Origin of the sequence: Pseudomonas sessilinigenes (genome assembly GCF_003850565.1) — a bacterium.
Taxonomy (GTDB): Bacteria; Pseudomonadota; Gammaproteobacteria; order Pseudomonadales; family Pseudomonadaceae; genus Aquipseudomonas; species Aquipseudomonas sessilinigenes.
This window is the reverse complement of the sequence record NZ_CP027706.1, coordinates 3,178,702-3,235,672: the sequence shown is the minus strand read 5'-3', so window position 1 is coordinate 3,235,672 and position 56,971 is coordinate 3,178,702. Positions and strand designations below refer to the sequence as shown.

Here is a 56,971-nt window from a genome sequence, read left to right as displayed (position 1 = left end):
TGCTCGGCACTACAATCTGAGCCTCGCGCCGACGCCTGCCGGGGCGCGCCAGCGAACTACAGGCAGTCCTGGGCGGTTCGCTCGAAAGCCGATGGAGTAAAGCTCGAGGCCAGCAAATGGCGCTCGTAGAGGAATACCTTGCCACCACCCTGTGCCTTGTAGGCTTCCAGCACGTTATTGGCCGCTACTTTGCTGACGACCACGATCCGATAGCTGCGCTGGGTCTGGGAGACCACCGGGACCAGTGCCTGCTCCTTCAGTTTTGGCACCACACAATCGGCATATTCGGTGGGAGTCTTCTTGGTCTGCATGACCAGTGTCGGATCGTTCGGTGCCGAAGCACAGCCGGCCAGCATCAGGGAAACAAGGGTCAAGGCAGCAACGGGTGAAGCACGCATCGGTGAAATCCTGGAATAAAATCTGGTTCGTTGCGCAACGGTTCGGCGTCACGGCGCTGCCGTTGCGTTCATTAATGGACTCCAGAAGCCGACTCTTTGGCCAGCCTCTGCGACGGCGCGCATTTTCCACTGTCGGTCGGCAAATCAGAATATGCGTTTTTTGATTGTTACTATCACTTGAACCGATAGTTGTGCCGCGTGCAGACTGCCAGGCAGTCCGATTACAACTAAAAAAGGAATTGCTCGTGCGAACTTTCGACCTTATCCGTGACGCTGTCCTGCCAGAATTTCGTGAGCGGGTAGCCGATTACCTCATCGACTATGAAACCGCCCTGGCCGACCCGGCCACCGACCCGCAGGTACGCCGTGAAGTGGCCTATCAGTTGCGCGGCTATCTTCGCGGGTTGAACACCACACGGGTACTGGGCATGGCGGATTGGGAAGAACTCGACCGCCGGGTGATGGCCTCATGGCTGGCCCCGCAATGAGCGGCGCCAGGCCATAGCCGGATCGAAGCCTAGGACTTGCTCGCCGCAAGGTAGCCGGCCAAGCGCTGCGCCATTTGCGCACCAAGGGCCTGGAGCCCGCTCATGGGCCGCACCATCACCTCGAACTCGACGATCTTGCCCTGCTCATCGAAGCGAATCATATCGATGCCCTTGAGCTGCCTGTCGCCTACCCTGGCGCTGAACTCCAGCACCACATTCAGGCCATCGGCCGTGGCCAGTTCGCGGTGATAGGCGAAATCCTCGAAGACCTCGAGCACAGTCCCCAGGATGGTCGCCACCACCGGGGCCCCGGGATAGGCCGTATGGGCCATCGGTGAGCGAAACACTACAGCGGCATCCAGCAGTTCAGGCAAGTCGCCAAGATCCCGCCGCTCGATCATCGCGTGCCAGCGCTGCAGGGAAGCTTGGGCCTTGGAGTGCAGTTTCAATTCCGACATCGGGTTCTCCTCTCAAGCATCGGTGATGCTACTCAGGTTCCGTCGCCCAGCTTGCCTGGGGACGGCGTAGTGGCTCAGTTGCCAGGCCGGCAACCGCGCGCTGCGACCCAGGGCTGGCGCAACACGGTCGCCACCTCCTCGGCCCAGATTCCATAAGCCAGAGCCCCAGGATGAAAACCATCCACGGCCAGCATGTCGTCGTGCAGTGGTAGCTCGCCGGCCACCAGGGTTACCCCGGGCTGCGCTTGGCTCCACTGGCCAAGCAACTGGTTGAAGCGTTGCGCCCTGCTCCCCAGGTACCAGCGCAAAGGCTGCGGCAGGGAAGCAAAGGCATGCATCGGTGGCACGCAGGACAGCAAGACCCGGGGGGCTGCGAACTTTTTGCGCAGCAACGCCACCAAGCGAGCCACACAGCTCATCCAAGCCCTGGCACCGATACCGCCGGTGACATCATTGACACCGACGCAAACCAGTACGGCGTCGAAATCCTCGGTATCGCTGTCTTCGATTCTTTGCAGCAATGCCGGGGTATCGAGCCCGGATTGGGCAAGCAGGCGCCAAGACAGGGTGAAGTGCCCGGACAGGCGCGCTGCCAATTGGCCAGACAGGGCGTCGGCCTGGTGCATCACCCCCGCTCCGGCGGCGGCCGAATCCCCTATGATCAACAACCGCAGCAAGGGGCCGGCACCACAGGCGCCGGATCGTTCGCCAGCAGGTTCTGCAAGCCGTGGAGTGACCCTGCGCACATAGCGCCCCTGGGCCAGCAGCAACGGCGCCAGGAGCAATCCGGACAGGCTTTGCAACATGATTGACGAGCCCCATGCAAGAGATGGGATGCAGGCTAAGGCGCAATCTTATCAGCGTCAAGATTAATCGCCGTGGTAGGATTTCGCGCTTTTCAGGCCCCTTCAGGCCATACCGGCGAACTTCCCATGACCAAGAACTCCCCACGCTCGCGCGACTCCTACCACGTGGGCAACCTGGCACCGCAGCTCCTGGCTGCCGCCCGGGCAATGCTGGAGGAAGTGGGACCGACCCGGCTTTCATTAAGAGCGGTTTCCGAGCGCGTGGGCGTCAGTGCCACTGCCGCCTATCATCACTACGCCAATCGTGCCCAGCTGGTCGGCAGCCTCGCAGCCGAAGGGTTTCGTGAGCTGGCAGCGGTACTGGTGTTCAACGACAGCACCGTCGACGGTACGCAGAAACTGCGCAACGCCTGCCTGAGCTACTTCGGTTTCGCTCGGCGCAATCCGGCGCTGTACCAATTGATGTTCGGCCCTGAGTTCGCCACCGGCGAAATGCTCCCCGAGCTGTCCATCGCCCGAGAACAGGCCTTCGGCGAGTTGCGGCGCATCATCGCCGAGTTACTGCACCTGCAGGTGGACGAGCCACAGGTGCGGCGAGCGGCCCTCGCCGGCTGGTCCTACACTCACGGCCTGGCCTCCCTGGTTATTCAGGGTGTCCTGGATTTCCCTGAAGGCACCACCGATGAACGCTTCGTGGACAGCACCCTGCAAGGTTTCCAGCAGTTGTTTCAGGCCGGTCACCCGGGTTGAACCCATCGGGTGGCGATGAAGGTGCTCCTGGAACCAACGTCTGGAACGCGACTTGAGTGGCGGTTTTCCTCATCCAATCGCTGATTGGCGTTGAAGCCATCGACTATTTCTGCACAATGCGTGCATTTCACAACTGACACGAGGTCCACTGATGCTCTTGACCCCTCAAGACGAACGACTCATCAAGGCGCTGGCCCAGGCCATCGTCGACCGTCCGCGGGCGACCCTCAAGGAGCTGGCGGAACTCGCCGGAGTGAGCAAGGCCACCCTGCACCGCTTCTGCGGCACGCGCGACAAGCTGCTGCAGATGATGGAAGACCACGGCCAAGGCGTACTCAATCGCATCATCGATAGCACCGACCTGCAACATGACGAGCCCGTAGCCGCCCTGCGCTCGTTGGTCAGCGAGCACCTGGCCCATCGCGAAATGCTGGTGTTCCTGCTGTTCCAGTACCGCCCCGACACCATGCTCAACGACGGCGAAGACGAACGCTGGCAGTTCTATACCGATGCCCTGGATGCGTTCTTCCTGCGAGGCCAGCAGTTAGGAGTGTTCCGCATCGATATCACCGCCCAGGTCTTCACCGAGTTGTTCCTCACCCTGATCTTCGGCATTGTCGATGCCGAGCGCCGTGGCCGCGCGGCCAGCGCCAATTCGGCCAATGTGGTGGAACAGATGTTCCTCCATGGCGCCATTGCCACCACCAAGCCTGCCTGACGGGCTGTCCTCCCCCATTCCAGTGCATTGCCGGCACACAAAAAAGCCCCGCGGTCCGAAGGCCGACGGGGCAAATTGGCTGGTTGCGGCCAACCAAAGGAGCTGGACCGGCACATCCATCCGTGCCTTGACCTATGGCAGAGCAACGCGGCCAGGGCACTTCGTGCTGTTTGGGCTTGGGAGGGTGTCAGCGCCGTCCCTGCACACGGATTACCGATGAAATATCCGGAAAAGTCCGAACTGGCGACAAGATACTTCGCAGCCGCCAATGAGTCAATATTGACTCAATTGATCCATTTGTAACCTTAGATGCCGGCGCAGTCCTGCTTCTTTTCCTGTCAATCCAACTCCCTGCCAGCTGTTTCGGGTGCCAACTTCAACCCCGCCAGGGACAGTACGATAGCCGCGAACATGTACCAGGCCGGGGCATTCGGACTGCCAGTGAGGCTGACCAGTGCGGCAGCGAACAACTGGGTGAACCCTCCGAAGACCGCCACGCCGATGCAGTAGGCGATGGACATTCCACTGACCCTGATCCGGGCCGGAAACAATTCAGGCAAGAGCGCCATGTTAGGGACGATGGTGTAGGTCAAGGGGATGCTCAGCACTGTCACGATCGCCAGCAGCATCAGGATATTCGGATACAGATTGACCAACAGGAACGCCGGGTAGATGGCAACCAGAAGGATGGGCAGTGGCCAGAAGATCGACTTGCGTCGCCCGATGCGGTCACTCAACCGCCCCGCATGGGCGGACAGCAGCAACGGTGGCAGGCAAGCGAAGATAGCCGCCCAGGTCGCCACAGCCAGGGGCATGTGCAAGACACTGATCGCATGGTTCGCCAGGTAGAACTGAATGGTATAGATAGGCACGGTGGCACCGGTCACGAGCAGCACTCCGGCCACTATCTGCCTCGGGTGGCGCAACAGCAGCTTGAGTTGGCGTTCGCCCTCCGGCTCCTGGCGTACCAATTTGCGGTGCACCTCGGTCTCCGGCAGCCGGTGGCGGATGTACTCGCTGATGGGAATCGCCAGGATGCCGACGGCGAATACCAGTCGCCAGCCCCAGCTATCCATGGCCTCGGCGCTCAACAGACTGCTCAGGCTCATCACCAGCACCCCGCCGAAGGCGATGCCCAGGCTTTGGCTGAACGTCTGCCAACTGCAGTAGTAGCCCCGGGAATCCTTATCCGCATACTCCATCAGCATCGTCGTGGAGCTACCAATCTGCCCGCCTACAGCAAACCCCTGGACCAGACGTGCCAGGATGATCACCGCCGGCCCAAGCAGCCCGGCCTGGGCGTAGGTAGGGGCCAGGGTGAACAACAGCGAGCCGCTCGCCATCAACCACAAGGTCAGGCGCAACGCCGCCTTGCGCCCCACACGGTCGGCATACAGGCCGATCAGCAAACCGCCTAGCGGACGCATGACGAAGCCGGTGCCAAACACCGCCAGCGACAGCATCAGGGGAATCAGCGTGTGATCGCCAAAGGGAAAGAACAACCGGGCCATCAGCGTTGCCAGCATGCTGTAGACCAGGAAGTCGTAGAACTCCAGGGCATTGCCCAGGCAGATCGCGGCAATCGCCCGGTAATGCTTGGGCCGGGGCGACTCAGTTGCCGCATCGAGCAGGGTCGTGGTCGTTGTTTTTGTTGTTGTCATCAACGGTTCCTCTCAGGCGTTCGATTCAGGCCAGAAAACGCTCGGCCAGGCGTACCCAGAAGCTGGCGCCCAGGGGCAAGATTTGATCGTTGAAGTCATATTCCGGGTGATGCACTTCGCAACTGCCCGCGCCGTCGCCATTGCCGATCAACAGGTAGCAGCCGGGCACACGCTCCAGCCAGTAGGCAAAGTCATCGCTGGCACAAATCGGTTGCAGGCCCTGCACCAATGCGTTTTCGCCAAGCCAGTCGCGAATCACCCCGGCGGCCAGCGAACTGGCCTGCTGGTCGTTGACCAGGACCGGATACCCCTCACCGAAGATCACCCGGGCCTTGGCGCCGAAGCTGCCGGCGTGCAGTTCGGCCAGGCTCTGGATTCGCGCCCGGAGCATCTGCCGGACCTCAGGTCGCAAGGCCCGCACGCTCAGGCGCAACTCGGCCTGCTGGGGGATGACGTTGGCGGCATCGCCCGCCAGGAATGCACCAACGGTCACGATGGCCATGTCACTGGGCGGTACATTGCGCGACACCAGGCTTTGCAGGGCCATGACCAGTGAGGAACCGATCACCACCGGGTCCACGCTCTTGTGCGGCATGGCACCATGACCGCCAACACCTTCGATGAGAATGACGATGTTGTCGGTAGACGCCATGCATGGACCGGCCAACACCCCGAACCGGCCAACCGGCATGCCTGGCGAATTGTGCAGCGCGAAAATCCCATCGCAGGGAAACAGCTCGAAGACGTTCTCCTCCAGCATGCGCTTGGCGCCAGAGCCTCCATGTCCTTCCTCTGCCGGTTGGAAGAACAGATGCAGGGTGCCGCGCCAGCAGCGATTGCGAGCCAGCTCACAAGCAGCGGCCAGGAGCATCGCGATGTGCCCATCATGCCCGCAGGCATGCATCTTGCCGGGTGTGCGGCTGCGCCATGGATGTTCGCCCTGCTCGGTTATCGGCAACGCATCGAGCTCTGCCCGCAGCCCCAGGCTAGGGCCATGGCCATTGTGCAAGCTAGCCACTACGGCAGTCTCGGCCAGTTCCAGATGGACCTCGTAGCCCCACTTGCGTAGAAGCTCGACCACCCGCTCACGGGTAAGGAACTCTTCATATCCCAGCTCCGGCTGGGCATGCAGCGCCCGTCGCAACTCGATCATTGCCGGAGTGATTTCAGCGATTCCGGGACTTATCCGGGTTTCATGCATGGTGTCGTGTCCTGAAGGTCTATGTGACGTGCAGCGCATGGACCGACCCCGGTCCATTGACCTAACCTAGCGCCGGAAAATGCCAGGCATAAGCCGCAAAAACGTTGTCGTGACAACCGTTGGTATTCAGGAGCCCCCAGTGAAACTCCATCAGTTGCAGGCCTTGGTGGCCGTTGCCGAGGGCGGCGGAATCCGCGCCGCTGCCCGCCGCCTGGGGGTGTCCCAGGCGGCAGTGACCCGAGCCCTGCGGGAACTGGAAGAAGAACAGGGCTTGGCCCTGTTGGTCCGCCATACCGGTGGGGCCCGCTTGACCCCGGCCGGTAAGATCCTGCTGCCACACGCCACGCAGATCGCCAGCCAGCTGCAAAAAGCCCAGGCCGACTTGGCCAGCCTACGAGGAGAAACGCCCTCGCGACTGTGCGTAGGGGTGACCCCCTGGCTGGGCCAGACCGTACTCGCCAGCACAGTCCAGGCCTTTCGCCAGGCGCTGCCCAAGGTCCAGCTGGAGGTCTATGAAGGCCTGCTGGCCGTCAGTCTGCCGCTGCTGCGCAATGGCTTGATGCACTTGGCCCTGGGGCCAGCCGCCCCCTTGCCCCCCCAGGAGTTCGTGCACATGCCCCTGGCACGCTACCGGATGAAGGTCCTGGCGGTGCACGAGCACCCACGATGCTCGGCGCGCTCGCTGGCCGAGTTGCTGGAGGATGACTGGGTGATCAACTTCAGCCAGTCCAGCCAAGCGCCACTCATGCACCAGTTATTCGAACGCCACGGCTTGCACATAGACCCCGGGCGCATCGTCTGTGCCCAGTCCAGTGCCATGCTCAGCAGCCTGATCACCGATGCCGGGATGCTCGGCTACTCCCCCGAACCCATGATGCTCTGTCCTCCGCTGCAGGGCAGGGTCCGGGCGTTGACCCTCGAGCAACCCCTCGAGGAGAGCGAAGCCAGCGTGATCCACCTGCGTGACCAGCCCCTGGATTCGGCCGCCCAGTGTTTCGTCCAGTGCCTGCAGGACACGTTGAAGGCCTGCAATCGCTCCCACAGAGAGGCGCAACGGCAGTTGGCCAGGATGCTCAGCCTGCAGTTTTGAACCGCCGGGCCACGGATGGCATGATGCAAACCTTGCGCAGCGACCGCCCCGAACGGCCCTGCCCTTGTAACCCCCTCGAACAAGAGAGCCCCATGGCAAACCAAGATATTTCCTTCCTGCCCGATCCGGACGCCGACTCCATTTCCTCCGACGTCGCAGGCTTCGGCGGCCTGCTGGTCTCCACCCAGATCCCGACCCATGCCGACGGCAGCCTGGAACTGGGCGACATCACCCTGCAAAGCGAGTGCACCCTGCAAGCGCTGAAGGTCGCGCTGGAGCGCGCCGGCAGCTCCATGGACCGGGTCCTGCACCTGACCATCTACCTCACCGACATGGCCGATCGCGCAGCCTTCAACGAGGTCTACCAGCGTTTCTTCGCCAAGCCCTGGCCAGTTCGCGCGGCCGTTGGCGTAGCGGCGCTGGCAGTGCCGGGAATGCGCGTGGAAGTCACCGCGATGGCCGCCAAGGCCTGATGCCAAGCGGCTGCGCCCAGTGCGCAGCCGCCACCGGGCAGCACACGGGTGCCGGGCAAGCATTTCGCCGCTACAATGCGCGCCTTGACCCTGATAAGCCTGATTAAAAAAACATGTCCTTGCCCAAACATCACCTCGAACTGCTCAGCCCTGCCCGCGATGTCGGCATCGCCCGCGAAGCCATCCTGCATGGCGCCGACGCGGTGTACATCGGTGGCCCGAGCTTCGGCGCCCGCCACAACGCCAGTAACGAGGTGAGCGATATCGCCCAGCTGGTGGAATTCGCCCGTCGCTATCACGCCCGGGTATTCACCACCCTCAACACCATCCTCCACGACAATGAGTTGGAGCCGGCGCGCAAACTGATCCATCAGTTGTACGACGCCGGTGTCGATGCGCTGATCGTCCAGGACCTGGGGGTGATGGAGCTGGACATTCCGCCCATCGAACTGCACGCCAGCACCCAGACCGATATTCGCACCCTGGAGCGGGCCAAGTTCCTCGACCAGGCCGGCTTCTCCCAGCTGGTACTGGCTCGTGAGCTGAACCTCAAGGAAATCAGCGCCATCGCCGCCGAGACCGACGCGGCCATCGAATTCTTCATCCACGGCGCCCTGTGCGTGGCCTTCTCCGGCCAGTGCAACATTTCCCATGCCCAGACCGGTCGCAGCGCCAACCGCGGCGACTGCTCCCAGGCCTGCCGCCTGCCCTACACCCTGAAGGATGAGCACGGTGGCGTGATCGCCTACGAAAAGCACCTGCTGTCGATGAAGGACAACAACCAGAGCGCCAACATCCGCGCCCTGGTCGAAGCCGGGGTGCGCTCGTTCAAGATCGAGGGTCGCTATAAGGACATGGGGTATGTGAAGAACATCACCGCCTACTACCGCCAGCGCCTGGACGACGTACTGGAAGACCGCCCGGACCTGGCTCGCGCGTCCAGCGGCCGCACCGCGCACTTCTTCGTTCCCGACCCGGACAAGACCTTCCACCGTGGCAGCACCGACTACTTCGTCAGCGAGCGCAAGATCGACATCGGCGCGTTCGACTCACCAACCTTCACCGGATTGCCGGTGGGCGTGGTGGAAAAGGTCGGCAAGCGCGACCTAGAGGTGGTGACCTTCGAGCCATTGTCCAACGGCGACGGCCTCAACTTGCTGGTCAAGCGCGAGGTGGTGGGCTTTCGCGCCAACATCGCCGAAGCCCGCGGCGAGTTCGAGGAAGACGGTGAAAAGCGCTATCGCTATCGCGTCGAGCCCAACGAAATGCCCGAGGGCCTGCATCGCCTGCGCCCCAACCATCCGCTGAGCCGCAACCTGGACCACAACTGGCAGCAGGCCCTGACCCGTACCTCCGCCGAACGCCGCATCGGCCTGGCCTGGCAGGCCCGGCTGCGCGAGGAGCGCCTGGAGCTGAGCGCCACCAGTGAAGAAGGCATCGGCATCAGCGTCGCCCTGGACGGCCCCTTTGGCGTGGCCAACAAGCCGGAGCAGGCCCTGGAGCAATTGCGCGACCTGTTGGGCCAGCTGGGCACTACCTGCTACCACGCCACCGACGTCAAGCTGGACGCCCCCCAGGCCTACTTCATCCCCAACTCCCAGCTCAAGGCCCTGCGCCGGGAAGCCATCGAAGCCCTGGACGCCGCACGGATCGCCGCCCATCCACGGGGCTCGCGCAAAGCCGAAAGCAACCCGCCGCCGGTCTACCCCGAATCGCACCTGTCGTTCCTGGCCAACGTCTACAACCAGAAGGCCCGGGACTTCTACCATCGCCATGGCGTGCAGTTGATCGACGCCGCCTTCGAGGCCCACGAGGAACACGGCGAAGTGCCGGTGATGATCACCAAGCATTGCCTGCGCTTCTCCTTCAACCTGTGCCCCAAGCAGGCCAAGGGCGTGACCGGCGTACGTACCAAGGTGGCCCCGATGCAGCTGGTGCACGGTGACGAGGTGCTGACCCTGAAGTTCGACTGCAAGCCTTGCGAAATGCACGTGGTGGGCAAGATCAAGGGCCATATCCTCGACTTGCCGCTGCCCGGCAGCAGTGCAGACTCGGTGGTGGGCCATATCAGCCCCGAAGACCTGCTCAAGACCATTCACCGCGCACCGCATTGAGTGGCTGGCGGGCGCCGCGCAATGCCGTCGCGCCCGCTGCAGATTCCAGACTCCAGAATCCAGGCCACCAGCCTGCACCTGCCAATAGCCCGGCGCTGACAGGCACAATGTTCCGCCTGTTACGCGCCATGCTTGGTTTCATTGCACATACGTCCCCTCTTCTACGTACGTAGCGTTTTTTTCTCGGCCAGGGGGGAGTTCCCTGTCAGTCGCCGTGGTCTACTACGCGCCGGTCGATCGGCAAACAGGTATAGTGGCCGACCTCGCTGAGCGACAAGCCGATTCCGGCGCTGGCCGCACTCCGGCCCCCGCTCCTATCAAGACAGAATGGATAACGTGTGTTCGCAAGATTCGTATTCATTGCCCTGCTCCTGACTCTGTCGGCGTGCAGTTCCAAGCCCTCCAACTCCGGGCCCCTCAAGGCTGGCGAGTATCGCGTCCAGCGCGGCGATACCCTGTATTCCATCGCCAGCCGCAACGGCACGAACTGGAAGGAAGTGGCGCGGCTCAACGGTCTCAAGGCGCCCTATACCGTGGAAGTCGGCCAGGTTTTGAAGGTGGGCGGTGGCGCCCCCAGAACGACCCGGGTGGCCAGCAGCAAGACACGAACCAGCACCAGCAGGAGCAAGGCCCCACCGCCTGCCCCGCCGATGCCCAAGGTCACTCTCAAGGGCTGGACCTGGCCGCTGCGCGGGGTGCTGATCGGACGCTTCTCGCCTACCGGCAAGCTCAACCAGGGCATCCGCATCGCCACCGCCGAGGGCCAGCCGATCCACGCCAGCCTCGGCGGCAAGGTGGCGTTCGCCGGCTACATGCGCGGCTACGGCAACCTCATGATTCTCCAGCACGGGCCGTCCTACACCAGTACCTATGCCTACAACAGCAAACTGCTGGTCAAGGAAGGCCAGATGGTGATCAAGGGCCAGAAAATCGCCGAAGCCGGGTCCCAGGATACCGACCGCGCCCAGTTGTATTTCGAGATCCGCGCCAATGGCGTGCCGGTCGACCCGATACGCCTGCTACCACCGGGTTGAGCAACACCACCATCAACCCGGCTCACAAAGTGGCGCTGGCGCCAACGAAGCCCTGACCCGGCGCGGCAACAGCGTCAGCAAGGCCAGCAACGCCAGCACGGCACCGATCCACAAAGGTGCCTTGAGCCCATGGCCCGCCTGGATCGCCAGCCCGCCAGCCCAGGCGATGAACGCCAGGCCGGCATTGATCACCGACACATGCACGCTGTTGACCAGGGGTCCGGGATTGGCGGTACGCATGACCCGCACGATCAGGGCCGGGCTCAGGGGCACGCCCACCAGGCCGATGACCAGGAATGCCACGACACTGAACAGCGCCTGCTCGGCGCAGAGCGCGAAGGCCAGCAAGGCCAGGCCCAGCACCAGCAATCCCGAGCTGAGTACGGCGAAGGTGAAGCGATCGGCGAAACGCCCCACCAGGCTGTTGCCGACAAGGTTCATCAGGCCGTACAGCCCCAACAGGATCGGCAGCAGTGTGCCAGGTACCCCGGACACCTCGGTCAAGATCGCCGTGACGTAGGTGAATGCCGCGTAGGCCGCGGCGATCACCAAGCCGCTGCTGGCATAGGCGGCCCATAGCGTGCCGCTGCCCAGGGCCCTGAACTGCTCACCCAGGCCAGCGCCGCTCGACTCTCGCGAAGACGGCACCAGCGCCCTGACGATCACGACGCACACAGCCGTCAGCGCCACCACCAGCCAAAAGCTGGTTCGCCAGCCCAGGTGCTGGTCGATAAGGGTCGCCGCCGGGACCCCAAGTACAGTGGCCAGCATCATGCCGCTGAGCACGATGGATGAGGCCCGGCCCCTGGCCTCCTGCGCCACTGTCTCGGCACAGATCGCCAGCGCCCCGCCGATGCATGCCGAACCCGCCACACCGGTGATGACCCTGGCCAATGCCATGGTGCCGTAGTGACTGGCGCTGGCAGCCACTACGGCGCCCAGCAGGTACAGGGCCAGTTGCCAGAGCAGGGCTTGCCGACTGGGCACCTTCAACCAGAGGAACAAGGCCGTCAGCAAGGGACCGCCCAGGACCATGCCCAAGGCATACAGGGCGATCAGGTAGCCGATTTGCGCCGCGCTGACGCCGAACACCGCCGCCAGGGACGGCATCATGCCAGCGACCATGAACTCGGAAGTGGTCAGGACGAAAATGGTCAGGGCCAACCAGTAGACCGTCCCAGGCATGGACACCTGATCGCGATGGCCTCGTGCGGTCATGACCATCCTCCCCACAGCGGGAGGCGGGAGCTCGATGAAGCTTTCCTGGGATTGGGCATGAGGACTCCTGGCAATACATTCAATTGAATTATTGAATGAAAGACCGATGCTAGTTTCGGCCACGCACTCGGGTCAAGCCCCTTGCCCTCGCCTCCCGCCCAGAAATGGATCTAGCCGGCGTTGAACCTCATGCAGTGAACAGGGCATCTGCGACTCTCGCAGGACTCTTGCAAAACCTCGCTACCGTGCTGGCTTGGCGCCTGCCTGCTGTTGGGCACACCCACGCAAGCAGCCAGAGGTTTACCGGAGTGCGCCAGAACCTTGCGCCAACCGTGCGGGGTGAACTCGGTGCCAATCCCTGTCGGCACTGGGCCGGACCTGTCGCACTGAGTCCCGATAGTTCACTCGCTACCCGTTGCTCTGGGCCTGGTGCTCCATTCACAAGAGAGGCCAGCAGGCCCGTTCCTGCGCACCAAGCCAGCCATTGCTCCAGCCTTGGAAGGGTGCAGTGCTCCTATGCCAAGCCGCTACAGGCCCAGCTGCTCATGCTCCAGGTCGCCTTCCCTGCCCGCCCACCAAGCGGGAATGGGCAACAGCGACTCTGCCACGCCTACTGCCAACAGGTTGCGGCGCAGGTTCCTGAGCCGAACCAGTACCTGGACCCTGGGTTCGACCTGGGTCAAGGCCTGCCAACTCAATTGAACGTACCGACCATGGGTAGCGGCCGAGTAGTGGAGCAACGGCTGTATAAATGAATCACCCAGCTCGAAGTAGCTCAGGTAAGCGGATGCGTTATCTGCCAGCACGGCATTCTGCCGGGCATCCCTGGAAGCCTGCATGCGGGTCTCCAACAGCTCTATTGCGGCCGTGCTCTCATACAAGGGCGAGCTCTTGCCACTTAGCAGCCATTGATACTTCGAGTTCTCCGAAAACAATGAGTTGGCGATACCGTTTGGGCAGAAGAACAGCTCGATCGCCCTGCGCACCAGGGTTGGCACCACTGCCTGTGTCACTTTGTCCAGGTACTGGTCGCGGGCCTCAAAGTCCTGCCTGCCATAGCTGATGAGTTGTCGGAACTGGGTCTTGACCGCAAAGTGAATCTGGTTCGGTTCATCACAGTTAGCCGCAATGCGCTGGGCCAAACACCATTCGCGTTGGCGAATGTTCCGATCCAGTTCAGTGTCATCCAGGCTCAGGAAATCGAAGAAGGTCCTGATCGCGGCGAGGCAGGCCTCGGGCTCCCGACAAACCGCCCTCATGGTCTCGCTCGCCCCCTCGCCGTAGAACCACTCCATCAACTCCAGCAGCGCCAGGCATTTATCAGTGGCACTTTCAAATGCACTCCGGGAGTAACACGCGCCAGCCGCCCTGTGAAGCTGCCCATACTGGATGTTGGCGGCATTGAGCATGTCCCTTATCACCAGGCGCTCGGTTTCCCCACTCCGGTCGATGGCCTGGTGGATGAACTCATCGATGACCCCCTTGCTCCGATGCTCCAGCCAGCTATCGAAGAACAGCGCAAACTCTCGAAGCGTGAAGGCAGGTACCAGGGTTGCCAGGCTCATCTCGTAGTCGATTTTCTCCGGCCCCGACTGGCTGTCGCGCCGTGCGAGTACGAACGCCTCGAACAGTTGCAAGGAGCGTTGGGCCAACGGTCCCTCTGGATCGAAGCGGCTCGTGGCGAGCGCTGCCTGTCGCTGCTGCTCGCGCTCTTCCTCGTTTGGGCCACCCAGCATGTTGGGGCCGAACGCATTGAAGAGCACTTGGGTGTGCTGGTTAAAATGCTCGAGCATCCTGGGCTCCAGCTCACGCAGCAGGGTCTGCAAGACAATCCCGTGCCAGTCCAGATCACCCTCGTTGTGCCGCTCTGCCGCCGCACCGAACACCGACAGGCTGCGACAGATGCGCTTGGCCTGCCGCGGATTGCCGGGAAACCACCGGGCACAGCGCTCGATCGTCGTCGCGGGCAAAAAACCGCAGCACGCCTGCAGGTTCTTCATCACCATCTTCTCTGTCTGCTTGGCCGTGGGTGCCGGCAGGGCAAAGGGTACGTCGATGATCTTGTCCAGGAAGTGCTGGGCGGACTCGCCAAAAGCCTCGGAGTAACTGCACAACGCCCGGCTGATCAGCTCATGATCGAACGCCAGGACAAAGACGAACCCAGGCCAGTCGAGCAGCTCCCGCAGGGCCAGGAGCGTTTCCGGCAGAATCTTCGGGTCGGCGCGATCCAGGTCGTCGATGAAGACAATCACCCGGCGCGCACCCAACTGTCTGTGCAACGCCTCCAGGTCCTCTTCCTTGAGTTGCAGCATGCTGCCCAACTTGTCGAACACGACCCCCGATACCTTGGCCGCAGCAGTGATGACCTGACCGTACTCCAGTGAGTCCGGAAGCTGCGCCTGGGCAACCGTATCCGTCGCCTTGGCTGCGATATGGCTGACCTTCTGGCTCAAGCGCCGCAGCCAGGGACGCAAGGGCTCGGCCAGGCCTTCACCTTGCAGTGCTTCAGTCAACTCCAGGTAGAAGCGGGCCAGGAACCCGTCTTCACCGTTGGTGCGCCAGACGGGAAAGCGGATGACGATATCGCCCTTTTCCTCTGCAATCTGCTGCAGGAAGTTCAGCACGCTGGTCTTGCCGCTGCCCCACTGGCCGTACAGGCCGATGCGCGAGGACCAGTCCGGGGGAGTGGAAGTGATCACGCGATGAATCAGCTTGGCTAACGGCCAGCGGTCCAGAAGATCGTCCTGGCGGTGAGTGAGTGGCGCATCATTTCCACCAGAGACGCTAGCATTCTGGATGGTCGACATTCGTTGCAGTTCCTTATCCTGGTTCCTGGTGCTCATTGCTCTTGCTTGCTACCACCACGGGCCGCCTCACTCTCTAGGGACGAACGGGCTTGAACAGATCGATGGAAATCATCTTGTACATCCCGCTCAACGGCACCATGCGCTTGATATCCATCTGGTAGAAATCGGCTGTCGGACTGATAGAGGCCGGCATGCTCGGCGTACAGCCAGTCAAGCTGTAGAGATTCATGTAGTCGGCATTGGGGTCGCCCACGGTGCCCTGGCGCATGGAAAGTGTACAACGCAAGCTGCCCTTGAGCCCCGGGCCGCCATCACCCTGGACTTCCAACCGCAGCGGACAGACGCCCATGCGCCGCCCACCCATCCAGGGGTCCTGGGCTTGTGGACATTCCTGATCGCCGACAGTGGCCATGACCTGCCCCACCAGTTGGCGCAAATCCTTGTTCTGATCAGGCCAGACCTCACCGTTGTCCACCATGCGGTCCTTGATGAACAACGTGTAGCGCACCGGAAAGCCGACTTTGTTGTTCAGCATGAAAGAGCCCTGGGAATAGGCCAGTTTCTCGTCGGCCTTGCATCCGGCGCGGTTACTGACGGCGAATTCGGTGGTGTTGAGGTTGGTAACGCTCGTTCCACCGCGCAGCTTGATCAGGCACTGGGCCTGCCGACCATCGGTGCAACTGTTTTCGACGATATGGAAGCCGTTGCTGTGTACCGCGCTGTCATCAATGACAAAGCCATTGAAGTTGGTCATGTCGCTGGGGAGCACCCGGTTGACCCGCAGATCCACAAGAAACGCGCCATCCTGGGCAACCGAGGGTTCCAGATTCATGGAAAAGCGGGCATTGCACTGCTGCTTCAAGGTCACCCTGAAGTCTTGCGCATCGGGCAACCCTCCAAAGATACCGCCAATACCGAAAGGCAGGCCCAGCACACCGCCGAGCACAGTCAGTATTCCCGAAACAGCAGACTTGGCACCGGCATAGGCCTGCATTTCCGCGTTGGTCATGCTGCCATACGAGGCGTTGCTGAAGTTATTCGTCTGTGACCACCTGAAGCTCGTGGTGGAACGAATGGTGCCACTCACGCGGGCTTCATCGCAGGCACCTCGCTCTTGGCAGAACTTGAGATTGAAGCCCCAGTCCTTGCTGAAGAGATCGACGATATTGATGACCGGTTTCTTCAGTGCCATCACCAGCACTCCCTGCTGGCGCGACCCAATCACCACCGGCCCTGCCTCCGTCCCCTTGAGAGTGGCGTACCGAGGCACATCAATGGGGTACTTGCGCTCGAAATCCGCCGCGTTGACATTGAATGCAGGTTCGAAAGTGATTGGGTAGTCACCCTCGTTCTCGATCAGCACCGTGATGAAATCAGGTTCGGCAGCCTGGGCTTTCAAGCAGCCCGTCGCACTCAATAACACACCTGTCAACAGGACACTCTTGCGATAGGTGGAGCGTACGGATCTGTCCATCATCAATCCTTGATTGTAAATCCCGCTCATTACTCTAAATGGTTTATGTCAAATCGCCATCTTTTAGGCGCAAGCCGCTACCGGAGGCTGATCAGCCCCACCTCGATGCTCGTTTCTGGACAGACAACCTGGTCTTGCAACCCGATGAAACGCACGGCGTGGCACCGCCGGCCGTCCTGCGGAGTCTTGCTTGCCAAGCAGCCACAAACGACAGGTCAGCTTTTCATCCAGGACGACGCTTGAGGGTCTGGCTGGGCAACTCCTTGAACAACGCCCGATAGCTACTGGAGAAACGCCCCAGGTGCCAGAACGACCAGTGCATCGCCACCTCGGCCACCGTGGTTTCCTGTGGATTGCAACTGCGCAGCTCGCGATGGGCGCTGTTGAGCCGGCGCAGGCGCAGCCATTGGCTGGGAGCCATGCCGGTAAAGGCCTTGAAGGCGCTCTGCAACTGGCGCAGGGACACCCCGGCGACCTGGGCCAGTTCCAGCAGGTTGAGGGTTTCCTCGGGCAGGTCGGCGGCCCATTGCGCGACCCGCTGCATGATGGCCCGTTCCTCCGTGCGCCGTTGCAGGCCATCGCGGTCCAGGCGCACGCAAGCGTTGTCGAGAATGTACAGGCAGTCATCCAGCAACTGCTGGGTCAGGGCTTCCCGGCTGGGTGGATCGAGGGTCTGTGACAAGCGCGTCAAGGTCGCGCTGAGCCAGCGGCAGAACAACGCGTTCTGCTGGCAGGTCAAGGGCGCCATGAACAGGCCATCCAGGCGTTCGACCCCCAGGCCCTGGCCCTGGACGAACTCGGGGCCGAACACCACCGCCACTTCCTGGTAGTTCTCGGGGGTGATCCAGATATTGCGGCTCTCGCCATTGAGCACGTACAGCGCGTTGTCGCTGCGATCGAAGCAGAACGCCAGGGCGCCTTCGGGGGCATTGAAGTTCTGTTCGACCCGGGTATTCATGCGCTCTTCGTAGATTTGCACGCCCTGCAGGTCCAGGTAACGCACCAGGCCATTGAAATGCCCGGGGGACATCTGCCGGTACTGCTGGACCCAACCGGGGGTGGCCCGGACCTGGTCGATCACATCGAAGGCCTTGAAGGCCTGGACTTGAAGCGGATTGGACGTCGTCATGGGAAGACCTTACGCACTCTTTTGGTGCGTTTTGCGTCTGTTGAAAGTGGATAGATGGAACCACAAGGCTCGCCCAAGATAGTCGCCAATGCGCCGCAGGGGAAGCCTTGCCGGGATACTCCCGCTCACCTGGGTGCAGATGAAAACAATCATCGAGGTCTTTATGAACGCCCCTTTCGATCAGCTTTCCTCATGGCTGAAAGAGCACAAGATTACCGAAGTAGAGTGCGTGGTCAGCGACCTGACCGGCATTGCCCGCGGCAAGATCGCACCCACCAACAAGTTCCTGCATGAGCGAGGCATGCGCCTGCCGGAAAGTGTCCTGCTGCAAACGGTAACCGGGGATTTTGTCGACGACGACCTGTACTACGAACTGCTGGACCCGGCTGACATCGACATGCTCTGTCGTCCCGATCCCTCGTCGATCTACCTGGTGCCCTGGGCCCTGGAACCCACGGCCATTGTCATCCACGACACATTCGACAAATTCGGCAACCCCATCGAACTGTCGCCACGCAATGTGCTGAAGAAAGTCCTGCAGCTCTACACCGACAAGGGCTGGCAGCCGATCGTGGCTCCGGAAATGGAGTTCTACCTGACCCAGCGTTGTGAAGACCCGGACCTGCCGCTGCAAGCGCCCCTGGGACGCTCGGGACGTGCCGAGAGCGGCCGGCAGTCATTCTCCATCGATGCCGCCAACGAATTCGACCCACTGTTCGAGGACGTCTACGACTGGTGCGAAGCCCAAGGCCTGGACCTCGATACGTTGATCCACGAAGACGGCCCGGCGCAGATGGAGATCAACTTCCGCCATGGCGACGCCCTGGACCTGGCGGACCAGATCACCGTGTTCAAGCGCACCCTGCGCGAGGCCGCGCTCAAGCACAACGTCACCGCCACCTTCATGGCCAAGCCGATCACCGATGAGCCCGGCAGCGCCATGCACCTGCACCAGAGCGTGGTGGACATCGCCACCGGCAAGCCGGTATTCACCAACGACGACGGCAGCATGAGCGAGCTGTTTCTGCAGCACATCGGCGGATTGCAGAAGTACATCCCCAAGGTGCTGCCGATGTTCGCCCCCAACGTCAACTCGTTCCGCCGCTTCCTGCCGGATACCTCGGCCCCGGTGAACGTCGAATGGGGCGTGGAAAACCGCACCGCCGGCCTGCGGGTACCGACCTCCAGCCCGGAAGCCACGCGGGTGGAAAACCGCTTGCCCGGTGCCGATGCCAACCCCTACCTGGCGATCGCCGCGAGCCTGCTGTGCGGCTACCTGGGCATGGTCGAAGGCATTGCCCCCAGCGCGGCGGTGGAAGGCCGCGCCTACGAGCGACGCAACCTGCGCCTGCCGATCACCATCGAGGACGCCCTGGCGCACATGGAGGAATGCCCGGTCATCGAGCAGTACCTGGGGCGCAAGTTCGTGCGTGGCTATGTCGCGGTCAAGCGTGCCGAGAACGAGAACTTCAAGCGTGTGATCAGCTCCTGGGAACGCGAGTTCCTGCTGCTCAGCGTTTGATCCGGCGATTTTACGAACAACAAAAACATCCCACAGAGGTGTCGAACATGCGTCTATTCAAAGCAGTGATCCCGGTCGCCCTGGCGACCCTGTGCAGCACCGCCGCCCAGGCCGAACCCAGCGTCAGCGTGTACAACTGGAGCGACTACATAGGCAAGACGACCCTGGCCGACTTCCAGGCCCAGACCGGGATCAAGGTGATCTACGATGTGTTCGACTCCAACGAGACCCTGGAAGGCAAGCTGCTGGCCGGACGTACCGGCTACGACGTGGTGGTGCCTTCCAACCACTTCCTCACCCGCCAGGTGAAGGCCGGGGCCTTCCTCAAGCTGGACCGGACGCAACTGCCCAACTGGAAGAACCTGGACCCGAAGCTGATGACCCTGTTGCAGCAGAACGATCCCGGCAACCAGTACTCGGTGCCCTACCTGTGGGGCACCAATGGCATTGGCTACAACGTCGACAAGGTCAAGCAGGTGCTGGGCATCGACCATATCGACTCCTGGGCGGTGCTGTTCGAACCGCAGAATCTGAAGAAGCTGGCGCAATGCGGGGTCTCGCTGATGGACTCGCCCGATGAAGTCATGCCGGCGATGCTCAACTACCTGGGCCTGGACCCCAACAGCCAATCGGCGGCCGATTACCAGAAGGCCGAGGCCAAGCTGTTGAGCCTGCGCCCCTACATCACCTACTTCCACTCCTCCAAGTACGTCTCGGACCTGGCCAACGGCAATATCTGCGTGGCGTTCGCCTACTCCGGCGATGCCTTCCAGGCCGCCAACCGGGCCAGGGAAGCCAAGAATGGAGTGAACATCGCCTACGCGATTCCCAAGGAAGGCAGCAACCTGTGGTTCGACCTGATGGCCATTCCCGCGGACGCCGCCAATACCAAACAGGCCCATGCCTTCATCAACTACCTGCTGGACCCGCAAGTAATCGCCAAGGTCAGCGCCCAGGTCGGCTATGCCAACCCCACGCCGGCCTCCCAGCAGTACATGGACGCCCAGTTGGTGAACGATCCCGAGGTCTACCCACCCAAGGAGGTGCTGGACAAGCTGTACATCGCCAGCACTCCGTCTCCCGCGATCATGCGCGTCATGACTCGCTCGTGGAGCAAAGTGAAGTCCAACAAATGAACCAGCCACTCTCCCTGGGCGGTGCCAACGGGCACGCCCACTCCTATTACGCCACCTCGGTCGGTGCCCTGCCCGGCTACCCATCCCTGGAAGGCGACCTGCAAGCCGACGTCTGCGTGGTTGGCGGCGGCTTCACCGGGGTCAACACCGCCATCGAGCTGGCCCAGCGCGGGCTGTCGGTGATCCTCCTGGAGGCCCGGCGCATCGGCTGGGGCGCCAGCGGGCGCAACGGCGGGCAACTGATCCGCGGTATCGGCCATGACATCAGCGGCTTTGCCCGCTATGTCGGCCAGGAAGGACTGAAATACCTGGAACAGGCCGGTATCGAATCGGTGCAGGTGGTGGGCCAGCGTATCGCCAAGCACGGGATCGACTGCGACCTGCGCTGGGGGTTCTGCGAACTGGCCAATACTCCGGCCCAGTTCGCCGCATTCCAAAGCGAACAGGAGCACCTGCTGAGCCTGGATTATCGCCATGCCACCCGCCTCGTGGCGGCCCGGGACATGCACCAGGTAGTGGCCTCCAAGGCCTACGCCGGAGGCCTGGTGGACATGGGCTCAGGCCACCTGCACCCCCTCAAGCTGGTGGTGGGCGAAGCCCGGGTAGCGACGTCCCTGGGCGTGCGGATCTTCGAGCACAGCCCGGTGCTGGAGCTAGGCCACGGCGATAGCGTGACGCTGCGCTGCGCCAGGGGCACCGTGCGAGCCGGACGCCTGGTGCTGGCGTGCAACGCTCACCTGGAGGACCTGGAGCCGCGCCTGAGCGGCAAGGTCTTGCCCGCGGGTAGCTACATCATCGCCAGCGAACCGCTGCCCGAATCTCTGGCCAGGCAGTTGATCCCGGACAACCTGGCACTGTGCGACCAGAAAGTCGGCCTCGACTATTACCGGCTGACCGCCGACCGGCGCCTGCTGTTCGGTGGGGCCTGCCATTACTCCGGCCGCGATCCAGCGGATATCGCCGGCTACATGCGGCCGAAGATGCTCAAGGTGTTCCCACAACTGGGGGACATCAGTATCGACTTCCAGTGGGGTGGCAAGATCGGCATCACCGCCAACCGCTTCCCCCAGGTCGGACGCCTGCGCCAGTTCCCCAACGTGTACTACGCCCAGGGGTACTCCGGACATGGACTTAACGTCACCCATTGGACCGCGCGGCTGCTGGCCGAGGCGATCCATGCCGGCCACAGCCAGGGCCTGGACGTGTTCAGCGCGGTACCGCACATGACCTTTCCCGGCGGGCCCGCCTTGCGTGCGCCCTTGCTGGCCCTGGGCATGCTCTGGCATCGGCTGCGTGAAGTCCTGGGTTGACGGCCCACCTCCCAGGGCTCGGGAAGTGGGCGCATGCCCAGGTTCACAAAAAGCGCCTGTGCAGGAAGTCCAGCAGCCGGTGGTTGACCTGCTGCGCACGCTCGCTCTGGATCCAGTGCCCACACCCTTGCAGCACATGCTGCTCCAGGTCGGCGACCCGGTCGGGCATGCGCTTGAGGGTATGGGCCTCCAGCACGCCGACCGGATCGCGATCGCCCAACAGGAACAACGTAGGCTGTATGACCCGGGCTTGCGCGAGAAACTCGGTACGCTGCCAATTGCGCTCGAAATTGCGGTACCAGTTCAAGGCCGGGCGAAATCCCCTGCCAACGAAAGCCTGCCGATAGACCTGGAAATCCTCCTCCGGGCACCAGCTGGGCAAGCTGTCGGGGATGGTCACGCCATCGAACAATCGGGAGTCGGCCGGCTTGGGTTGCAGCAGGGCCTCGATATTGCCCATGAACAACCGCAGGCTGGTATCGATGTCAGCGTCGAGCTCGGCCTCGGCCACGCCCGGTTCCTGGAAATACAGGATGTAGTTGAAATGCCCACCGTGCACCTGGCGCATGATCTCGCTGGCCGGGCGCTTGGGCCGCCCGGCAAAGGGCACCGACATCGTCACCAGCGCCGCCACCCGCTGCGGCTCCAACAGAGCCAGGTGCCAGGCCACCGGCGCTCCCCAGTCGTGGCCAACCATGCACACCCGCTCGTGACCGAAGGCCTCCATGGCCTGCTGGATATCGGCGCACAGGGTCAGCAGGTCGTAGTCTGCTATCGCCTGGGGAGCGGAGCTGCGGCCGTAGCCACGCATTTCCGGGACAAAGACCCGGAACCCGGCCGCCGCCAAAGCCGGCACCTGGTGCCGCCAGGAATGCCAGCACTCGGGAAAGCCGTGGAGCAGCCAAACGGGCCGGCCTTGCTCGGGGCCGGCCACCCAGACGCTGAGTTCGATGCCGTTGACGGCCAGAATGTGCTGCTGGAAGGAAGTCATGGCGAGGGCTCCTGGCAAGTGCCAGGAAAACCTAGCAGATGTCCTGCCAGGCATTGAGCATCATCGATCAGCCGAATGATGCGGGTGTCGGCTCTGCGCGGCGGACATCAGCTCAGGTGGATTCGCGAACTGCGGCGGCTGCGCAGCCGGTCGCAGCCTCGCCAGCTCGGCAGCGGCTACAGGTGCCCGGCCAGGGCATGGCTTTGCTGGCGGATCAGTCGCTGGGTCGCGAGGACCTTTTCCAGTGCCTGCTCTGAGTCCGGGTCCTGCATTGGCGCGCGGATCGCCGCCGATACCAGGCTGATCAGCTTGGCCATGACCTCGGCATCGGTGGCCGGGCGCCCCAGGCTCATCGCCTGCATCAACAGCCGCAACTCGGTGCCCGCCATCACCCCGGAAATCGCCTTGAGGGCGAACTGCAGGCGCACCCCCAACTCGTTACGCGGCAGGTCCGGCAGGGCCAGGGCGAATGCCTTGAAAAAGCGTTCGAACACCGGCTGGTAGTGTTCCTTGAGGTACTCCTGGATGAAGGGCGAGGTATCGCTGTAGACCCGGCCAAGGAAGCGGATGAACGAACGACCTTCCACGCCGCCGCTTTCATCACTGCGTTCCATGCCCATCGCCGGGGCGAACAACACCCCCAGCAGGGTTTCGCAATCCAGCGGCCCGTCGCTCTGCTCCTCGCACTTGGCCAAGAGCTCCAGGCGCTGATCATTGAGCGGCCCCAGGCGCTGCATCAGCAGGGCCTTCATCAGCGAGTCCTTGTCGCCGAAGTGATAGTTCACCGCCGCCAGGTTGACCTTGGCCCGTTCGGTGATCTGGCGCAGCAGCACGGCGTCGTAGCCGTACTTGATGAATAATGCCTCGGTCGCTTCCAGCAGTCGGGTCTTGGTGACATTGGGGGCACTGAGTTTCTTGGCGACCATGGAGGGCTAACCTTTACTGGATGAAAAACTGACCGTTCGAACAGTGTTTTAAAAAAAAATTTGATTTTTTATACCCGCGAGATTCCCTAAAAGCAAGGGCCTGAGGGACTCCTAAAGCGCCCATAGGCCGTTTTGTGACCAGTGGGTTCCTGCTCCAAAGCTGTCAAAAAAAGCGCTCGATTACCCGCTCTAGACAGCTAGCGCCCAGGAATGAACGCAGTTACTATTCAAACAAGTTTTTTAAAATAATAAATAAAACCAGAGCTTGGCGCTGCTCCAAAAAACTGCCCCGAAGACTCCCCCAGGTGTGGTTTTTTTCAGACAGTCCGTCGAGCCAGCCGGCGCAGTAAGCGATGACAGAGACGATAATCGAGCAAGGTTTCATCTCCCTGCAGGGCATAGGCAAGAGCTATCGGCTGGCGGAGCAACCGCTCCATATTCTCAAGAACGTCTCCTTGTCCATCCAGGCCGGTGAAAGCTGCGCCATCCTCGGTGCCTCCGGCTCTGGCAAGAGTACCCTGCTGAATATCCTCGGCCTGCTGGACCTGCCCGACAGCGGCGACTATCGCTTCGCTGGCCACGATATCTTCCGCGCCAGCCCCGATCAGCTGGCGGCGATCCGCAACCGCCAGATCGGCTTCGTGTTCCAGAGCTTCAACCTGCTGCCACGCCTGAGCGCACTGGACAACGTCGCCCTGCCCCTGAGCTACCGTGGGGTAGCACGGCGTGAGTCCCTGGAGCGAGCCATGCACATGCTCGACCAGGTCGGCCTCGGGCAGCGTGCCGACCACCGTCCGGCGGACCTGTCCGGCGGCCAGCGGCAACGGGTGGCCATCGCCCGGGCACTGGTGGGCGAACCCTCGGTCATCCTCGCCGACGAGCCCACCGGCAACCTCGACAGCCACACGGCCCGGGACATCATGGACCTGCTGCTGTCGTTGAACCGTGAACGCCAGGTCACCCTAATCATCGTCACCCACGACCCCGGCATCGCCCAGCGCCTGGAGCGGCAAATCCGGGTCAACAACGGCGTGGTGCAAGAGGTCTGTCCGGCATGAGCCTGATGCTCGAGCAAAGCGCCAGCCAGCTGCTGCACGAAGCCTTCGTCAGCCTGCGGACCCTGGGCAAGCGCTCGATCCTGGCCCTGTTGGGCATCGTCATCGGCAGCTCCTCGGTGGTGGCCCTGATCAATATCGGCCATAACGCCGCCAAGGATGCCGCGGCGATCTTCCAGGACATGGGCACCGATACCCTTGCCGTACAGTTTCCCGATACATCCGGCAGCAAGGCCCGGATGCCTGCGGTCCTGGATATCGACTACCTGTACCAGCGCCTGCCACACATCCTGCATATCGCGCCCGTATCCCTGTTCAGCGGCCCGGTGGTCTTCCAGGGGCGGACCACCAATGCCGGCCTGGTAGGCGCTACCGCACCGCTGGCCCAGGCCATGCGCCTGCAATTGCTGGAAGGTCGTTTCCTCTCGGTATTCGATGCCGGTGAAACCTATGCAGTAATCGGCGCCAACATCGCCCGGACCTTGAGTACGCCCCATCACCCCCTGCGGCTAGGGGACCGGGTTCGGGTCAACGATTACCTGTTCCAGATCATCGGCATTCTGCGCGAACAACCCTCCGCGGTATTGATCCCGGTACAGACCAACGACTCACTGTTCATACCGCTGGAAGGCATGCGGCGAATTTCTCCCTCGCCACAGATCAGCAACCTCATCGCCCGCGCAGCCCCGGCACAGGATATGAACCACGTGGCCAGCGATCTGGAGCAAGCCTTGAAAAAACTCGTCCCAGGGCGAGGCGTCGAGGTCCAGATACCACAGCAGATCATCGACGGCATGACCCGGCAAAGCCGCACCTTCGGCTATTTGCTGATGGCGCTGGGGGGGATCTCCCTGGTGGGCGGTGGCGTTGGCGTCATGAACGTGATGTTGATGAACGTCTCGGAACGGCGTCGGGAGATCGGTATCCGCATGGCATTGGGGGCCCGACGCCGGGACATTCGCAACCTGTTCCTGCTCGAGGCGGTGACCCTGACAGCCGTTGGGGCCTTGTCAGGGGCCCTCCTGGGAATCAGCGCCGCCTATCTCTATGCCCGGGTCTCCGGCTGGGAATTCGCCCTGGCGTCCACCTCACTGCCACTGGGTGTCGGTAGCACCTTGCTGATCGGCCTGTTCTTCGGCCTGTATCCGGCGCTTTCGGCCTCTGCCCTGCAACCGGTGGAGGCCTTGCGGGATGAGTGAACGTATCGTCGCCCTGTTGCTGTGGTCATGCCTGCTCAGCCCATTGGCCCTGGCCAAGGAGATGGATGTGCTCAGCCAGGCATCGGCCCCCAGCATGCGCAATATCGGTGGGCACCAGGACGGCGCCACACTGCTGAACCAGCAGGTCGACCTGACCCTTGCCGATGCCGTCTACCTGGGGCTGCGCAACAACCGCACAATCCGCAGCGCCTACCTGGACCGTGTCACGCAGAAATACGACTTGCTGGTCGCGGAAGACACCTTCAACCCCAAGTTCTCGATCAACGGCACCTACCAGGCCAACAGAGGCAGTGCGGACGGTGTACGCAACGCCACGCTCAAACCCTCCTCGACCCTGCTCACCGAATACGGGACTCGGTTGAACCTGGCCTGGAACCAGGAGCTGAGCAATGCCAACCGGGCCGGTTACAACCGCCGGGACGGGCTGGACCTCTCCATTATCCAACCGCTGCTCAAGGGCGCCGGCTGGGATGTCACCACCGCGCCCCTGCGCCTGGTACGCCTCAACGAGCAAGCCAATCGCCTGAACCTCAAGGCTGGCGTGGCGCAAACCATATCCGCCGTCATCAGCGCCTACCGCGATCTGCTTCGGGCCCAGGAGCAATTGACTATCGTGGAGGCGGCGCTCAAGCGGGCCAATGCCCTGCTCGACGTGAACCGGGCCCTGATTGCCGCCGGCCGGATGGCCGAATTCGAGATCGTGCAGACTGAGGCCGATATCGCCACCCAGGAACTGGGGGTCGAGGATGCGCGCAATCAGGTCGACAGCAATCGCTTGTCATTGCTGCGCCTGCTGGCGCTTGACCTGTCGGCCCGGGTTCGAGCCAGCGATGCGTTGCAAGCAACACAGATCAGCATCGGCCGCCAGGAGGCCTTGCGCCTGGCCCAAATCCAGCAGCCCAACTACCTGGCGACCCTGCTGGGCAGCCAGCAGGCCGATCTGAACCTGGTCGTGGCCAAGAGCCAGGGACTCTGGGATGTCTCGCTGGTCGCTGGCGCCAATCAGGTTCGCAATCGCTACGACAATGACAGCGGCAACGGTTCAAGGCGTAACTGGGACAGTTATGCCGGGGTCCAGGTACAAATTCCCATCGGTGACCCGAAGACCCGCCAACAGGAAGTCCAGGCCCGGGTTGCCGTGGAGAAGCAGGAGCTGACCATTGCCGAAGCCCGTCAGGAACTGGAGCGCAATGTCAACGATGTAGTGCGCGACCTGGGGACGCGCTGGCGCCAATATGAGATCTCCCAGCGCGCCGTGGAGCTATCCCGGCGCAAGCTGGAAATCGAGCGGGAAAAGCTCAGCGCCGGACGCTCCAGCAACTTCCAGGTACTGAGCTATGAAAACGATTTGCGTACCAGCGAAAACGCGCGCCTGAATACCCTCATTGCCTATCTCAACGCCCAGACCCAACTGGACCTGACGCTGGGCACGACCTTGGAGACCTGGGACATTGAGCTCAACGACTTCTGATCCCAAGAAACTACGCAAACGCCGTATCCAGGCTGGCATTGCCATCGCCCTGCTGGTGGTGGCCGGTGCCGTCGTGATCAGCTATCGCGCCCCGGCCGAGCCGCAACCCGGCAAAGGGCAATGGATCGAAGTGAGCAACGCGCCATTGACCCACCAGATCGGCCTGGTGGGCAAGATCGAACCCTTGCAGACCATCAGCCTGGTAGCGCCCTTCGACGGCAATGTCCTGGCCAGCCTGGTGGAACAGGGCCAGCGGGTCGAAGCCGGCCAGGTGCTGCTGAAAATGGACCCGAGCCTGATCGAGATCCAGTTGCGCGAGGCCTTGTCGGTACAGCTCAAGGCACGCCGCACGGTGCAGGAGTTGCAGGATTGGGACAACAGCCCCCAAGTGTCCAGGGCCCGACGCACCTTGCGAACCTCGCAGATGACCGTCAGCAATACCGAGCGCAAGCTCAACGAGAGCCAGAACCTGTTCAGCCGGGGCATCATCCCCCGCAACGAACTCGATGACCTGACCCAGCAATTGCAGACCCAACGCATGGACCTGACCGCGGCCCAGGGCGAGTTGCAGCAGGCACAGGAACAGGGCAAGGGCGAATACCGCCAGATCGCCGACATGGAACTGACCAATGCCACGGTCAAGTACGAAGCCCTGCGCGCTTTGCTTGCCGGCAAGGACGTCAAGGCGCCCTTTGCCGGGATCGTCGTGCCGGCACCCGGGATCACCCTGGCGCAAGCGGCCTCGGCTGCCACCTCGGGCTCGATCCAGAACGGTAGCAAGGTCGGCCAGGGCCAGGCGCTGTTCGGCCTGGCCAACATCGAGCAGCTGAAAATCGTCAGCAAGGTCTCGGAGCTGGATATCAACCAGCTACGCCAGGGCCAGAGCGTGGAGATTCTCGGCGATGGCTTCGATGGCGAGCGCCTTCGCGGCCAGGTGGACATCGTCAGCAGCCTCGCCCTGCCGGCAGATGCTTCGGGCGGCAGCGCCCAATTCCCCGTGACCCTGTCGGTTCCCAAGCTGACCCAGGAACAACTGCAACGGGTACGCCTGGGCATGAGCGCCCGGCTCACCATCATTACCTACAGCAATGACCAGGCGATCGTGGTACCTCCCTCGGCGATCCAGCACAGCGCCGAGGGCATGAGCGTGGAATATCGCCCCGCAGCCGACCAGCCGCCCCGGCGGGTACCCGTGACCACAGGCCAATCGACGGCCGAAGGCGTGGAAGTGTTCGGCCTGCAATCAGGCCAGGTACGGCTGCCCGAGGGCCAGTGAGCACGCTGGGAAGATGTGGCTTGCCAGCCTTGAGGAAACTGCAGGCATAAAAAAGCGCCCCGCAGTGCAATGCCGATCGGTTAAGGACATCAGGCGCGAGGCTTGCCCGCGATGGACTGCAGAGCGCTGCGTTTATCCCGTAAACGCGCACTACCGCTCACGACCATCGCGGGCAAGCCTCGCTTCCATCACATGCCCGTTGTGCTCAGGTTCAGCGCAGGGCCCGGCGCAGGACCTTGCCGACCGTGGTCTTGGGCAGCTCTTCGACACGGAACTCAACGTAGCGCGGCACCTTGTAGCCGGTGAGGTATTCCCGGCAGTGGGCCAGCAGTTGCTCCTGGGTGAGGTTCGGGTCCTTGCGCACCACGAAGATCTTCACCTTCTCCCCGGTGACTCCATCCTCGACGCCGATGGCCGCTACTTCCGCCACCCCGGGATGCAAGGCCACCACATCCTCGATCTCGTTGGGGTACACGTTGAAGCCAGACACCAGGATCATGTCCTTCTTGCGGTCCACCAGGCGGATGAAGCCCTTTTCGTTCATCACCCCGATATCGCCCGTAGAGAGCCAGCCGTGGCGGTCCAGGACCTTGGCGGTTTCCTCGGGTCGCTGCCAGTAGCCCTTCATCACCTGCGGGCCGCGTACCTGCAACTCGCCCTCCTCGCCGATGTCCGCCAGTTGGCCGTCCTCGCGCATGAAGCGCACCCAGGTGGACGGCAGCGGCACACCGATAGTGCCGCTGAAATCACTTTCGCGCACACGGGCGACCTCGATCGGGCTGATGCTCACCACCGGCGAGCATTCGGTCAGCCCATAACCCTCGACGATCGGTACCCCCGTCACCTCTTTCCAACGCTGGGCCACGGCGGTGTGGGTAGCCATGCCACCAGCAATCGCCAGCTTCAGGTCGGAGAAATCGCGCCCACGGAATTCCTCGTTCTCCAGCAAGCCATTGAACAAGGTGTTGACCCCGACGATGCCGCTGAACTTTTCCTTGCGCAGGATCATCTGCACCCGCTTCACGTCACGGGGGTTGGCGATCAGGATATTGCGCCCCCCCAGGCACATGAACATCAGGCAGTTCACCGTCAGCGACAGCACGTGGTACAGCGGCAGCAGGGTGACGTTGGTTTCCTGCTGGTTCTCGTCCAGCTGGTCGCCGACCCAGGCCTTGGCCTGCATCAGGTTGGCCAGGATGTTGCGGTGGGTGAGCATGGCGCCCTTGGCATCGCCCGTGGTACCACCGGTGTACTGCAAGAAGGCGATGTCGTCCTGCGCAAGCTCCACCGGCCGGTACTCCAGCACGGCCGCCAGCTTCATCATCGCCGGGAAGCGAATGGAACCTGGCAGGTTGAACTTGGGAACCTGCTTCTGCACATGGCGCAGGACGAAATTCAGCGCCGCCCCCTTGAAGGTGCCCACCAGGTCGCCGATGGAGGCCACCACGATGTTCTTCAACTTGCTGCCCGGCATGGCCTGTTCCAGGGTATGGGCGAAGTTCTCGAAGATCACCACGGTCTCGGCGCCGCTGTCCTTGAGCAGATGGCGCAGCTCATGGGCGGTGTACAGCGGGTTGACGTTGACCACCATGGCGCCGACCAGCAGCGTACCGAACAGGCAGATCGGGTACTGCAGGCTGTTGGGCATCATCAACGCCACCCGATCGCCCTTTTTCACCCCCTTGGACTGCAGCCAGGCGGCGAAAGCGAACACGCGCTTTTCCCACAGGTCGTAGCCCATCTCGGTGCCGATGCTGACATAGGCCACCCGTTGTCGATACTTGTCCACGTGTTCGAGAAACACCTCGCGCAACGACGGGTAACGGTCGATGTCGGCTTCGATATCGCTGGGTACACCCGACATGTAAGCGTTGAGCCAGATACGCTCGGCAGGTTGCAGGCTTGCGACGCTCATGGGCAGTCTCCTTGTTATTTTATTTTTCGACGATGGCGGTTACACCCAGCCCGCCTGCTGCACAGACGGAAATCAGTCCGCGGCCTCCCCCGCGCTCGTGAATGGCCTTGGCCAGGGCCGCCAACAGCCGCCCACCGGTAGCGGCAAAAGGATGCCCGCACCCCAGGGAGCCGCCGTTGACGTTGAGTTTGGCCCGGTCGATGCTCCCCAGCGGCCCTTCGAGCCCGAGCTTGTCCCGGCAATAGTCGGCATCCTCCCAGGCCTTGAGGGTGCACAGCACCTGGGCAGCGAAGGCTTCGTGGATCTCATAGAAATCGAAGTCGCCAAGCCCCAGCCCCTCCCGGGCCAGCATGCGCGGTACTGCGTAGGCTGGCGCCATCAGCAGGCCCTCGGTGCCATCGACGAAGTTCACCGCCGCGGTCTCCCCGGTACGCAGGTAGGCCAGCACCGGCAGGTTGTTGGCCGCGGCCCACTCTTCGCTGGCCAGCAGCACCACCGAGGCGCCATCGGTCAGGGGCGTCGAGTTGCCGGCCGTCAGGGTGCCGCTGTTGCGGTCATAGGCCGGTCCCAGGCCGGCGAGCTTTTCCAGGCTGGCGTCGGCCCGCAGGTTGTTGTCCCGCGCAAGGCCGCGATACGGCGTCATCAGGTCGTCGAAAAAACCCCGCTGATAGGCCGCATTCAACCGTTGGTGGCTGGCCAGGGTCAGTTCGTCCTGGGCCAGGCGCTTGATCTGCCAGCGCTTGGCCATTTCCTCGCAGTGCTCGCCCATGGACAGGCCGGTGCGCGGCTCGCCGTTACGCGGCAGCAATGGCTTGAAGAACATCCCCGGGCGCACCTTGAGCAGGCTACGCAGCTTGTTGCCGGTACCCTTGGCGCGATTGGCCGCGAGCAAGGTGCGACGCAAGCCTTCGTTGATGCCGATGGGCGCATCGGAGGTGGTATCGGAGCCACCGGCAATACCCACCTCGATCTGCCCCAGGGCGATCTTGTTGGCCACCAGCAGCGCCGCCTCCAGCCCGGTGCCGCAGGCCTGCTGGATATCGTAGGCCGGGGTCTGCGGCGACAACGTGGTGGACATCACACACTCACGGGCCAGGTTGAAGTCCCGCGAATGCTTGATCACCGCCCCCGCGGCGAACTCCCCCAGGCGTTGTCCGGCAAGGCCGTACCTGTCCACCAGGCCCTGCAGGGCCGCCACCAGCAGGTCCTGGTTACTGTCATTGGCATACACCGTGTTGGAACGGGCGAACGGAATCCGGTTGCCACCGATGATCGCTACCCGGCGCACCGGCGCCGGATTGAAACTGTACTCAGTCATTCCCGAGCTCCCCAGGTCAGTAGGCCGCGCATATGGGGCTTGTCGCCCGCGTTGTTGCGCACTTCGAATTCATGGCGCGGGCCGTCGGGCACGCGACTCCACAGGCTTACCGAGGCCGGTAGGAAAATCGGCAGCTTGAACTCGCAATCCAACTGCGCCACGGCCAGCGGATGCGGTGGTTGTTGCGCCGCCAGGGCCCGGCCCAGGGTCCACATGCCATGGGCGATGGGCCGACGGAAACCGAACAATCGCGCACCCAGCCAGGAGGTGTGGATCGGATTGAAGTCGCCGCTGACCTTGGCGAAACGTCGCCCCAGGTCCCCGGCCAGGCTCCAGCGTTGGGTGCGCACCAGGGCCTGTTCATCCAGTTCCAGCGCCCCAGCCCAGGGCTCGCCCACAGGGTTGGAAACGCCGCGGCGCAGGTACAGGCTGTCGCCCTCCCAGACCAGCCCGCCACCACTGTAGGCACGGGTGGCGATGGACAGGGCCTGGCCCTTGGGATGGGCGACCCAGCGCTCGGCAAAGACTTCCAGGCGCAGGGCCTGGCCCTCCTCCAGGCGCTGATGCTGGCGAATGTGATTGGCCAGGTGGACCATGCCACTGGCCGGATAGGGAAAGGTCCGGCTGGTGAGCAGCAACAGATGCAGGGGAAACGCCAAGGTATGGGGGAACGACAGCGGCACCCCATGCTCGCGGCGGAACCCGCAGGCCTGGGCATAACGGGCGACCTGCGCCGCCTGCAGCTCCACCGCCGGGCGCACCAGGCGCTCGGTAGGCAACGGCGGTGCGGTCTCAAGCTTGGGCTTGCGCAAGCCGCGCAGGCCGTCGTAGAGCAACTGGCCACGGGACGGTGGCGGCTCGATGATGCGAATCGCGGAATCGGCACTCATGGCTCAGGCTCCCAGCAGGCTTTGCCCGCAAACGCGGACCACCTGCCCATTGACCCCGCCGGAGGCTGGATGGGCCAGCCAGGCGATGGTCTCGGCCACATCCACCGCCTGCCCACCCTGGGACATGGAGTTCATCCGCCGTCCCGCCTCGCGGATCATCAACGGGATCTTCGCGGTCATCTGGGTTTCGATGAACCCCGGGGCCACGCCGTTGACTGTGATCTGCTGGCGCGCCGCCAACGGCGCCAGGGCCTGGACCAGGCCGATGACCCCGGCCTTGGAGGTGGCGTAGTTGCTCTGGCCGAGGTTGCCGGCGATACCGGAAATCGACGACACGCAGACAATCCGCCCGCCCGGATTGAGCCCCTGCCCCTCCAGCAGCGCCTGGCTGAGCAGCAACGGCGCTTCCAGGTTGACGGCCATGACCTTGCGCCAGGCGGCCTCGGTCATCTTCGCCAGGGTCTTGTCCAGGGTGATGCCGGCGTTGTGCACCACGATATCGAAGGCGCCCTGCTCAGCGACGAACGCCAGCAGGCGCTGGCCAGCATCGGCCGCGGTGATGTCCAGGGCCAGGGCGCTGCCACCCAGGCTGGCGGCGGCCTGTTGCAGCTCGGCCTCGCTCTGCGGGATGTCCAGGCACACCACCTGGGCGCCTTCGCGGGCCAGGACCTTGGCAATGGCCAGGCCGATGCCACGACAGGCACCGGTAACCAGGGCCCGGCGCCCCCCCAGGGGCCGCTCCCAATCCAGCTGCCGAGGCACATCCACCGGTTCGCCGATGCGTACCACCTGGCCCGAGACATAAGCCGAGCGCCGGGACAGGAAGAAACGCAGGCTGCTGTCCAGTTCCGCTTCGGCACCGGGCTCGACATACAGCAGTTGTACGGTGATGGCCCGGCGCAGTTCCTTGCCCAGGGAACGCACGAAACCCTCCAGCGAACGCTGGGCCACCGCCTGGGCCAGTTCGGTGCAACGTTCCGGCGGCGTCCCCAGGATCACGACCCGGCCATGGGCGGTCAGGCGCCGGACGTTGGCATGGAAGAAGCGATACAGCTCATCGAGCTGGGCGACGTCGCCCAGCCCGGTGGCATCGAACACCACGCCCTGGACCTTCACGGTCGAGGGCGCGTTGATGCTTGCGGCCTGCGCCGCCACGATATCGGTGGCGGAAAAGATCCGTTGCAACTCGCCCAACAGGCGCCCCTCGGGCGCCGCAGCGAGAATCACCGGGTTGATCAGGTTGCCGCCCTGCCCCTCGCGGTTGCGTTGCAGCGGCACCGGTTGTGGCAGGCCGGTGCGCTGGGCCAGCCAGCGGCCCCACCCGGAATTGACGAACGAAAGATAACCGTCGGACATATATGGATTCCAATCAAAACCAGTAGAAGGTCAATAGGCCGAGTCGCTGGCCGCTACCGTGTCTTCGCTGCTGGCGCTGCGCTTGCGCGAGGCCGGCTTGGCGCTCTGTTCGAAATGCGCCTGGCGTTGTTGCAAGGCTTCCAACAGACCGAAATCCTGCGGGAAGTCGTCTACCTGGATCGCGTGATCGCCGTACTCCACATAGCGGTCGAGCAATTCGTCCTCGTCCTGGCTGATCAATTGCAGTTCCCGGGCCTTGAGTCGCCATACGTCGAAGGCGTCGCGGGAGATCGGCAGCGGTGCCAGGGTGCCCTGCTTGACCGCCGGCTTGAGCCGCGCCTCGATCAGCTCCACCTGCGGTTGCAGGCGGAACGCCAGTTCGCCGTAGGCCAGCTTGTCGATGTCCGGTTGCGGGATGTAGGAATCGGCCAGCAGGCGGTCGCGGGTCGCGCCCGGGGTCTGCACCAGCTCGGCGACCTCTGCCAGCAGGCGGTCGCTGGGTTTGTGCTGGGGAATGCCGAACGGAAAGCTCAGGCCACGAATGATCCGCGCCGCGGCCTTGGACGGGTAGTTTTCCAGGACTTCGGCCAGGGCCTCGTGAGCCCGCAGCAGCGCGTCCTGGGCAGCCCAGTGCACCAGGGGCAGGTCGGCCTGGGGCCGGCCATCGTCCTCGAAGCGCTTGAACACGCAGGACAGGATGTACAGCTGGGAGAGGATGTCGCCCAAACGCCCGGTGATGCTTTCCTTGCGCTTGAGTGCGCCGCCCAGCACGCCCATGGAGATGTCCGAGACCAGGGCCAGCACCACCGACAGGCGCTGGACCTGGCGGTAGTAAGGCGCCAGGGCCTTGTCGGTGTTGCTCGGGGCCTTGATCAGGCGCCCGCCGGTCACCGCATGCACGGCCGCGCGCACGGTGTTGGCGAAGACGAAGCTGATGTGGCCGAACATGGCGCTGTCGAAATCCTCCAGGCCCTTGCGCCCGGTATCGCGGGCCGCCTCCATCTCGCGGAACACGTAAGGATGGCAACGGATCAACCCCTGGCCGTAGATGATCAGGCAGCGGGTCATGATGTTCGCGCCTTCCACGGTGATGGCTATCGGGCTTTGCTGGTAGGCGCGGGCCAGGAAGTTGTTGGGGCCCATGCAGATGCCCTTGCCAGCGACGATATCCATGCCGTCGTTGACGATGATCCGCGCGCGCTCGGTGACGTGGTACTTGGCGATGGCCGAGATCACCGAAGGTTTTTCGCCGGCATCCAGGGACGCCACCGATACCCGGCGTACCGAGTCACAGGCATACAGGTGCCCGGACATGCGCGCCAGGGGCGCCTGGACGCCCTCGAACTTGCCAATGGGCAGGCCGAACTGCTTGCGCATCGCCGCATAGGCGGTCGTGCCGCGGACCGCGACCTTGCCCAGGCCGACGTTGGACGACGGCAGGGAAATCGCCCGCCCGGCGGCCAGGCACTCCATCAGCATGCGCCAGCCATTGCCCACCTGCGCCGCGCCGCCAATCACCCACTCCAGGGGAATGAACACATCCTTGCCGGTAGTCGGGCCGTTCTGGAATACCGCGTTCAGCGGCCAATGCCGGCGCCCGGTGTTCACCCCCGGATGGGTGGTGGGAATCAGTGCGCAGGTGATGCCCAGGCTGCCCTTCTTGCCCAGCAGGCCGTCCGGGTCTTCGGCGCGAAATGCCAGGCCCAGCACGGTGGCGATCGGCCCCAGGGTGATGTAGCGCTTGTCCCAGGTGACACGAAAGCCCAGGACCTCCTGGCCTTCGAACTGGCCCTTGCAGACCACGCCGGTATCGGGGATGGCCCCGGCGTCGGAGCCGGCATAGGGGCTGGTCAGGGCAAAGCACGGAATGTCTTCGCCACGGGCCAGGCGCGGCAGGTAGTGCTGGCGCTGGGCCTCGGTGCCGTAGTGCAGCAGCAGTTCGGCCGGGCCCAGGGAGTTGGGCACCATGACCGAGATCGCCGCCGCCGAGCAGCGGGTGGAGAGCTTCATCACCACCTGGGAATGGGCATAGTGCGAGAAACCTTTGCCGCCGTACTGCTTGGGAATGATCATCCCCAGGAAGCCGGCTTCCTTGGTGTACTGCCAGGCCTTGGGCGACAGGTCCTGCCAGACCTGGGTGGTTTCCCAGTCGTTGGCCATGTCGCACAGGGTTTCCACTTCGTTGTCCATGAACGCCTGCTCTTCGGCGCTCAGGCTGGCCGGTGCAGCACCCAGCAGGCGTTTCCAGTCGGGCTTGCCGCTGAACAGCTCGGCGTCCCACCACACGGTGCCGGACTCGATGGCCGCACGCTCGGTATCGGACATCGCCGGCATGATCTTGCGAAACATCGCCAAGGCCTTGCTGGTGAGCAAGGTACGACGCAGCGGCTTGAGCGTCAGCAATGCAGCAGGTGCTACCACCAGCACGATCCCCAGGACCAGGCCCAGGGTGCCTACCAGGCCCAGCAGATGCCCGGCCGCCAGCCAGACCAGGCCGGCACCCAGCCACAGGGCTGCCGTTGCCTGCCGATACGCCAGGGCCAACGCCGCGGCAACTCCCACCAATAACCAGACAATCATGGAATACCTCTCTTGTTCTAACGAGACAGCTCCTTGGAGCCCGGGCGTTGTGCCGGCCCCTCGGAAACCACACTACAAAGGAAACAAGTGCGTTTCAAATTTTATTTTGAAATTTTTATTTAACATTTTTCTACAACACAAAATGGCTGAACGCAGTCAGCCAGAAGGGGGAAAAATGAATGAAAACGGCCTCTACAAAGGCCTGTTTAGCCAACGGCAACAGCGCAATTCCTTGGTGCTGTCGTTGGCTCGGTGGGGGTTCGTCCTTAGAAGCTATAGGTGGCGGATAGGCTCACCACTTCACCCTTGGCATCGACCTTGCCGTCCAGGCGAGAACCGCCGAGGCGGTCCTGGTTGACGGTCTTGAGCTTGGCCTCCTTGACGAATTGCCGAGAGTAGGCGCCGTCGATGGTCAGGCCTGGAATGGCCTTGATGTCATAGCCAAAGCCCAGGGAGGTGAACCAGCGATCGTTGTCTGGGATCCGCGGGTCACGGGTCGAATCCCGGGTCGGGGTCTCGTCGAATGCCACACCGGCACGCAAGGTCAGCTGGTCGGTGAAACGATAGTCGCCGCCCAGGGAGTACATCATGGTGTCTTTGTATTTGTACGGGATGGAGACGATGGTGTTGCCTTGGGACTTGAGGGTCAGGTCCTTGAACGATGACCATTGGGTCCAGAGCATACTGGCTCCGAGAGTGAAACGATCATCGAACACATGCACCCAGTCCAGGCCGACGGTTGCAGGAATATCCAGTTGCGTGGACGCCTTGGCTCCGTCGGGGTTCAGCTTCAGGCCGGGATAGGCCGCTTCTACCAGAGTCTTGTTGCCCGGGTACGCAGGGATCGTCATTTGATCACGCCCCAGTTTATCGGCATAGATGTTGTAATTCCCCTCCATCTTGTTCTTGATCTTGGCGTGATAATTCAGGCCCAGCGTGTCACGATCCGTGGGCTTCCAGACCACGCCGGTGAACCAGCCCACCGAGGTGTTGTCCACTTTTACCCGCATTAGGTTCGATCCAGCCCCAGATGGAAAATTCGCCGCCCCTTCTCCCAACCCGGGAGAGAGTGCCGCAGCCCCGCTGAGGTTGAGGTTCTGGCTGACGAATCCCTGGCTTCGCTGGACGATGAGGCCTCCCCCTATGGAAAAATCATCCCTGACCTTGAACGATAACGAACCGGTCAAGCCCACGGTTTCGATCTTGGTATCGACAGCAAAGTCACGGAGCTTGGAGCCGTTCTGGTCCCAGGTACTGCGCATGCCCATGGGCACGACCTGGCTAAGACCGAAAGCGAACCGATCATTGATCGGCATCACCATGAACCCTGTCGGCAGCCACGCGGTAAAGCCACCCTGGCCACCATTGCCGTCCAGAGGAACAGCCGTATCACCCGGAATGCCATCTCCATCCACAGGCAGCATGGTCGCCGGGTCCCCACGGAAGTCATAGGCATTGCCTTTGTACTTCATCTTGATGCGGGCGTAGTCGACCGTCATCTGGGCAACGTTGCGATCGATAAAGGCCATGGCCGCCGGGTTGTTGAATGCAGCGCTAGGGTCGTTCTTGAACAGCGAGCCCCCCCCGAAGGCTCGACCCCATCCAGGAGCCCCGTAGGTCGGAGTAGAGAAACCACCCGCCTGCACCGAGCCAGAGCCGATCAGGCTTCCCAATACTGCCAGGCCAATGGCCGCCTGGAGCTTGTATTTCTTGTTATTCATGCCCTACTCCTTACTTACCTTACTTATTGTTATCGGCTGTGATCGGTCAACCCACCGATCTTGGGTACTGCTGCTGGCATCTGCAATCAGACGCCTGTTTCCGGTAAAACTAAAAACTGCAACTCATGCATTCATCATGGCGACACCGTTAAACGTGGCGTTGGCTGGACACTCAAAACCGTGATCTTGCATTTGCCAACTGGCTGCGATGAAGGGATGCTCAGGGTATTGGTTGAGTTATCCCAAATAACATTGATAGTTACCGGGATCGGACTGCAATAGTTAACAAACCTCAGATTCATTTTCGACACAGTGCCTGCAGCAACAGTGGGAAAGTACAAGTTCCAAGGTAGGGTCAGCGCGTTGCCCACCGTGCATGGAGGGCTGCTACCATTGATGGAAAAATTGGAGATCAGAGCCTTCGAACCATCTGGCGCCACAGCGCCATAGATATTGACATTGCAGGTAAAAGGAACATTAAAAAAGTCTGGCGACGTAATTGAAATAATACCCGCCGCGGAAAAATTAACGCCTGGCGGTGCAATGGTGACGGCACCAGCCAAAGATGTTACGCCCAGGAAAATGAGGCAAGAAACCAAAGACAACAGTGCCTTGATACTTTCCATTGACTTGCCTCCTCATTCCTGGGACTCATCCGATGCCCTAAAGACCATATCTTTCGCAAAAGCAACAATTCGCCCTGTCATCTATAGTCATCAAGGCTGATACATAGAAAACTTCAAATATTGCAACAGGCACTTCGAGCGAAGTGCCCGTGCCCAACAGTTCTAACCCTGGCTCAATCCGACACAGTGAAACGTGGATTTGGATTGACACTCAAATCCGTGATCGTGCAACGCCCCACCTGTTGCGGAGTACTGACCCATAGTTTGTTTTGTTCATTGCTCCAGTTGCCGCTGATGGTCGCCGGTGTGTCGCTGCAAGCAGAAAGAACCTGAAACATGACACCGGAGACGGTACCGCTGGTGGTACTGGTGGCAGTCAAGGTCCAGGGCAAGTTTTGCAGCACCGGCACACCACAAAGAATATTACTACCGCCGACAGTGGCACCTGTTATCGTGGCTTTGGAGCCATCTGCCGCGACGTTACCGCTGAAATTGATATTGCATTTCACCGCCCTGTTAAACGAGGCTGGCGACTTTACCGTAATAGTACCCGGAGCAGTGAAACTTGCCCCTTTAGGTTCAATGGTCGCTGCGCTGACCATTGACGTCACGCCCAGACAGATAACACAAGACGCCACAGAAAACAGAGTTTTTATAGTGTTCATCGCGTTATGCCTCTTAATGTTTGGACTCGACCGAACATCCATTCAAGTTATTGTTAGTTAGTTCATCAAACCTCAACTTTCAGTTACGTTGCAGATCAGTCTTCGATACATTGCAACAGGCACCCCAAGCGAGGTGCCTGTTTTCCCAGCCGGTGATCAGCAGGCTAGAAACTTACACCTGCATCAGTTCGATACAGTGAAACGTGGATCTGGGTTGACGCTCAAAGCAGTGATCTTGCATTTGCCGACTGGCTGCGCCGAAGGAACGCTCAGGGTGTTGGTCCCATTGTTCCAGGCAATATTGATGGTGACCGGAGTAGCGCTGCAGTCGTTGAGGATCTTGAAGTTCACGCCAGATACAGTGCCCGAGGTGGCGTTGGCGGGAGTCAGGGTCCAAGGCAGGTTTAGCAGTACTGGCACACCGCACAGTGGGTTAGAACCGTTGACAGTGGCGCCAGTGATGGTGGCGTTAGGGCCGTTCACAGTACCGGTGAAGTTGATGTTGCAGGTCACCGGCTGATTGAACGACGCAGGCGAGGATACAGTGATGGAGCCCGGAGCCGAGAACGGACCGGCAGGGCTGATGGTCGCTGCGCTAGCCATCGACGCGGCGCCGAGGCAGATGGCGAAGGAAGCGACAGATACCAGAGTCTTGATGCTTTGCATTGTTGTTTTCCTCAAGAATTAGGCAACCAGTGTTGCCAGGGGGTTATCAGCCTTGCCAGGTTGTCGATGACGCCATCGACGCTCCGGCTCGACCGAATTCGGTACTGGAGTGCGCTAGGGTGATATCGATGCCGCTTGGACAGCCGGGGCTTTCCAATCCGCTTGCAAGATCATCAGCGTCCCTCCTTGGATTCTGTTTCTACTCAGGGTGCCACCCGGAACTTGGGCGGCATCTGGATCGATACGGTCTTGATGGTGCAGCCGCCGTCGAGGCTGACCTGGGCCGCTTCGAGTTTGCCGGTGGTGTTGTTCCAGCTGCCCTCGGCTGTGCTCGGGCCGCATTCACCGCCCACCAGGGGGGCGTGCACCGTGACCCGGATACCCGACATGGCACCGCTGGTTTCGTCCTTGGCGATCAGCTTCCAGGGCAAGTGCGTGGCTTCGACCTGGCCACACTTGAGGCCGCCGCTGAAATCGACTTTCTCGACACTGGCATAGCTGCCATCAGGACTGATCTTGCCGCTGACCTGGATGGTGCAATCGGCATTGATAATGCTCTTGGCAAAACTGATGGGGCCCTTGGCGGTGAACTCGGTGTTGGCCGGTTCGATGCGCGCGGCGTCGGCCGCGTTCATCAGCGATACACCCACCAGGACCACGAACAGACGGGCTGCGAACAGCGGTGAGATAGACATCCGTGACTTCCTTACAGTTGCTTATTGTTGTTGTCGGTCAACGTGTTTAAGGACTTCTGTCTTGCTCTGCTCACCCTTCAAGAGGTGAATCACAGGCGAACACAACCGGTTCACGAGCACTTGAAGTGGTGAGCAGTACAACTAAAGAGCGGTGTCTCAATCGGTTGCGTTGAAGCCGTAGCGCTTGAGTATCTCGGCACGCTTGGCCGGCTGGATATTGGCCAGCCGTACATCACCCGAGTAGTGGGCCAATACCCGGTGATCCATCAGCCGGCGCCAGAGGAACGGTACGTAGGCCCAGACGATCATGGTGGCGTAGCCATAAGGCAGCTGCGGTGACTCATCGAAGTGGCGCAGCGCCTGGTAGGCACGAGTGGGGTTGGCATGGTGGTCCGAATGCCGCTGCAACTGGAACAGGAAGATATTGGTGACGATCCGGTTGCTGTTCCAGGAATGGCGTGGCGAGCAGCGCTCATAGCGGCCATTGGGTTGTTTCTGGCGCAGCAGGCCGTAGTGCTCCACGTAGTTCACCACTTCCAGCAGGGAGAAACCGTAGATGCCCTGGATCACCAGGAACGGGATCACCGCAACGCCCAGCCAAGCGATCAGCACCCCCCACAGCACCAGGCTGTAGGCCCAGGAACTGAGCACGGTGTTCTTCCAGTGCAGGGTCGGCAGGCCCTGCTTGCGCAGCCGCTCGCTTTCCAGGTGCCAGGCCGAGCGCAGGCTGAACCACACGGTGCGTGGCAGGAAGCTCCAGAACGACTCGCCAAGACGCGAACTGGCAGGGTCTTCCGGTGTGGCCACGCGGACGTGGTGCCCACGGTTGTGCTCGACGAAAAAGTGCCCATAGAACGTCGAGGCCAGGGCCAGCTTGGCCAGGAACTTGGACATCAGCAGGTTCTTGTGTCCCAACTCATGGGCGATGTTGATGGCGATGCCAGTAGCCGCCCCAGTGGACATGGCCATGCCCAGGTAGGTGAACCAGGTCACGCTGCCGTGCAATTGCGAACGTTCGGTAACGAATGCCGCGAAATTCGCCAGGCCGCCCTGCAGGTGCAGCTGTTCGCTCAGCTGGACCAGGCCGCCGGCCATGATCCAGTCCACCCCATGGACCGCCATCCAGGCGGTGACTATCAGGGACAGCACCGAGAGCACGGCACAGCTGTAGACGATGAAACGGTAGTAGGGTTGTTTTTCCAGGTCTGGAACGGCGGATTCAGGTGGGTTGCTGGTGTCTTCGCCAATCAGGCCGTCGATCAAGGGGATCAGGCCGAAGATCACCAGTACACCGATCCACCAGGAGAGCTGGATACCGGTAAGGAGCGCGAACACTCCAGACAACAAGGGGGTGATCATGGGCAAGGTGCCCAGCCACCACAGGTGACGCTTGCCATCGGTCCAGACTTGAGGTGCCGCCACTGAAACATTCATGGCAGCCTCCGCAGGATGGCAGAGGACAAGGATGCTATAAAGGAAAGCGCATCTGCGCTGTCCGAAGCGAGAGTGAATGAAGATGAAGCGTGAAATGGCGGTATTTTCATTATTTTAACCACTCAATTGCACTTTCAAAAAAAACATTCAAAACATTTTTTTAAAATAAATAGCGCGGATTCGATAGCTCGTCAACTATTTTTTCAGTCTGTTTTGAATGTCGCCCGTAAAGCAGTTACAGCTGCTGCCAAAGTCGTCGCCGGGCCCCCGAAAGCACCCCGCACCACGCCCCTAGCCTGCTCGTGATGCCGCGAACGGCGGATGCAATATGGTCGCGCTACGCTGCGGTCCGGCCTGCCCGGCAACGTGCCGGACCATGGCGACCACCCGTTCTACCGCGGTAATGGGCAGCATGTGTCCGCGCCCTTGAACGATCTCCAGCGCCAGGCCCGGCACCTTGCCGACCATGGACTCGCCGTGCCTGCGGTAGCTCAGGACCGGGTCCTTGGAGCCGTAGATCAGGCCCACCGGCAGCTTCAGGCTGGAGTAATGCTTGACCATGTCGGGCAAGGCCCGGTTGACCACGGCAATCTCGCTGGAGGCGTTGTAGAAGTTGCTCGTACGCATGCCCAAGAGGCCGCCGCCGCGTACCGCAAAGTCCTCGGGCACCGGGTCCGGGGCGAATACCGCCTTGACCAGGCTGTGCCGCCCGAGCATGGCCATGGGCGCGGCCAACGTCAGTGACATCCAGCGGCGCAGCAGGGCCGGCCGCACGCCCAGGGACAGGAACACCAGGGGCAACATCCGTTGCGGGTGGGTCAGGGGCGCCACCAGGACCAGCCCCGACACAGACTGCGGGTGATTCAGCGCCAGCGACAAGGCAATGGCGCCACCCAGGGAATGCCCGAGCACCAAAGGTTGCCCAAGGTCCAGGGTCCGGATGAACTTGGCGATCAGGCTGGCCTGGGCCGGCAGGTCGGCCGGGGCCCCTCGGGCCCGGGTGGAGTAACCGGAGCCGGGGCGATCGAGAGTGATCACCCGAAACTGCTCACGCAGTTGTGGCGCCAGGGAATGGGTCAGGTTGCGTGCGCAGCCGGACAGGCCGTGGATCATCAGGAGCACCGGCCCCCTGCCCTCATCGGTGTAGTGCAGGCGTTCGCCCCCGACCTCAAGAAAGCGCCCGTTGATCGGCACCTGGCTTTCTATCTTGCGGTCGATACGAAAGCTCACCAGCCAAAGCACCACACTGACCACCAGGAATACCGTCGCCGCTACCAGCCATTCCATACCACGCCCCCTCGAGCTGACCTGTCTCGCGCGGCAACCGAATCACTGATCCGGCCCGGCTTGTCGCCCTGGCCTGGTACCGCCTGTGGAATCCCACCCAAGTCCGGATGGAGCCCGCAAATCCACAGGCGACGAGCGCAGGTGACATTTTCAGGTGATTTATTTAAATTAATTTTTAAAACATTATTTTAAATTGTGCAATCCTGAGTTTTCACTCACTGACGAAAGTCACCCAAGCGTTACTACAATCGAGGTACACACAATGAATGCGTACTCGCCACCCGACGGCCCCGAGGTCGTCGATATCGCCATCATCGGCGCAGGCTTTGCCGGCTTGTGCATGGCGATCAAGCTCAAGCAGGCCGGAATCACGGATTTCTTCGTTGCCGAACAGGCTGCCTCCCTGGGGGGCACATGGCGCGACAACCACTACCCGGGCTGCGCCTGCGACGTGCAATCCCATGTCTATTCCTTTTCCTTTGCTCCCAACCCGAACTGGACGCGGCAATTCGCCCCCCAGCCGGAAATCCGCGAATACCTGGAAAACTGCGCCCGGGATTTCGCCCTGGCGCCCTACCTGTGCTTCAACATGGGCCTGGAGCAAGCGGTCTTCGATGAGGATCGCGAGCGTTGGCAACTGCATTTCAGTAATGGCCGCCGGGTCAGCGCCCGGGTCCTGGTGTCCGGCATGGGCGGCCTGTCGCGCCCGGCGATCCCGGACATCCCGGGGCTCGAGACATTCACCGGCAAGCGCTTCCACTCCCAGCAGTGGGACCATCGCTACTCCCTGCAAGGCAAGCGGGTCGCGGTGATCGGCACCGGTGCCAGTGCCGTCCAGTTCGTACCGAAGATCGCCCCGCGAGTGGCTCAGCTCAAGCTGTTCCAACGCACCCCACCGTGGATCATGCCCAAGCCCGATCGCAAGCTCGGTGCCCTGGAGCGCTGGGCCTTCAAGCACCTGCCCTTTACCCAGCGCCTGGCTCGCTCGGCGCTGTACTGGGCCCTGGAAAGCCGGGTGATCGCTTTCGCCCGGCGGCCCAAACTGATGAAGGTGGTGCAGCGCGTAGCCTTGCGCCACTTGCGCAAGCAAGTGCCCGACCCACTGCTGCGCCAGCGCCTGACTCCCGACTACACCATCGGCTGCAAGCGCATCCTGATCTCCAACGACTACTACCCGGCCCTGTCCAGGGGCAACGTCGGCGTGGTCAGCGAAGCCATCGAGCGCATCGAGGCCGATGCCGTGGTCACTGCCGACGGCACCCGCCATCCCGTGGACTGCATCATCTTCGGTACTGGCTTCCAGGCCACCGACCCGCTGCCCCATGGCCTGCTCTTCGGCCGCCAGGGCCAGGACCTGATGGACTACTGGTCCAAAGGCGCCCACGCCTACCTGGGCACCTGCCTGCCGGGGTTCCCCAACCTGTTCATGATCGTCGGCCCCAACACCGGGCTGGGGCATAACTCGATGATCCTGATGATCGAGGCCCAGGTGGACTACATCCTCAAGGCCCTGGAGCGGATGCGCCAGGACGGCATTGGCGCCCTGGAGGTCAAGGCCGACGTCGAGCGCCAGTACAACCAGCGCCTGCAACAACGCCTGGCCGGGGCCATCTGGTCCACCGGCGGTTGCCGCAGCTGGTACCTGGACCCACGCAGCGGGCAGAACACCACGCTCTGGCCCGGCTCAACCCTGAGCTTCAAGAAGACCCTGCAGCACTTCGAACTACGGGACTACCTGAGCAGCCGCCTGCCCGGCCCCGTTCCTGTCGCCGCACCAATCGTCGCGCATCCACTGAACCTGCAAGAGGCCGTCACCCATGAAGAACTTCAACGGTAAAGTCGCCGCCATCACCGGTGCGGCCTCCGGCATGGGGCGCGCCCTGGCCATCGCCCTGGCCCGCGAAGGCTGCCACCTGGCCCTGGCCGACAAGAATCCCCAGGGCCTGGCCCAAACCGTCGCCCAGGCCCAGGCCGCCACCTTGTTGCCATTGCGCATCAGCAGCCAGGAGCTGGACGTCGGCGATCGCGACGCCATGTTCGCCTGGGCCGCCGCCAGCGCTGCCGAGCACGGTCAGATCAACCTGATCTTCAACAACGCCGGGGTCGCCCTGTCGAGCACTGTCGAAGGCTCGAGCCTGGCGGACCTGGAGTGGATCGTCGATGTCAACTTCTGGGGCGTGGTGCATGGCACCCAGGCCTTCCTGCCCTACCTCAAGCAGGCGGGCGACGGCCACATCATCAACACCTCCAGCGTGTTCGGGCTGTTCTCGCAACCGGGCATGAGCGGCTACAACGCCACCAAGTTCGCCGTGCGCGGCTTTACCGAGTCCCTGCGCCAGGAACTCGACCTGCAGGGCAACGGAGTCTCCGCCACCTGCGTGCACCCCGGCGGCATCCGTACCGACATCGCTCGCACCAGCCGCATCAGCGACAACGTCAAGGGATTCCTCATCGACAACGAACAGCAAGCCCGTGACGACTTCGAAAAGCTGTTCATCACCTCGGCGCAAACCGCCGCCAAGGTCATCCTCCTGGGGGTGCGCAAGAACAAGCGCCGGGTACTGATCGGCCGCGACGCGCACTTCCTCGACCTGTTCATCCGCCTCTTGCCCAGCGCCTACCAGGCCCTGGTGGTATGGGTCAGCCGACGCATGGCGCCCAAGCCGGGCAAGGCTCGGCCAGCGGTGTATGAACCCCAGGATGAACGCGGCCTGTGAGGCCGCAACCTATTTCCATGTCTAGAGGAGCGACAGCCATGCTGCCCGTCCGCCGTGACATCAAGGTCGAACTGCCCGCCGAGCGCATCTGCGATTGGCACGAACAAGGCAGCCACGTGAGCCATTTCTTCAATGCCCTGTCCCTGCTGTTTCCATCCGGCGAGCTGTTCTTCATGGACAGCGTGCGCCACTACCGCGAGCACATCCACGATCCCGAGCTCAAGCGCCAGATCCAGGGTTTTATCGGCCAGGAGGCCATGCACAGCCGCGAGCACCAGCAGTACAACGACCTGCTGCAAAACGCCGGGTTGCCGGCCCACCTGCTGGATCGGCGCTTGCGCATGATCCTCGACTTCCAGAAGAAGCACTTCGCTCCCGCCTTCAACCTGGCGCTGACCATCGCCCTGGAGCACTACACGGCGATCCTCGCCGACCTGCTGCTGCGTGATCCCAGTCGCTTCGGTGACTCGGTGGAAGGCTACCGGCAGATGTGGCAGTGGCACGCGCTGGAGGAGACCGAGCACAAGGCGGTGGCCTACGACGTCTGGAACACCGTGCTCAAGCCGGGCCCCAAACGCTATCTGATCCGCACCGGCACCATGCTGTTCACCACCCTGACCTTCTGGCTGGTGGTGTTCGATTTCCATGTGCGCCTGCTGATCGCCGATCGCAAGCGTGGTGGCCACTGGCGCGGGATGTGGCAGGTGATCAAGTACCTCTACGGGCCCAAGGGGGTATTCCCACGGATCGCCCTGCCCTGGCTGCAGTACTTCAAGCCGGGGTTCCACCCCTGGGATCACGACAACCGCCACCAGTTGCAGCGCATCGATGGCCTGGTACGAGACATCGAGCAGACCCGCTCCGCGGCAGCCAAGTAAGAGGCCGTGCCGGGCACTCGACAATCACGGGCGGCCTGGGCAGTGCCCGGCGCAATCCTCGGGGGCTGCTAATCTGCAGCGGACCCTTCGTGCTCCCGAGCCTGCCCATGTTCCTGATCCTGCTGCCCCACGCCGACTACGACCCCACCGAAAGCGGCCTGCCCTGGCAAGCCGCCCGGCAGGCCGGTTTCGAGGCGTGCTTTGCAACACCATTGGGGATGCCGGCCTATGCCGACTCGCGCCTGGTCAGCCTGGGCTTCGGCCCGCTCAACCCGATGCTCATGACCCGCGCCGCCGACCTGGAGCGCTACCATGACATGACCCGCGATCCGGCCTTTCGCGATCCGCTGGGCTACGCCGACGTCGATCCGCAGGCGTTCGAGGGCCTGCTGATCCCGGGAGGCCATGCCCGAGGCATGCGCAGCCTGCTGGAATCTGATCAAGTGCGGCGGATCATCCTGGCCTTCTTTCGCGCCGACAAACCGGTAGCCGCGGTGTGCCACGGCCCCCTGGCCCTGGCTCGCTGCATCGATCCGCAGACTGGCCACTCGGTGCTTTACGGGCGCAAGGTCACGGCCTTGCTGGCCGGCCCCATGGAACTGATGGCCTGGATCGCCACCGCCCCATGGCTGGGACGCTATTACCGCACCTACGACCACAGCGTCGAAGAAGAGATCAAGTCGGTCCTGGCCAACCCGCAGGACTTCATCCGTGGTCCGTTGCTGCCCAGGCGCGATTCGGCGCAGCATCCCGAGCGCGGTTTCGTAGTCCGCGATCGCAACTTGCTGACTGCACGCTGGCCCGGGGACTGCCACCGCTTTGCCAACGAGTGGGTGGAGCTGCTGCAGCAAGCGCGCACTGCCCAGCCTCAGCCGCTACAGGTCACCCGCTGACCCGGCTTGAAGGCGTATCGGCGAGCCGCCCAGACCAGTACCAGCCCCATCATGGCCAGGGCCGCCATCGCCCAGGGGAAGGACAGCGCACCGAAACGCTGCAGCAACAGGCCGCCCACCACCCCGCCACCGGCGATGCCCAGGTTGAACAGGGTCACCAGCATCGACTGGGCGACATCGGCCCCTTCCCCGGCGGCGTCTGCCACGGCAGTCTGCAGCAGGGTCGGTGCACCACCGAAGGTCAGGCCCCAGGCGATGATGGCCGGCCATACCAGCCATGGCTGCCGGCCAGCGATCCCCAATAGCAAGCAGGCCAGGGCGAAACCCGCCAGGCTGCACAGGGTCAGGCCCCGCAGCCAGCGATCCACCAGCAATCCGGTGCCCCAGATCCCCAGCAGCGACGCCAGGCCGAACAGCAACAAGGCGCGGTCCAGGCTGCTGGCCAGCCCCAGGGATTCGAGGAACACCGCGATATAGGTGTAGAGAATGTTATGGGCCAGGATCCAGACGAAGATCACCAGCAGCGCCTGGGCAATCCCCGGAGTCAGGAAAATCTTCCCCAATGGCTGGCGTTGACCGGCTTGTTGCCCGGGCTGATCAGGGACCGCCAGGCGCACCCAGAGCCACAAGGCCAGGGCCAATAGGGACAAGCTCCAGAACACCGATTGCCAGTCCATCCAGGTCCCGAGCCAAGTGCCCAGCGGCACGCCCAGGCACAGGGCCAGCGGCTGGCCGACGCCCATCACTGCCAGCGCCCGCCCCTGCAACGCAGGGACCACCAGGCGCCGCGCGTAACCGGCCAGCAATCCCCAGACCAGCCCAGCCGCCATGCCAGCGGCAAACCGCGCGACCAGGGTCAGGCCATAGTGAGTCGACAGAGCCGTGAGGCTGTTACCTAGGAGCAAGCCGCCAATAGCCAGCAACAACAAGGGCCGGCGCCGCCAACTGCGGGTCGCGGCGACCAGCGGAATGGCGGCCGCCACCGAGCCCAGGGCATAGACGCTGATCAACTGTCCGGCCATGGCCTGGTCGATGGCCAGGCCATGGCTGATCTGCGGCAGCAGTCCGGCGGGCAGGGTTTCGGTGACGATGGCGATGAAGCCAGCCAGGGTCAGGGCCAAGAGGCGCCAGACCGGCAGCCGCGTGGCGGCGGCCGGATAAGATTCAGGGATGTTCATTCTGAAGATACTCACGCAAGCAACGATCAGGGCTGCGGCAGGCACCACTGTGGCCACCGCAGTAAAAGGCCGGGTTTCAGCCGAGGTAGGAGGCAGCCATGTCCTTGTCGCCATGGCCTTTGTCGAGGGCGCGCTGGAAACGCTGGATCCCTGCCTCGGCCAGATCGACCTTGACTCCGGCCTGCTGCGCGGCAGCCACCATCAGCTGGGCATCCTTCAAGGCATTGGCGAGGGTGAAGCTGGGGCGGTAATCATCGTTGAGCATGGCGGCGGTCTTGGCCTGGAAGTAGCCGCTGTCCAGGGGGCCGCCGGTGACCAACTCGACCACCAGCGCCGGGTCCACGCCAAGCCCCCTGGCCAGCGCCAGGCACTCCGCGGCGCCGTGGGTCAAGGCCAGCACCCAGCTGTTGAGGGCCAACTTCAAGCGACTGCCGCCGCCAGGCACTTCACTGACCCAGGTCACTCGCTTGGCAATGGCATCGAACAGCGATTGGAGCTGGGCCCGGTACTTCTCGGGCCCCGCCCCCAGCACCAGCAGTTGCCCCTGTTCCGCTGGCTGCCGGGTACCGAGGACTGGGGCGTCGTAGAACACCAGCCCCCGGGCCTGGGCAAAGCCATGCAGCTCATCACAGGCCTGGACGCCCACCGTGGCCATTTGCAGCCAGAGCATACCGGGCTCCAGGGCCGGGCCAGCCTGCTCCATGGCCGCCAGCACGGCGGGGCCATCCTTGGCCAGGGTAATGATCACCTCAGCCCCACGCACGGCATCCACGGCCTGCTCGAACACCTGGACGCCCTCTTCCTGCAGCGCCTGGGCCCGCTGTGGCGTGCGATTCCAGGCACGCACTGCAAACCCACGGCGTTGCAGGTTGCGCGCTACCGCCGCCCCCATGATGCCGATACCCAATACCGCGACTGAACGAAATGGCGTGGACATGATGTGTTTCTCCGATTTCAGCGATTTTTTGGAATGATCATTCCAATAAAGGGTAAAAAAACAGCCACCCCGCGGGCTGGCTGAGCGATACATCGACCGCTGTACAGCGGCCTGGACAACGGCCACGCCTGGCGTCAGGCCAGGCTGGCCACGGCCACCTCCACGACATCCAGCAGGCGCTGGCGGCGCTCATCAGGCAGGCTGCCCTTGCCCAGTACCCGCAGGCCCTGGATGGTGCACACCACAAAGCTGGCCAGGGCCCGGGGATTCTTCTGCGACGCGACCTGTCCCTGTTCCTGCCCCTGTCGCAGCACTTGCTCCAGCGCTGCCTCGATGCGCTTGAAGTTCTGCGCAACCCATTGCGCCACCACCGGGTCCTGACCGGCCATTTCCAGTGAAGCATTAGCCGCCAGGCAGCCCAGGCGCTGATCGTCCTGCAGTTCGTTGTCGACGATCTTCATCAGCAGGCGCCGCACCCGCTCCAGGGCCGGAGCCTCTTGGCCCAATAGTTCGATATTGGCCGTGGTCATCTGCTGATAACGCTTGAGCGCGCACATGTAGAGCCCATGCTTGCTGTCGAAGGCGTTGTACAGGCTGCTGCGGCTCAGGCCTGTGCCCTCCACCAGGTCCTGGATGGAAGTGGCGGCATAACCGCGCTGCCAGAACACCTGCATGGCAGCATCGGCGATCTGGTCGGGGTCGAACTCCTTGGGACGCACGGCAAACACCTTTATGGAATGATCGTTCCATAAGTTAAAGGTGCTACGGGTGAGCGTCAACCGTACCGGGGAAAATAATCCCCGGTACCGCCGGCGAGAGACTCATCCGGGAATGGTCCGATGCCGCTCAGGCGTGGGCCCAGCGGCGATGCAGGCTGCGAGCCATGGCATCCAGGGCAAAACCCAGGGCGCCGATCAACAGCACCATGGCCATCAACTCCGAATAGGCCAGGCGATCACGGGTATCGAGAATGAAGTAACCCAGCCCGGCGCTGACACCGAGCATTTCGCAGGGCACCAGGACGATCCACAAGATACCGATGGCCAGGCGCACTCCCGTCAGCACATGCCCCACGACCCCCGGCAGGATGACCTTGCACAAGGTCTCCCAGCGGGTGGCGCTCAGGCTGCGGCTCAACTGCAACCAGCGCGGGTCCAGTTGACGCACCCCAGCGGCGGTGTTGAGCAGAATCGGCCACAACGCGGCAAAGGCCAGCAGGAAGTAGATCGGCTGATCGCCCACGCCCATCAACATCACCACCACCGGCATCCATGACAGCGGCGAGATCATCCGCAGGAACTGGAATGCCGGAGTGGTGGCCGCCTCCAGGTGCCGATAGCTGCCCACCAGCAGGCCCAGGGGCACCCCGACCAGCAAGGCCAGCAACAGCCCCAGCACAATGCGCTTGAGACTGACCCCGATGTGCTCGTACAACTCGCCACGCCCCAGCAGCTCGGCCAGGCTGGAGAAAGTCGCCTCGGGCGAGAAACGCATCGCCAAGCCGTCGCCAGCCAGCAGGTGCACACCCAGCCACCAGCCCAGCAACAGGCTGGCCAGACCGGCCAGCCCCAGGCCCCAATGGCCCAGGGAAGAAGGTTGCTTGTCCATCAGAACGCGAACTCCTCGCTGCGCTCGAAGCTTTCCGCCAGGCCAAAGGCCTTGAGCCCGCCAACGCTGGCGATGGCGTTGCGCACAAAACGGTCGTCCACCAAATCGCCAGCGGCGTGCCGCGGGTCGAGACCGGCAAGAAAGCCCTTGTCCCCCTCGATCAGCGTGTCCTTCAGGCGCTTGACCAGCTCTTCGGTGTAGCTGGGGAACGGATAGGGCTGGAAGTCGATGCGCTGCTCATCCCACTGGCCATTGCGGATCGCGCCACTGGCCAAGTAGGCCTCGCGGTCCGTGGCTGCCGGCGCCAATACCCGACCCAGCACCTGGGGCGCATGGGGGGTGTAGCGGTTGCTACCGTCCTTGGACAGCAGTTGCGCGGCCTCGGCGCGATGTTCGCGGGTCCAGAGCTGGGCCTTGACGATGGCGTTGACCACTTTCTGCGACCACTCGGGTCGGTTGTTCAGATCGTGCTCATGCATGAACACCACGCAGCAGGCGTGATTGCGCCAGACATCGCCGGTAAAGCGCTGCACCCGGCCGACCTTGAGTTCCTCGGCCAGGGCATTGAAGGGTTCGGCGACGATGTAGCCGGCGATGCGCTTGCTGGCCAGGGCTGGCGGCATGTCCGAGGGCGGCAGCACCACCAGGTTGACCTCATTGGCCCCCAGGGCGCTACCGGTGGCCTTGCTCACCGGCACCAGGCCACTGTCACGTAGCAACTGCTGGAGTACCACGTTGTGGATCGAGTACCAGAACGGAATCGCCAGGGACTGTCCCGCCAGTTGCCTGACCTCGGTAATGCCAGGGGCCACGGTCAGGCCGGAACCGCCGACATGGTTCCAGGCCACCACCTTGGCCGGGACCTTGCTGCCATAGCGGGCCCAGACGGTCATTGGCGACAACAGGTGGATCACGTTGACCTGCCCGGAAATGAACGCCTCGATCACCTGGGCCCAACTGCGCAACAGCACCGGACGCTCGGCCTTGATGCCCTCGGCCTCGAACAGGCCGTTGTTGTGGGCAACCAATAAGGGCGTGGCGTCGGTGATCGGCAGGTAGCCGATGCGCACTGGCGCATCCGGCTCCTGGGCCGCGCGAGCCTGCAGGCTATTGAGCAGCGGCAAGGCGCCACCGGCGGTCAGCAGCGCGCTGAGTTTGAGGAAGTCACGACGCGTGTGGGTGAAGTCGTCCAGGCACATGGTCAATCTCCGACGGTGCAGGCAAAGGGGAATTGAGAGGGTTGCGGCTCGCCCGCCGAAGGGTCTTGAGAATCTCGATACGCAAGGCGCCCAACTCCTCGATCCGCTCGGCACGGGGTGCCGGCAGCTCGATACGCCATTGGCCGAGGATGTGCGCCGGGCTGTTACCCAGTAGCAGCACCCGATCGGACAACAGCAGGGCCTCGTCGATATCGTGGGTGATCAACAGCGCCGAAGTCCGGTGCTGGCCGATCACCTTGAGCAGCAGTTGCTGCATGTCGGCCCGGGTCACTTCGTCCAGGGCCCCGAAAGGTTCGTCCAGCAGCAACACCTGCGGCTGGCGGGCCAGGCAGCGGGCCAACGCGGTACGTTGCGCCATGCCGCCCGACAACTGCGCCGGATAGCGCTGGCGGGCGTGCTCCAGGCCGACATCGGCAATGGCCTGGTCGATACGCTCCTGGCGCTGGCGGGCGCTCAGGCGCGGCTGGCGGGCAAAGTCCAGGCCGAAAGCCACGTTGTGCTCCAGGTTCAGCCACGGCAACAGGCTGGGGTCCTGGAATGCCACAGCAACCCGCGGATGAGGCCCCTCCAGCACCTCGCCGGCCAGGCTCACCTGGCCCTTGTGCGGTGATTGCAGCCCGGCCAGGACCCGCAGCAGGCTGGACTTGCCGACGCCGCTGGGACCCAGTACCGAGACCACCTCCCCGACCTGCAATTGCAGGTCGAAGTCTTCCAATACCGAGTGCCAGCCGTCCGCCGCGCGATACCCCAGGCTGATCTGCCGTGCATTCAACAAGCCACTCATGCGGCATTCCGCGCCTGGCGCTGCAGCTCGGCACGCAGTTGCACCAGGCTCGGGGTGACGATGGGCACGAAGGCCGACTCGCGCCAGCGCCGGGCGAAACCACTGCCGTGCTCGCACAGGTAGGCCTTGCCACCGCTGGCCTGGAGTTCCAGTTGCACGGCGTTGGCCGTGGCCTCAGCCAGGGCGATACGGACCCGGAACAAGGCGGCGGGCTCGCCCAGGAAGCGTCCGTCGAGCAAGCCGGCCTTGAGTTCGGCGACGGTCCGTTGCAGTTGTTCGCGCTGCTCCAGCAAAGGCTCCTGGAGCACCGAGCGAACGCCCTGGATATGCTGCTCGACCTCGGCCAGTGCCCGGCGGGCAAGGCCAATGGCCAGGGCGCATTGCAGGCCCAGGAACGCCGGACGCACTGCCGGCAGGAACTGGCGGGCGTCCTCATGCAACAGCCAGTCACGAGCGACCTCGACCTGCTCCAGGTCGAGGGCCGCGGTATTGCTCGACTGCAAGCCCATCAGTTGCAGGTCCTCGGAACGCTCAAGCCCCGGCAAGCCGTCAGGAATCGCCAGGATGAAAGGCGCCCCGCCCTCCTCACGCTCTACCGCCGCGGCCACCACGAAACCGCTCTTGCGCAGGTTGGTCACCCAATGCAGGCGCCCGTTGAGGCGCCAGCCATGGGCCTGGTCCTGCGCCCGGACTTGCAGGGCCTCGATCCCGGAGAGGAACTTCATGGCGTTGGACAGCCCGGTGGCACCGGCCAGTTCGCCACTGAGCAGTGACGGCAACAGCCGTTCACGCAAGGCCTGGTTGGGACTGTGCAACAGGTACTCGATGAAGGCGCGCTGGCCCCAGCAGACGAATGCCGCCGCCAGGGAGTGGCTGGCCACTTCGGCCATGACTTCCAGGGCGTCGCCCAGGTCCCCGCCACTGCCCCCCTGGGCCTGGCTGATGCCAGCTCGCAGCACACCGCCGGCCGCCAGTTGAGCGAGCACCGATTGCGGATCGCACTGCCCCAGGTCCAGCGCCTGGGCCTGGGCATCCAGCCATTGACTCAATTGCGCATTGAGCATGTGATTTTCTCCTTGAAGGGGCGTCGCCGCTTGGCGACGCCCTGCTCATTGGCCCTGCACAGACCAGCGATACCTGGCCAGCTCGGGGTTCAATTCAGTACCGGCGAACACGTTGGCGAAGTTGCACAGGGTCGCCAGGCTGATGCCCAGGATCACTTCCAGGGCATTGCCTTCGCTGTATCCTGCGGCCTTGAATTCGGCATAGCGCTGGTCACTGACCTTGCCCCGGGTAGCGATGACTTCCCGGGCGAACGCCGCCAGGACCTCCAGCCGAGCTTCAGGCAAGGTGCTCTGTTCACGCAGGGCGCTGACCACCGGATCGGCGAGTTTGGCCTTGTTCAGGGCGACAGCGGTATGACCTGCGACACAGAAATCGCAACCATGGGTGGTGGCGGCAATCAACTGCACCACTTCACGCTCGGCCAGGCTCAGTTCGGACTTGGCATTGAGCCCCGAGACCGTGACATAGGTTTCCAGGGCAGCCGGGGCATTGGCCAGGATGCCCAGCAGGTTAGGGATGAAGCCGGAATTCTTCTGGGCGTTTTCCAGGAAAGGCCGGGCCGCTTCTGGAGCGCTGGACAAGGTGTGTAGAGTGACGCGGGACATGGAGTGGACTCCTGTGGTGAAGGTGTGCGCCAAGTCTGTTGGTTATAAGAATTCCGATCCATATTCTAAAGTAGCGATTACTTGCTCCTGAGTGTTTCCCTTAGATGATTTCGTCGAGCCCCCTGGTTGATTGGTTATTAGAAGGACTGGAACTGGACGCCAGCCTGTTCCACGTCGGGCGCTACTGCGGTGGCTGGCACGCCAGCACCCAGGGCCTGGCCCGGGCCAGCTTCCACTTGATCGTGCAAGGTCATTGCTGGCTGCATGTGGACGGCGTATCCCAGGCCGTGCGCCTGGACGCGGGCGACGCCGTGTTCCTGCTGCAGGACCTGGATTACCGGCTGTCCAGCGCACAGCAGGCCTCCCAGGCACAACAGTTGCCGCGCACCGCCATGGGCGCCCTGGACCTGGGCGCCCAGGACGGAGTCGGACTGGTCTGTGGGTTCTTCCACTTCAAGTCGGGACTGTCGTCATTGATCATCGACGGCCTGCCCGGCTGGATCGTCCTGCGCGCTGGCGACCCGTCGCTGTCAGCAGCCAGGGCCCTGTTCCAGTTGATTCTCGAGGAGTGCCAACGGGGCCCGGCCCCCTCGAGCACGTTGCTGGAACGCCTGAGCCACCTGCTGTTCCTGTATGTACTGCGCCAGCAGGTCAACCATAACCAGAACCTCGGGGGCCTGGTGGCCCTGGCCCGGCACCCGGCCTTCGCCCCCTTGCTGGAGCAATTGATCCAGCAACCCGGGCAGCCCTGGCCCCTGGAAACCATGGCGGCCCTGACCGGACTCTCGCGATCGGCATTTTTCAAGCGCTTCAACGAACTGGCCGGGCAGTCGCCGGGGCAGGTGCTACTGGCCCTGCGCATGCGCCATGCCTGCCAGTTGCTCAAGGCCAACCAGACCGTGGAGCAAGCGGCCGCCGCCGTGGGCTACCAATCCATAGCGGCCTTCACTCGGGCGTTCACCAAAGCCGTGGGCCTGCAACCGGGGGCCTATCGCAAGCAGCATGAGGGGCGCTGAATCCGCCATCAGCAGCCTGTCGGGCAGGCCACCTTCCGCGGCTGGCGCAAAGCCAGGGCGCAACACAAGGCCGCCGCCAGGGTGACCCCTGCCAATATCTGTAGCAAATGGGCAAACCCCTGGCTGTAGAGCTGTGCCATGGCCGCTGGCGATACCCGCTCGGCCAGCGCCTGGACCCTCTGCATATCGCC

General features: G+C 62.8%; 52 protein-coding genes (2 of these 52 running past the window's edge). 20 read left to right on the top strand and 32 right to left on the bottom strand.

Annotated elements, in window-relative coordinates:
* Positions 1-20: the 3' end of a DUF7693 family protein gene (locus C4K39_RS14925; RefSeq protein WP_124346812.1), read on the top strand. 289 nt of this gene lie to the left of the window's left edge; the window shows 20 of its 309 coding nt (coding positions 290-309); the start codon falls outside the window, past its left edge; its stop codon occupies positions 18-20.
* A gap of 36 nt (positions 21-56) precedes the next feature.
* On the opposite strand, the gene C4K39_RS14920 is transcribed toward C4K39_RS14925, so the two are convergent.
* Complete coding sequence (locus tag C4K39_RS14920; RefSeq protein ID WP_068576131.1) at positions 57-398, bottom strand: hypothetical protein; 342 nt, start codon at positions 396-398, stop codon at positions 57-59.
* A 245-nt stretch (positions 399-643) separates the two neighbouring features.
* Here C4K39_RS14920 and C4K39_RS14915 point away from each other — a divergent pair, with 245 nt between their 5' ends.
* Positions 644-886 carry a hypothetical protein gene (locus tag C4K39_RS14915; RefSeq protein ID WP_068576129.1) on the top strand — a complete coding sequence of 81 codons (243 nt, stop codon included), beginning with the start codon at positions 644-646 and terminating at the stop codon, positions 884-886.
* A 29-nt stretch (positions 887-915) separates the two neighbouring features.
* Here the strand turns inward: C4K39_RS14915 and C4K39_RS14910 are convergent, their stop codons facing one another.
* Positions 916-1,344: a nuclear transport factor 2 family protein gene (locus C4K39_RS14910; RefSeq protein WP_124346811.1), complete on the bottom strand. Its 429-nt coding sequence runs from the start codon at positions 1,342-1,344 to the stop codon at positions 916-918.
* A 74-nt stretch (positions 1,345-1,418) separates the two neighbouring features.
* Entirely contained in the window at positions 1,419-2,150 is a 732-nt protein-coding gene (locus tag C4K39_RS14905) for an SGNH/GDSL hydrolase family protein (protein ID WP_124346810.1), read from the bottom strand.
* A 126-nt stretch (positions 2,151-2,276) separates the two neighbouring features.
* On the opposite strand from C4K39_RS14905, the gene C4K39_RS14900 reads away from it, so the two are divergent.
* Together C4K39_RS14900 and C4K39_RS14895 are read left to right on the top strand one after the other, a co-directional pair.
* On the top strand, positions 2,277-2,900 hold the full coding sequence (locus tag C4K39_RS14900; protein ID WP_068576182.1) for a TetR/AcrR family transcriptional regulator: 624 nt from the start codon (positions 2,277-2,279) through the stop codon (positions 2,898-2,900).
* 151 nt (positions 2,901-3,051) lie between these two features.
* Positions 3,052-3,618, top strand: coding sequence for a transcriptional regulator (locus tag C4K39_RS14895; RefSeq protein ID WP_068576123.1), 567 nt, complete (start codon positions 3,052-3,054; stop codon positions 3,616-3,618).
* A gap of 338 nt (positions 3,619-3,956) precedes the next feature.
* On the opposite strand, the gene C4K39_RS14890 is transcribed toward C4K39_RS14895, so the two are convergent.
* Positions 3,957-5,279 (bottom strand): MFS transporter, encoded by a 1,323-nt coding sequence (locus tag C4K39_RS14890; RefSeq protein WP_124346809.1) that lies wholly within the window; start codon positions 5,277-5,279, stop codon positions 3,957-3,959.
* Positions 5,280-5,304: 25 nt separating this feature from the next.
* Positions 5,305-6,480 carry a M20 aminoacylase family protein gene (locus C4K39_RS14885; protein WP_124346808.1) on the bottom strand — a complete coding sequence of 392 codons (1,176 nt, stop codon included), beginning with the start codon at positions 6,478-6,480 and terminating at the stop codon, positions 5,305-5,307.
* Between the two features lie 139 nt (positions 6,481-6,619).
* On the opposite strand from C4K39_RS14885, the gene C4K39_RS14880 reads away from it, so the two are divergent.
* The 4 genes from C4K39_RS14880 (at position 6,620) to C4K39_RS14865 (ending at position 11,191) form a co-directional block, all read left to right on the top strand.
* Positions 6,620-7,570, top strand: a complete 951-nt coding sequence (locus C4K39_RS14880) for a LysR family transcriptional regulator (RefSeq protein WP_124346807.1) — start codon at positions 6,620-6,622, stop codon at positions 7,568-7,570.
* Positions 7,571-7,662: 92 nt separating this feature from the next.
* Complete coding sequence (locus C4K39_RS14875; RefSeq protein ID WP_068576115.1) at positions 7,663-8,043, top strand: RidA family protein; 381 nt, start codon at positions 7,663-7,665, stop codon at positions 8,041-8,043.
* A 113-nt stretch (positions 8,044-8,156) separates the two neighbouring features.
* On the top strand, positions 8,157-10,157 hold the full coding sequence (locus tag C4K39_RS14870) for a peptidase U32 family protein (protein WP_068576112.1): 2,001 nt from the start codon (positions 8,157-8,159) through the stop codon (positions 10,155-10,157).
* 338 nt (positions 10,158-10,495) lie between these two features.
* Positions 10,496-11,191, top strand: a complete 696-nt coding sequence (locus C4K39_RS14865; protein ID WP_178083966.1) for a peptidoglycan DD-metalloendopeptidase family protein — start codon at positions 10,496-10,498, stop codon at positions 11,189-11,191.
* 12 nt (positions 11,192-11,203) lie between these two features.
* Here the strand turns inward: C4K39_RS14865 and C4K39_RS14860 are convergent, their stop codons facing one another.
* From C4K39_RS14860 to C4K39_RS14845, 4 genes are all read right to left on the bottom strand, one after another.
* Positions 11,204-12,409 (bottom strand): MFS transporter, encoded by a 1,206-nt coding sequence (locus C4K39_RS14860; RefSeq protein WP_437179373.1) that lies wholly within the window; start codon positions 12,407-12,409, stop codon positions 11,204-11,206.
* 527 nt (positions 12,410-12,936) lie between these two features.
* A complete protein-coding gene (locus C4K39_RS14855) occupies positions 12,937-15,216 on the bottom strand; it encodes a KAP family P-loop NTPase fold protein (protein ID WP_164487287.1) in 2,280 nt (759 codons plus the stop codon).
* Positions 15,217-15,289: 73 nt separating this feature from the next.
* A complete protein-coding gene (locus C4K39_RS14850) occupies positions 15,290-16,690 on the bottom strand; it encodes a hypothetical protein (RefSeq protein WP_124346805.1) in 1,401 nt (466 codons plus the stop codon).
* A gap of 223 nt (positions 16,691-16,913) precedes the next feature.
* Positions 16,914-17,819 (bottom strand): helix-turn-helix domain-containing protein, encoded by a 906-nt coding sequence (locus C4K39_RS14845; protein ID WP_068576106.1) that lies wholly within the window; start codon positions 17,817-17,819, stop codon positions 16,914-16,916.
* Positions 17,820-17,982: 163 nt separating this feature from the next.
* Here C4K39_RS14845 and C4K39_RS14840 point away from each other — a divergent pair, with 163 nt between their 5' ends.
* Genes C4K39_RS14840 through C4K39_RS14830 form a run of 3 tightly spaced genes read left to right on the top strand, consistent with a single transcriptional unit; the run spans position 17,983 to position 21,787 of the window.
* Entirely contained in the window at positions 17,983-19,341 is a 1,359-nt protein-coding gene (locus C4K39_RS14840; protein ID WP_068576105.1) for a glutamine synthetase family protein, read from the top strand.
* Positions 19,342-19,388: 47 nt separating this feature from the next.
* Entirely contained in the window at positions 19,389-20,477 is a 1,089-nt protein-coding gene (locus C4K39_RS14835) for a polyamine ABC transporter substrate-binding protein (protein WP_068576102.1), read from the top strand.
* On the top strand, positions 20,474-21,787 hold the full coding sequence (locus C4K39_RS14830) for an NAD(P)/FAD-dependent oxidoreductase (RefSeq protein ID WP_124346804.1): 1,314 nt from the start codon (positions 20,474-20,476) through the stop codon (positions 21,785-21,787). The genes C4K39_RS14835 and C4K39_RS14830 overlap by 4 nt, the downstream gene beginning before the upstream one ends.
* Before the next feature lie 43 nt (positions 21,788-21,830).
* On the opposite strand, the gene C4K39_RS14825 is transcribed toward C4K39_RS14830, so the two are convergent.
* A complete protein-coding gene (locus C4K39_RS14825) occupies positions 21,831-22,778 on the bottom strand; it encodes an alpha/beta fold hydrolase (RefSeq protein ID WP_124346803.1) in 948 nt (315 codons plus the stop codon).
* 176 nt (positions 22,779-22,954) lie between these two features.
* Positions 22,955-23,704 carry a TetR/AcrR family transcriptional regulator gene (locus C4K39_RS14820; RefSeq protein WP_068576096.1) on the bottom strand — a complete coding sequence of 250 codons (750 nt, stop codon included), beginning with the start codon at positions 23,702-23,704 and terminating at the stop codon, positions 22,955-22,957.
* Between the two features lie 353 nt (positions 23,705-24,057).
* Between C4K39_RS14820 and C4K39_RS14815 the strand changes: the two genes are divergently transcribed.
* The 4 genes from C4K39_RS14815 to C4K39_RS14800 are packed head-to-tail and all read left to right on the top strand — an operon-like array spanning position 24,058 to position 28,726.
* On the top strand, positions 24,058-24,762 hold the full coding sequence (locus C4K39_RS14815) for an ABC transporter ATP-binding protein (protein WP_068576094.1): 705 nt from the start codon (positions 24,058-24,060) through the stop codon (positions 24,760-24,762).
* The gene (locus C4K39_RS14810) at positions 24,759-25,958 is read left to right on the top strand and encodes an ABC transporter permease (RefSeq protein WP_068576092.1); all 1,200 of its coding nucleotides are present in this window, start codon (positions 24,759-24,761) and stop codon (positions 25,956-25,958) included. The genes C4K39_RS14815 and C4K39_RS14810 overlap by 4 nt, the downstream gene beginning before the upstream one ends.
* Positions 25,951-27,450 (top strand): TolC family protein, encoded by a 1,500-nt coding sequence (locus C4K39_RS14805; RefSeq protein ID WP_124346802.1) that lies wholly within the window; start codon positions 25,951-25,953, stop codon positions 27,448-27,450. The genes C4K39_RS14810 and C4K39_RS14805 overlap by 8 nt, the downstream gene beginning before the upstream one ends.
* On the top strand, positions 27,431-28,726 hold the full coding sequence (locus C4K39_RS14800; RefSeq protein WP_437179372.1) for an efflux RND transporter periplasmic adaptor subunit: 1,296 nt from the start codon (positions 27,431-27,433) through the stop codon (positions 28,724-28,726). Before C4K39_RS14805 ends, C4K39_RS14800 begins: the two co-directional genes overlap by 20 nt.
* A 211-nt stretch (positions 28,727-28,937) precedes the next feature.
* Here C4K39_RS14800 and C4K39_RS14795 read toward each other — a convergent pair whose 3' ends face one another.
* The 12 genes from C4K39_RS14795 to C4K39_RS14740 all read right to left on the bottom strand — a co-directional run bounded on the left by C4K39_RS14795 (position 28,938) and on the right by C4K39_RS14740 (position 43,879).
* A complete protein-coding gene (locus C4K39_RS14795) occupies positions 28,938-30,641 on the bottom strand; it encodes an AMP-binding protein (RefSeq protein ID WP_124346801.1) in 1,704 nt (567 codons plus the stop codon).
* Between the two features lie 19 nt (positions 30,642-30,660).
* Positions 30,661-31,959, bottom strand: a complete 1,299-nt coding sequence (locus C4K39_RS14790; RefSeq protein ID WP_068576085.1) for an acetyl-CoA C-acetyltransferase — start codon at positions 31,957-31,959, stop codon at positions 30,661-30,663.
* Entirely contained in the window at positions 31,956-32,849 is an 894-nt protein-coding gene (locus C4K39_RS14785; protein WP_124346800.1) for a MaoC family dehydratase, read from the bottom strand. The genes C4K39_RS14790 and C4K39_RS14785 overlap by 4 nt, the downstream gene beginning before the upstream one ends.
* Positions 32,850-32,852: 3 nt before the next feature.
* A complete protein-coding gene (locus C4K39_RS14780; RefSeq protein ID WP_124346799.1) occupies positions 32,853-34,205 on the bottom strand; it encodes a 3-oxoacyl-ACP reductase in 1,353 nt (450 codons plus the stop codon).
* A gap of 30 nt (positions 34,206-34,235) precedes the next feature.
* Complete coding sequence (locus C4K39_RS14775) at positions 34,236-36,785, bottom strand: acyl-CoA dehydrogenase (protein ID WP_068576079.1); 2,550 nt, start codon at positions 36,783-36,785, stop codon at positions 34,236-34,238.
* 266 nt (positions 36,786-37,051) lie between these two features.
* Complete coding sequence (locus C4K39_RS14770) at positions 37,052-38,506, bottom strand: outer membrane protein transport protein (protein WP_124346798.1); 1,455 nt, start codon at positions 38,504-38,506, stop codon at positions 37,052-37,054.
* 134 nt (positions 38,507-38,640) lie between these two features.
* Positions 38,641-39,132 (bottom strand): alkane oxidation protein activator PraB, encoded by a 492-nt coding sequence (gene praB, locus C4K39_RS14765; protein ID WP_124346797.1) that lies wholly within the window; start codon positions 39,130-39,132, stop codon positions 38,641-38,643.
* Positions 39,133-39,305: 173 nt separating this feature from the next.
* Positions 39,306-39,797 carry an alkane oxidation protein activator PraA gene (gene praA, locus C4K39_RS14760; RefSeq protein ID WP_124346796.1) on the bottom strand — a complete coding sequence of 164 codons (492 nt, stop codon included), beginning with the start codon at positions 39,795-39,797 and terminating at the stop codon, positions 39,306-39,308.
* Positions 39,798-39,980: 183 nt separating this feature from the next.
* Complete coding sequence (praB, locus tag C4K39_RS14755) at positions 39,981-40,463, bottom strand: alkane oxidation protein activator PraB (protein WP_124346795.1); 483 nt, start codon at positions 40,461-40,463, stop codon at positions 39,981-39,983.
* Between the two features lie 203 nt (positions 40,464-40,666).
* On the bottom strand, positions 40,667-41,158 hold the full coding sequence (gene praA, locus C4K39_RS14750) for an alkane oxidation protein activator PraA (RefSeq protein ID WP_068576070.1): 492 nt from the start codon (positions 41,156-41,158) through the stop codon (positions 40,667-40,669).
* Positions 41,159-41,314: 156 nt separating this feature from the next.
* Entirely contained in the window at positions 41,315-42,592 is a 1,278-nt protein-coding gene (locus C4K39_RS14745; protein ID WP_124346794.1) for an alkane 1-monooxygenase, read from the bottom strand.
* Positions 42,593-42,883: 291 nt separating this feature from the next.
* Entirely contained in the window at positions 42,884-43,879 is a 996-nt protein-coding gene (locus C4K39_RS14740) for an alpha/beta fold hydrolase (protein ID WP_068587361.1), read from the bottom strand.
* Between the two features lie 262 nt (positions 43,880-44,141).
* Between C4K39_RS14740 and C4K39_RS14735 the strand changes: the two genes are divergently transcribed.
* The 4 genes from C4K39_RS14735 to C4K39_RS14720 all read left to right on the top strand — a co-directional run bounded on the left by C4K39_RS14735 (position 44,142) and on the right by C4K39_RS14720 (position 48,367).
* Positions 44,142-45,716 carry a flavin-containing monooxygenase gene (locus C4K39_RS14735; protein WP_124346793.1) on the top strand — a complete coding sequence of 525 codons (1,575 nt, stop codon included), beginning with the start codon at positions 44,142-44,144 and terminating at the stop codon, positions 45,714-45,716.
* A complete protein-coding gene (locus tag C4K39_RS14730) occupies positions 45,697-46,596 on the top strand; it encodes an SDR family NAD(P)-dependent oxidoreductase (protein WP_124346792.1) in 900 nt (299 codons plus the stop codon). Before C4K39_RS14735 ends, C4K39_RS14730 begins: the two co-directional genes overlap by 20 nt.
* Before the next feature lie 38 nt (positions 46,597-46,634).
* Positions 46,635-47,474: a metal-dependent hydrolase gene (locus C4K39_RS14725; RefSeq protein WP_124346791.1), complete on the top strand. Its 840-nt coding sequence runs from the start codon at positions 46,635-46,637 to the stop codon at positions 47,472-47,474.
* Between the two features lie 107 nt (positions 47,475-47,581).
* Positions 47,582-48,367 (top strand): type 1 glutamine amidotransferase domain-containing protein, encoded by a 786-nt coding sequence (locus tag C4K39_RS14720; protein WP_124346790.1) that lies wholly within the window; start codon positions 47,582-47,584, stop codon positions 48,365-48,367.
* On the opposite strand, the gene C4K39_RS14715 is transcribed toward C4K39_RS14720, so the two are convergent.
* The 8 genes from C4K39_RS14715 to C4K39_RS14680 all read right to left on the bottom strand — a co-directional run bounded on the left by C4K39_RS14715 (position 48,343) and on the right by C4K39_RS14680 (position 55,764).
* Positions 48,343-49,545 (bottom strand): MFS transporter, encoded by a 1,203-nt coding sequence (locus tag C4K39_RS14715; RefSeq protein ID WP_124346789.1) that lies wholly within the window; start codon positions 49,543-49,545, stop codon positions 48,343-48,345. The genes C4K39_RS14720 and C4K39_RS14715 overlap by 25 nt on opposite strands.
* Before the next feature lie 76 nt (positions 49,546-49,621).
* Positions 49,622-50,482 (bottom strand): NAD(P)-dependent oxidoreductase, encoded by an 861-nt coding sequence (locus C4K39_RS14710; protein WP_124346788.1) that lies wholly within the window; start codon positions 50,480-50,482, stop codon positions 49,622-49,624.
* A gap of 134 nt (positions 50,483-50,616) precedes the next feature.
* Positions 50,617-51,201, bottom strand: a complete 585-nt coding sequence (locus C4K39_RS14705; protein ID WP_124346787.1) for a TetR/AcrR family transcriptional regulator — start codon at positions 51,199-51,201, stop codon at positions 50,617-50,619.
* Positions 51,202-51,328: 127 nt separating this feature from the next.
* Positions 51,329-52,090 (bottom strand): ABC transporter permease, encoded by a 762-nt coding sequence (locus tag C4K39_RS14700; protein WP_124346786.1) that lies wholly within the window; start codon positions 52,088-52,090, stop codon positions 51,329-51,331.
* A complete protein-coding gene (locus C4K39_RS14695; protein WP_068587348.1) occupies positions 52,090-53,289 on the bottom strand; it encodes an ABC transporter substrate-binding protein in 1,200 nt (399 codons plus the stop codon). The genes C4K39_RS14700 and C4K39_RS14695 overlap by 1 nt, the downstream gene beginning before the upstream one ends.
* Entirely contained in the window at positions 53,255-54,094 is an 840-nt protein-coding gene (locus C4K39_RS14690) for an ABC transporter ATP-binding protein (protein ID WP_124346785.1), read from the bottom strand. The genes C4K39_RS14695 and C4K39_RS14690 overlap by 35 nt, the downstream gene beginning before the upstream one ends.
* Positions 54,091-55,158, bottom strand: coding sequence for an acyl-CoA dehydrogenase family protein (locus tag C4K39_RS14685; protein ID WP_068587343.1), 1,068 nt, complete (start codon positions 55,156-55,158; stop codon positions 54,091-54,093). The genes C4K39_RS14690 and C4K39_RS14685 overlap by 4 nt, the downstream gene beginning before the upstream one ends.
* 45 nt (positions 55,159-55,203) lie before the next feature.
* Positions 55,204-55,764 (bottom strand): carboxymuconolactone decarboxylase family protein, encoded by a 561-nt coding sequence (locus C4K39_RS14680; RefSeq protein ID WP_068587341.1) that lies wholly within the window; start codon positions 55,762-55,764, stop codon positions 55,204-55,206.
* 104 nt (positions 55,765-55,868) lie between these two features.
* Here C4K39_RS14680 and C4K39_RS14675 point away from each other — a divergent pair, with 104 nt between their 5' ends.
* Positions 55,869-56,780: an AraC family transcriptional regulator gene (locus C4K39_RS14675; RefSeq protein WP_124346784.1), complete on the top strand. Its 912-nt coding sequence runs from the start codon at positions 55,869-55,871 to the stop codon at positions 56,778-56,780.
* A gap of 8 nt (positions 56,781-56,788) precedes the next feature.
* Here the strand turns inward: C4K39_RS14675 and C4K39_RS14670 are convergent, their stop codons facing one another.
* On the bottom strand, positions 56,789-56,971 hold the end of the coding sequence (locus C4K39_RS14670; protein WP_124346783.1) for an MFS transporter. 1,350 nt of this gene lie beyond the right edge of the window; 183 of the gene's 1,533 nt are visible here — the last part of the coding sequence; its start codon lies beyond the right edge, outside the window — the gene reads right to left on this strand; it ends in the stop codon at positions 56,789-56,791.

Bases quoted from the DNA above. Each gene is read 5' to 3' on its own strand.
- C4K39_RS14920 (WP_068576131.1), bottom strand. From the start codon at position 398: ATGCGTGCTTCACCCGTTGCTGCCTTGACCCTTGTTTCCCTGATGCTG.
- C4K39_RS14910 (WP_124346811.1), bottom strand. From the start codon at position 1,344: ATGTCGGAATTGAAACTGCACTCCAAGGCCCAAGCTTCCCTGCAGCGC.
- C4K39_RS14905 (WP_124346810.1), bottom strand. From the start codon at position 2,150: ATGTTGCAAAGCCTGTCCGGATTGCTCCTGGCGCCGTTGCTGCTGGCC.
- C4K39_RS14900 (WP_068576182.1), top strand. From the start codon at position 2,277: ATGACCAAGAACTCCCCACGCTCGCGCGACTCCTACCACGTGGGCAAC.
- C4K39_RS14895 (WP_068576123.1), top strand. From the start codon at position 3,052: ATGCTCTTGACCCCTCAAGACGAACGACTCATCAAGGCGCTGGCCCAG.
- C4K39_RS14890 (WP_124346809.1), bottom strand. From the start codon at position 5,279: ATGACAACAACAAAAACAACGACCACGACCCTGCTCGATGCGGCAACT.
- C4K39_RS14885 (WP_124346808.1), bottom strand. From the start codon at position 6,480: ATGCATGAAACCCGGATAAGTCCCGGAATCGCTGAAATCACTCCGGCA.
- C4K39_RS14875 (WP_068576115.1), top strand. From the start codon at position 7,663: ATGGCAAACCAAGATATTTCCTTCCTGCCCGATCCGGACGCCGACTCC.
- C4K39_RS14870 (WP_068576112.1), top strand. From the start codon at position 8,157: ATGTCCTTGCCCAAACATCACCTCGAACTGCTCAGCCCTGCCCGCGAT.
- C4K39_RS14860 (WP_437179373.1), bottom strand. From the start codon at position 12,409: ATGACCGCACGAGGCCATCGCGATCAGGTGTCCATGCCTGGGACGGTC.
- C4K39_RS14855 (WP_164487287.1), bottom strand. From the start codon at position 15,216: ATGTCGACCATCCAGAATGCTAGCGTCTCTGGTGGAAATGATGCGCCA.
- C4K39_RS14850 (WP_124346805.1), bottom strand. From the start codon at position 16,690: ATGGACAGATCCGTACGCTCCACCTATCGCAAGAGTGTCCTGTTGACA.
- C4K39_RS14845 (WP_068576106.1), bottom strand. From the start codon at position 17,819: ATGACGACGTCCAATCCGCTTCAAGTCCAGGCCTTCAAGGCCTTCGAT.
- C4K39_RS14840 (WP_068576105.1), top strand. From the start codon at position 17,983: ATGAACGCCCCTTTCGATCAGCTTTCCTCATGGCTGAAAGAGCACAAG.
- C4K39_RS14835 (WP_068576102.1), top strand. From the start codon at position 19,389: ATGCGTCTATTCAAAGCAGTGATCCCGGTCGCCCTGGCGACCCTGTGC.
- C4K39_RS14830 (WP_124346804.1), top strand. From the start codon at position 20,474: ATGAACCAGCCACTCTCCCTGGGCGGTGCCAACGGGCACGCCCACTCC.
- C4K39_RS14825 (WP_124346803.1), bottom strand. From the start codon at position 22,778: ATGACTTCCTTCCAGCAGCACATTCTGGCCGTCAACGGCATCGAACTC.
- C4K39_RS14820 (WP_068576096.1), bottom strand. From the start codon at position 23,704: ATGGTCGCCAAGAAACTCAGTGCCCCCAATGTCACCAAGACCCGACTG.
- C4K39_RS14815 (WP_068576094.1), top strand. From the start codon at position 24,058: ATGACAGAGACGATAATCGAGCAAGGTTTCATCTCCCTGCAGGGCATA.
- C4K39_RS14810 (WP_068576092.1), top strand. From the start codon at position 24,759: ATGAGCCTGATGCTCGAGCAAAGCGCCAGCCAGCTGCTGCACGAAGCC.
- C4K39_RS14805 (WP_124346802.1), top strand. From the start codon at position 25,951: ATGAGTGAACGTATCGTCGCCCTGTTGCTGTGGTCATGCCTGCTCAGC.
- C4K39_RS14795 (WP_124346801.1), bottom strand. From the start codon at position 30,641: ATGAGCGTCGCAAGCCTGCAACCTGCCGAGCGTATCTGGCTCAACGCT.
- C4K39_RS14790 (WP_068576085.1), bottom strand. From the start codon at position 31,959: ATGACTGAGTACAGTTTCAATCCGGCGCCGGTGCGCCGGGTAGCGATC.
- C4K39_RS14785 (WP_124346800.1), bottom strand. From the start codon at position 32,849: ATGAGTGCCGATTCCGCGATTCGCATCATCGAGCCGCCACCGTCCCGT.
- C4K39_RS14780 (WP_124346799.1), bottom strand. From the start codon at position 34,205: ATGTCCGACGGTTATCTTTCGTTCGTCAATTCCGGGTGGGGCCGCTGG.
- C4K39_RS14775 (WP_068576079.1), bottom strand. From the start codon at position 36,785: ATGATTGTCTGGTTATTGGTGGGAGTTGCCGCGGCGTTGGCCCTGGCG.
- C4K39_RS14770 (WP_124346798.1), bottom strand. From the start codon at position 38,506: ATGAATAACAAGAAATACAAGCTCCAGGCGGCCATTGGCCTGGCAGTA.
- praB (WP_124346797.1), bottom strand. From the start codon at position 39,132: ATGGAAAGTATCAAGGCACTGTTGTCTTTGGTTTCTTGCCTCATTTTC.
- praA (WP_124346796.1), bottom strand. From the start codon at position 39,797: ATGAACACTATAAAAACTCTGTTTTCTGTGGCGTCTTGTGTTATCTGT.
- praB (WP_124346795.1), bottom strand. From the start codon at position 40,463: ATGCAAAGCATCAAGACTCTGGTATCTGTCGCTTCCTTCGCCATCTGC.
- praA (WP_068576070.1), bottom strand. From the start codon at position 41,158: ATGTCTATCTCACCGCTGTTCGCAGCCCGTCTGTTCGTGGTCCTGGTG.
- C4K39_RS14745 (WP_124346794.1), bottom strand. From the start codon at position 42,592: ATGAATGTTTCAGTGGCGGCACCTCAAGTCTGGACCGATGGCAAGCGT.
- C4K39_RS14740 (WP_068587361.1), bottom strand. From the start codon at position 43,879: ATGGAATGGCTGGTAGCGGCGACGGTATTCCTGGTGGTCAGTGTGGTG.
- C4K39_RS14735 (WP_124346793.1), top strand. From the start codon at position 44,142: ATGAATGCGTACTCGCCACCCGACGGCCCCGAGGTCGTCGATATCGCC.
- C4K39_RS14730 (WP_124346792.1), top strand. From the start codon at position 45,697: ATGAAGAACTTCAACGGTAAAGTCGCCGCCATCACCGGTGCGGCCTCC.
- C4K39_RS14725 (WP_124346791.1), top strand. From the start codon at position 46,635: ATGCTGCCCGTCCGCCGTGACATCAAGGTCGAACTGCCCGCCGAGCGC.
- C4K39_RS14720 (WP_124346790.1), top strand. From the start codon at position 47,582: ATGTTCCTGATCCTGCTGCCCCACGCCGACTACGACCCCACCGAAAGC.
- C4K39_RS14715 (WP_124346789.1), bottom strand. From the start codon at position 49,545: ATGAACATCCCTGAATCTTATCCGGCCGCCGCCACGCGGCTGCCGGTC.
- C4K39_RS14710 (WP_124346788.1), bottom strand. From the start codon at position 50,482: ATGTCCACGCCATTTCGTTCAGTCGCGGTATTGGGTATCGGCATCATG.
- C4K39_RS14700 (WP_124346786.1), bottom strand. From the start codon at position 52,090: ATGGACAAGCAACCTTCTTCCCTGGGCCATTGGGGCCTGGGGCTGGCC.
- C4K39_RS14695 (WP_068587348.1), bottom strand. From the start codon at position 53,289: ATGTGCCTGGACGACTTCACCCACACGCGTCGTGACTTCCTCAAACTC.
- C4K39_RS14690 (WP_124346785.1), bottom strand. From the start codon at position 54,094: ATGAGTGGCTTGTTGAATGCACGGCAGATCAGCCTGGGGTATCGCGCG.
- C4K39_RS14685 (WP_068587343.1), bottom strand. From the start codon at position 55,158: ATGCTCAATGCGCAATTGAGTCAATGGCTGGATGCCCAGGCCCAGGCG.
- C4K39_RS14680 (WP_068587341.1), bottom strand. From the start codon at position 55,764: ATGTCCCGCGTCACTCTACACACCTTGTCCAGCGCTCCAGAAGCGGCC.
- C4K39_RS14675 (WP_124346784.1), top strand. From the start codon at position 55,869: ATGATTTCGTCGAGCCCCCTGGTTGATTGGTTATTAGAAGGACTGGAA.